The organism is Scandinavium manionii, from assembly GCF_024764775.1.
GTDB classification, from domain to species: Bacteria; Pseudomonadota; Gammaproteobacteria; order Enterobacterales; family Enterobacteriaceae; genus Scandinavium; species Scandinavium manionii.
In genome coordinates, this window is the sequence record NZ_JALIGC010000036.1 from 286,830 (window position 1) to 344,500 (window position 57,671).

The 57,671-nt window shown below is 53.4% G+C and carries 57 protein-coding genes and 2 tRNA genes (2 of these 59 cut by a window edge); 21 read left to right on the forward strand and 38 right to left on the reverse strand.

The features are described from left to right. From nlpI to MUU51_RS09290, 9 genes are all read right to left on the reverse strand, one after another. Positions 1-678, reverse strand: partial view of a lipoprotein NlpI gene (gene nlpI / locus MUU51_RS09250; RefSeq protein ID WP_125352435.1) — the 5' portion only. 210 nt of this gene lie to the left of the window's left edge; the window shows 678 of its 888 coding nt (coding positions 1-678); it begins with the start codon at positions 676-678; its stop codon lies off the left edge, out of view. A gap of 108 nt (positions 679-786) precedes the next feature. Next, positions 787-2,922, reverse strand: a complete 2,136-nt coding sequence (gene pnp, locus MUU51_RS09255) for a polyribonucleotide nucleotidyltransferase (RefSeq protein WP_159772184.1) — start codon at positions 2,920-2,922, stop codon at positions 787-789. Between the two features lie 247 nt (positions 2,923-3,169). Continuing rightward, a complete protein-coding gene (gene rpsO / locus MUU51_RS09260) occupies positions 3,170-3,439 on the reverse strand; it encodes a 30S ribosomal protein S15 (RefSeq protein ID WP_097164217.1) in 270 nt (89 codons plus the stop codon). 146 nt (positions 3,440-3,585) lie between these two features. Continuing rightward, positions 3,586-4,530, reverse strand: coding sequence for a tRNA pseudouridine(55) synthase TruB (gene truB, locus MUU51_RS09265; protein WP_258967649.1), 945 nt, complete (start codon positions 4,528-4,530; stop codon positions 3,586-3,588). Next, positions 4,530-4,931, reverse strand: coding sequence for a 30S ribosome-binding factor RbfA (rbfA, locus tag MUU51_RS09270; protein ID WP_258967650.1), 402 nt, complete (start codon positions 4,929-4,931; stop codon positions 4,530-4,532). The genes truB and rbfA overlap by 1 nt, the downstream gene beginning before the upstream one ends. A 222-nt stretch (positions 4,932-5,153) precedes the next feature. Next, positions 5,154-7,841, reverse strand: a complete 2,688-nt coding sequence (gene infB / locus MUU51_RS09275; RefSeq protein WP_159772190.1) for a translation initiation factor IF-2 — start codon at positions 7,839-7,841, stop codon at positions 5,154-5,156. Between the two features lie 24 nt (positions 7,842-7,865). Next, complete coding sequence (gene nusA / locus MUU51_RS09280; RefSeq protein WP_159772193.1) at positions 7,866-9,353, reverse strand: transcription termination factor NusA; 1,488 nt, start codon at positions 9,351-9,353, stop codon at positions 7,866-7,868. Positions 9,354-9,380: 27 nt separating this feature from the next. Next, entirely contained in the window at positions 9,381-9,833 is a 453-nt protein-coding gene (gene rimP, locus MUU51_RS09285) for a ribosome maturation factor RimP (protein WP_159760211.1), read from the reverse strand. A gap of 198 nt (positions 9,834-10,031) precedes the next feature. After that, positions 10,032-10,108 (reverse strand) — tRNA-Met (locus MUU51_RS09290). A 332-nt stretch (positions 10,109-10,440) separates the two neighbouring features. On the opposite strand from MUU51_RS09290, the gene argG reads away from it, so the two are divergent. From argG to MUU51_RS09310, 4 genes are all read left to right on the forward strand, one after another. Beyond that, complete coding sequence (gene argG / locus MUU51_RS09295) at positions 10,441-11,787, forward strand: argininosuccinate synthase (RefSeq protein ID WP_159772196.1); 1,347 nt, start codon at positions 10,441-10,443, stop codon at positions 11,785-11,787. A gap of 187 nt (positions 11,788-11,974) precedes the next feature. Next, positions 11,975-12,604: a winged helix-turn-helix transcriptional regulator gene (locus tag MUU51_RS09300; RefSeq protein WP_159772199.1), complete on the forward strand. Its 630-nt coding sequence runs from the start codon at positions 11,975-11,977 to the stop codon at positions 12,602-12,604. A gap of 217 nt (positions 12,605-12,821) precedes the next feature. Next, the gene (ompA, locus tag MUU51_RS09305; protein ID WP_159772203.1) at positions 12,822-13,853 is read left to right on the forward strand and encodes a porin OmpA; all 1,032 of its coding nucleotides are present in this window, start codon (positions 12,822-12,824) and stop codon (positions 13,851-13,853) included. Between the two features lie 79 nt (positions 13,854-13,932). Then, positions 13,933-14,484 (forward strand): YfaZ family outer membrane protein, encoded by a 552-nt coding sequence (locus tag MUU51_RS09310; RefSeq protein ID WP_159772206.1) that lies wholly within the window; start codon positions 13,933-13,935, stop codon positions 14,482-14,484. A gap of 51 nt (positions 14,485-14,535) precedes the next feature. On the opposite strand, the gene MUU51_RS09315 is transcribed toward MUU51_RS09310, so the two are convergent. The 7 genes from MUU51_RS09315 to rlmE all read right to left on the reverse strand — a co-directional run bounded on the left by MUU51_RS09315 (position 14,536) and on the right by rlmE (position 20,704). Further along, a complete protein-coding gene (locus MUU51_RS09315) occupies positions 14,536-14,934 on the reverse strand; it encodes a KPN_03583 family lipoprotein (protein WP_509908847.1) in 399 nt (132 codons plus the stop codon). A 159-nt stretch (positions 14,935-15,093) separates the two neighbouring features. Beyond that, positions 15,094-15,180, reverse strand: a tRNA-Leu gene (locus tag MUU51_RS09320). Positions 15,181-15,190: 10 nt separating this feature from the next. Beyond that, positions 15,191-15,520: a preprotein translocase subunit SecG gene (gene secG / locus MUU51_RS09325; protein ID WP_110510560.1), complete on the reverse strand. Its 330-nt coding sequence runs from the start codon at positions 15,518-15,520 to the stop codon at positions 15,191-15,193. Positions 15,521-15,744: 224 nt separating this feature from the next. Further along, positions 15,745-17,082 carry a phosphoglucosamine mutase gene (gene glmM, locus MUU51_RS09330; protein WP_159772212.1) on the reverse strand — a complete coding sequence of 446 codons (1,338 nt, stop codon included), beginning with the start codon at positions 17,080-17,082 and terminating at the stop codon, positions 15,745-15,747. Further along, complete coding sequence (gene folP, locus MUU51_RS09335) at positions 17,075-17,923, reverse strand: dihydropteroate synthase (protein ID WP_258967651.1); 849 nt, start codon at positions 17,921-17,923, stop codon at positions 17,075-17,077. Before folP ends, glmM begins: the two co-directional genes overlap by 8 nt. 99 nt (positions 17,924-18,022) lie before the next feature. After that, on the reverse strand, positions 18,023-19,960 hold the full coding sequence (ftsH, locus tag MUU51_RS09340; RefSeq protein WP_110510563.1) for an ATP-dependent zinc metalloprotease FtsH: 1,938 nt from the start codon (positions 19,958-19,960) through the stop codon (positions 18,023-18,025). A 114-nt stretch (positions 19,961-20,074) separates the two neighbouring features. Continuing rightward, positions 20,075-20,704 (reverse strand): 23S rRNA (uridine(2552)-2'-O)-methyltransferase RlmE, encoded by a 630-nt coding sequence (rlmE, locus tag MUU51_RS09345; protein WP_110510564.1) that lies wholly within the window; start codon positions 20,702-20,704, stop codon positions 20,075-20,077. Between the two features lie 125 nt (positions 20,705-20,829). On the opposite strand from rlmE, the gene yhbY reads away from it, so the two are divergent. Next, positions 20,830-21,123 (forward strand): ribosome assembly RNA-binding protein YhbY, encoded by a 294-nt coding sequence (gene yhbY / locus MUU51_RS09350; protein ID WP_110510565.1) that lies wholly within the window; start codon positions 20,830-20,832, stop codon positions 21,121-21,123. 140 nt (positions 21,124-21,263) lie between these two features. Here the strand turns inward: yhbY and greA are convergent, their stop codons facing one another. Then, entirely contained in the window at positions 21,264-21,740 is a 477-nt protein-coding gene (gene greA, locus MUU51_RS09355; protein ID WP_110510566.1) for a transcription elongation factor GreA, read from the reverse strand. A gap of 248 nt (positions 21,741-21,988) precedes the next feature. Between greA and dacB the strand changes: the two genes are divergently transcribed. Beyond that, entirely contained in the window at positions 21,989-23,422 is a 1,434-nt protein-coding gene (gene dacB / locus MUU51_RS09360) for a serine-type D-Ala-D-Ala carboxypeptidase (protein WP_258967652.1), read from the forward strand. A gap of 48 nt (positions 23,423-23,470) precedes the next feature. Here the strand turns inward: dacB and cgtA are convergent, their stop codons facing one another. From cgtA to rplU, 4 genes are all read right to left on the reverse strand, one after another. After that, positions 23,471-24,640 carry an Obg family GTPase CgtA gene (gene cgtA / locus MUU51_RS09365; protein WP_159772221.1) on the reverse strand — a complete coding sequence of 390 codons (1,170 nt, stop codon included), beginning with the start codon at positions 24,638-24,640 and terminating at the stop codon, positions 23,471-23,473. A 15-nt stretch (positions 24,641-24,655) separates the two neighbouring features. Continuing rightward, a complete protein-coding gene (locus MUU51_RS09370) occupies positions 24,656-25,621 on the reverse strand; it encodes a DMT family transporter (RefSeq protein WP_159772224.1) in 966 nt (321 codons plus the stop codon). 94 nt (positions 25,622-25,715) lie between these two features. Continuing rightward, on the reverse strand, positions 25,716-25,973 hold the full coding sequence (rpmA, locus tag MUU51_RS09375) for a 50S ribosomal protein L27 (protein WP_110510570.1): 258 nt from the start codon (positions 25,971-25,973) through the stop codon (positions 25,716-25,718). 19 nt (positions 25,974-25,992) lie between these two features. Continuing rightward, entirely contained in the window at positions 25,993-26,304 is a 312-nt protein-coding gene (gene rplU, locus MUU51_RS09380; RefSeq protein WP_110510647.1) for a 50S ribosomal protein L21, read from the reverse strand. Positions 26,305-26,561: 257 nt separating this feature from the next. Here rplU and ispB point away from each other — a divergent pair, with 257 nt between their 5' ends. Next, positions 26,562-27,533 (forward strand): octaprenyl diphosphate synthase, encoded by a 972-nt coding sequence (gene ispB, locus MUU51_RS09385; RefSeq protein ID WP_110510571.1) that lies wholly within the window; start codon positions 26,562-26,564, stop codon positions 27,531-27,533. A 176-nt stretch (positions 27,534-27,709) separates the two neighbouring features. Then, positions 27,710-27,979, forward strand: a complete 270-nt coding sequence (gene sfsB, locus MUU51_RS09390; protein ID WP_159772227.1) for a DNA-binding transcriptional regulator SfsB — start codon at positions 27,710-27,712, stop codon at positions 27,977-27,979. A gap of 56 nt (positions 27,980-28,035) precedes the next feature. Here the strand turns inward: sfsB and murA are convergent, their stop codons facing one another. From murA to mlaF, 7 genes are all read right to left on the reverse strand, one after another. Next, complete coding sequence (gene murA, locus MUU51_RS09395) at positions 28,036-29,295, reverse strand: UDP-N-acetylglucosamine 1-carboxyvinyltransferase (protein ID WP_258967653.1); 1,260 nt, start codon at positions 29,293-29,295, stop codon at positions 28,036-28,038. Positions 29,296-29,343: 48 nt separating this feature from the next. Next, the gene (gene ibaG, locus MUU51_RS09400; RefSeq protein ID WP_159772233.1) at positions 29,344-29,601 is read right to left on the reverse strand and encodes a BolA family iron metabolism protein IbaG; all 258 of its coding nucleotides are present in this window, start codon (positions 29,599-29,601) and stop codon (positions 29,344-29,346) included. Positions 29,602-29,725: 124 nt separating this feature from the next. After that, a complete protein-coding gene (mlaB, locus tag MUU51_RS09405; RefSeq protein WP_159772236.1) occupies positions 29,726-30,016 on the reverse strand; it encodes a lipid asymmetry maintenance protein MlaB in 291 nt (96 codons plus the stop codon). After that, positions 30,016-30,651 (reverse strand): phospholipid-binding protein MlaC, encoded by a 636-nt coding sequence (mlaC, locus tag MUU51_RS09410; protein ID WP_159772239.1) that lies wholly within the window; start codon positions 30,649-30,651, stop codon positions 30,016-30,018. The genes mlaB and mlaC overlap by 1 nt, the downstream gene beginning before the upstream one ends. A gap of 18 nt (positions 30,652-30,669) precedes the next feature. Further along, complete coding sequence (gene mlaD / locus MUU51_RS09415; RefSeq protein WP_159772242.1) at positions 30,670-31,221, reverse strand: outer membrane lipid asymmetry maintenance protein MlaD; 552 nt, start codon at positions 31,219-31,221, stop codon at positions 30,670-30,672. 4 nt (positions 31,222-31,225) lie between these two features. Next, the gene (gene mlaE / locus MUU51_RS09420; RefSeq protein ID WP_258967654.1) at positions 31,226-32,008 is read right to left on the reverse strand and encodes a lipid asymmetry maintenance ABC transporter permease subunit MlaE; all 783 of its coding nucleotides are present in this window, start codon (positions 32,006-32,008) and stop codon (positions 31,226-31,228) included. A gap of 6 nt (positions 32,009-32,014) precedes the next feature. After that, on the reverse strand, positions 32,015-32,827 hold the full coding sequence (gene mlaF / locus MUU51_RS09425; protein ID WP_159772248.1) for a phospholipid ABC transporter ATP-binding protein MlaF: 813 nt from the start codon (positions 32,825-32,827) through the stop codon (positions 32,015-32,017). 210 nt (positions 32,828-33,037) lie between these two features. Here mlaF and MUU51_RS09430 point away from each other — a divergent pair, with 210 nt between their 5' ends. The 11 genes from MUU51_RS09430 to npr are packed head-to-tail and all read left to right on the forward strand — an operon-like array spanning position 33,038 to position 40,924. Further along, on the forward strand, positions 33,038-34,015 hold the full coding sequence (locus MUU51_RS09430; protein ID WP_159772251.1) for a calcium/sodium antiporter: 978 nt from the start codon (positions 33,038-33,040) through the stop codon (positions 34,013-34,015). Positions 34,016-34,029: 14 nt separating this feature from the next. Then, positions 34,030-35,016 carry an arabinose-5-phosphate isomerase KdsD gene (gene kdsD / locus MUU51_RS09435; RefSeq protein WP_159772254.1) on the forward strand — a complete coding sequence of 329 codons (987 nt, stop codon included), beginning with the start codon at positions 34,030-34,032 and terminating at the stop codon, positions 35,014-35,016. A gap of 14 nt (positions 35,017-35,030) precedes the next feature. Beyond that, positions 35,031-35,597: a 3-deoxy-manno-octulosonate-8-phosphatase KdsC gene (kdsC, locus tag MUU51_RS09440; RefSeq protein WP_258967655.1), complete on the forward strand. Its 567-nt coding sequence runs from the start codon at positions 35,031-35,033 to the stop codon at positions 35,595-35,597. Then, positions 35,594-36,154, forward strand: coding sequence for an LPS export ABC transporter periplasmic protein LptC (gene lptC, locus MUU51_RS09445; RefSeq protein ID WP_159772259.1), 561 nt, complete (start codon positions 35,594-35,596; stop codon positions 36,152-36,154). The genes kdsC and lptC overlap by 4 nt, the downstream gene beginning before the upstream one ends. Then, on the forward strand, positions 36,138-36,695 hold the full coding sequence (gene lptA, locus MUU51_RS09450) for a lipopolysaccharide ABC transporter substrate-binding protein LptA (protein WP_159772262.1): 558 nt from the start codon (positions 36,138-36,140) through the stop codon (positions 36,693-36,695). Before lptC ends, lptA begins: the two co-directional genes overlap by 17 nt. Before the next feature lie 6 nt (positions 36,696-36,701). Further along, a complete protein-coding gene (gene lptB / locus MUU51_RS09455) occupies positions 36,702-37,427 on the forward strand; it encodes an LPS export ABC transporter ATP-binding protein (RefSeq protein WP_110510583.1) in 726 nt (241 codons plus the stop codon). A gap of 47 nt (positions 37,428-37,474) precedes the next feature. Then, positions 37,475-38,908, forward strand: a complete 1,434-nt coding sequence (gene rpoN / locus MUU51_RS09460; protein WP_159772265.1) for an RNA polymerase factor sigma-54 — start codon at positions 37,475-37,477, stop codon at positions 38,906-38,908. 22 nt (positions 38,909-38,930) lie between these two features. Further along, a complete protein-coding gene (gene hpf / locus MUU51_RS09465; protein WP_159760271.1) occupies positions 38,931-39,218 on the forward strand; it encodes a ribosome hibernation promoting factor in 288 nt (95 codons plus the stop codon). 57 nt (positions 39,219-39,275) lie between these two features. Continuing rightward, positions 39,276-39,767, forward strand: coding sequence for a PTS IIA-like nitrogen regulatory protein PtsN (gene ptsN / locus MUU51_RS09470; protein WP_159772267.1), 492 nt, complete (start codon positions 39,276-39,278; stop codon positions 39,765-39,767). Between the two features lie 33 nt (positions 39,768-39,800). Then, the gene (rapZ, locus tag MUU51_RS09475) at positions 39,801-40,655 is read left to right on the forward strand and encodes an RNase adapter RapZ (protein WP_159772270.1); all 855 of its coding nucleotides are present in this window, start codon (positions 39,801-39,803) and stop codon (positions 40,653-40,655) included. Next, a complete protein-coding gene (npr, locus tag MUU51_RS09480; protein ID WP_110510588.1) occupies positions 40,652-40,924 on the forward strand; it encodes a PTS phosphocarrier protein NPr in 273 nt (90 codons plus the stop codon). Before rapZ ends, npr begins: the two co-directional genes overlap by 4 nt. A gap of 54 nt (positions 40,925-40,978) precedes the next feature. Here npr and mtgA read toward each other — a convergent pair whose 3' ends face one another. From mtgA to mnmL, 4 genes are all read right to left on the reverse strand, one after another. Beyond that, a complete protein-coding gene (gene mtgA, locus MUU51_RS09485) occupies positions 40,979-41,704 on the reverse strand; it encodes a monofunctional biosynthetic peptidoglycan transglycosylase (RefSeq protein WP_258967656.1) in 726 nt (241 codons plus the stop codon). Continuing rightward, positions 41,701-42,354, reverse strand: a complete 654-nt coding sequence (elbB, locus tag MUU51_RS09490; RefSeq protein WP_159772276.1) for an isoprenoid biosynthesis glyoxalase ElbB — start codon at positions 42,352-42,354, stop codon at positions 41,701-41,703. The genes mtgA and elbB overlap by 4 nt, the downstream gene beginning before the upstream one ends. Before the next feature lie 237 nt (positions 42,355-42,591). Continuing rightward, complete coding sequence (gene arcB, locus MUU51_RS09495; protein ID WP_258967657.1) at positions 42,592-44,919, reverse strand: aerobic respiration two-component sensor histidine kinase ArcB; 2,328 nt, start codon at positions 44,917-44,919, stop codon at positions 42,592-42,594. 90 nt (positions 44,920-45,009) lie between these two features. Further along, entirely contained in the window at positions 45,010-45,942 is a 933-nt protein-coding gene (gene mnmL / locus MUU51_RS09500; protein WP_159772282.1) for a tRNA modification radical SAM protein MnmL/YtqA, read from the reverse strand. Between the two features lie 670 nt (positions 45,943-46,612). Between mnmL and gltB the strand changes: the two genes are divergently transcribed. Beyond that, positions 46,613-51,073 carry a glutamate synthase large subunit gene (gene gltB / locus MUU51_RS09505; protein WP_159772285.1) on the forward strand — a complete coding sequence of 1,487 codons (4,461 nt, stop codon included), beginning with the start codon at positions 46,613-46,615 and terminating at the stop codon, positions 51,071-51,073. 9 nt (positions 51,074-51,082) lie between these two features. After that, on the forward strand, positions 51,083-52,501 hold the full coding sequence (locus tag MUU51_RS09510; protein ID WP_258967658.1) for a glutamate synthase small subunit: 1,419 nt from the start codon (positions 51,083-51,085) through the stop codon (positions 52,499-52,501). Between the two features lie 59 nt (positions 52,502-52,560). On the opposite strand, the gene nanK is transcribed toward MUU51_RS09510, so the two are convergent. The 6 genes from nanK to sspB all read right to left on the reverse strand — a co-directional run. Continuing rightward, on the reverse strand, positions 52,561-53,427 hold the full coding sequence (gene nanK, locus MUU51_RS09515) for an N-acetylmannosamine kinase (RefSeq protein ID WP_258967659.1): 867 nt from the start codon (positions 53,425-53,427) through the stop codon (positions 52,561-52,563). After that, positions 53,424-54,113, reverse strand: coding sequence for an N-acetylmannosamine-6-phosphate 2-epimerase (locus MUU51_RS09520; protein WP_258967660.1), 690 nt, complete (start codon positions 54,111-54,113; stop codon positions 53,424-53,426). Before MUU51_RS09520 ends, nanK begins: the two co-directional genes overlap by 4 nt. 1 nt (position 54,114) lies before the next feature. Beyond that, complete coding sequence (locus tag MUU51_RS09525; RefSeq protein WP_258967661.1) at positions 54,115-55,608, reverse strand: MFS transporter; 1,494 nt, start codon at positions 55,606-55,608, stop codon at positions 54,115-54,117. Positions 55,609-55,679: 71 nt separating this feature from the next. Then, positions 55,680-56,582, reverse strand: coding sequence for an N-acetylneuraminate lyase (gene nanA, locus MUU51_RS09530; RefSeq protein WP_159772299.1), 903 nt, complete (start codon positions 56,580-56,582; stop codon positions 55,680-55,682). Positions 56,583-56,718: 136 nt separating this feature from the next. Further along, positions 56,719-57,507: a transcriptional regulator NanR gene (nanR, locus tag MUU51_RS09535; protein ID WP_258967674.1), complete on the reverse strand. Its 789-nt coding sequence runs from the start codon at positions 57,505-57,507 to the stop codon at positions 56,719-56,721. A 115-nt stretch (positions 57,508-57,622) separates the two neighbouring features. Continuing rightward, positions 57,623-57,671, reverse strand: partial view of a ClpXP protease specificity-enhancing factor gene (gene sspB, locus MUU51_RS09540; RefSeq protein ID WP_159760297.1) — the 3' portion only. 446 nt of this gene lie beyond the right edge of the window; 49 of the gene's 495 nt are visible here — the last part of the coding sequence; its start codon lies off the right edge, out of view; its stop codon occupies positions 57,623-57,625.

A 57,671-nucleotide genomic window follows, 5' to 3' on the forward strand; every position in this document is an offset into this window, starting at 1 on the left:
ATCCGTTGCGTCCGTCTTCAGGCGATCCATCAGCGTTGCTTCGCTAATGTCACCGAGATAGAACTCGACAATGTTCCATCCCCATTGCTCTTTGTCCGATTTTTCATAGCGCTGCTTGAGTGCTACGACAGCCTGCTTCTCATCGAGCTTCCGCTCAACGATGTATAGCCACAGACTACGGAAAGGATCATTGGGATCGTCTTGATAAAACGCCAGCAGATCATCTTGCGCTAACTTAGCACGACCACCGTAATAAAGCGCGATGCCGCGGTTCAGATATGCGTAATTGTAAGTTGGATCAAGCTCAAGTACAGAATCAAACGCTTCATAGGCAGCATCAAAATTGCCTGCCTGCGTTAAATAAATGCCTAAGTAATTGAATACTTCAGGCATATCGGGTCTGATTGCCAGCGCTTGCGAGAAATCGTTACGCGCTAATGCCCTCAAACCGAGACTATCATACAACACTCCGCGCTCATATAAAAGCTGTGCGCGTTCATCATCGGATAAAGCCCGACTGGCAAGAATTTGTTCCATACGTGCCAGAATCACTTCTTGCTGCAATGTCGGTTGCAATGGCACCGCCAGGACTTCACTCTTACGCCAGGCAGAGGAGTTGCTGCATCCTGCCAGCGTGAGTGCTGTCGCAACGAAACACCAGCGCAAAAAAGGCTTCATTTCCCACTCCCGAAGACAACAATTGGATGAACGTCCTGTTCCCCGGCTGCTAACAAGCGTCCTGCCCGGAATGCGCCCTCCGCAAAGGCGGAGGGCTAATAAGCAACCTTACTCGCCCTGTTCCGCTGCCGGAGCTTCCGGCGCGGCCGCAGGCTGAGTTTGCTCAGTCGCTTCTTTAATGCTCAGACGGACACGGCCCTGGCGATCAACTTCCAGAACCTTAACCGGTACTTCCTGACCCATCTGCAGATAGTCAGTCACTTTCTCTACACGCTTGTCAGCGATCTGAGAAATGTGTACCAGGCCTTCTTTACCGCCACCGATAGCCACGAAGGCACCGAAGTCTACGATACGGGTAACTTTACCGTTGTAGATGCGGCCCACTTCGATTTCAGCGGTGATCTCTTCGATACGGCGAATAGCGTACTGCGCTTTGTCACCGTCGGTCGCTGCGATCTTCACAGTACCGTCATCTTCGATTTCGATGGTGGTGCCGGTTTCTTCAGTCAGCGCACGGATAACAGAGCCGCCTTTACCGATAACGTCTTTGATCTTGTCCGGGCTGATCTTGATGGTGTGAATACGCGGTGCGAATTCGGAGATGTCGCCACGCGGTGCGTTGATCGCCTGTTCCATCACGCCCAGGATGTGCAGACGCGCACCTTTGGCCTGATTCAGAGCAACCTGCATGATCTCTTTGGTGATACCTTCAATTTTGATATCCATCTGCAGAGCAGAGATACCTTCGCGGGAACCCGCAACTTTGAAGTCCATATCGCCCAGGTGATCTTCGTCGCCGAGGATGTCGGACAGAACCACGAAGTTCTCGCCTTCTTTCACCAGACCCATCGCGATACCTGCTACTGCAGATTTAATCGGTACGCCTGCATCCATCAGTGCCAGGGAAGCACCACACACGGAAGCCATGGACGAAGAACCGTTAGATTCGGTGATTTCAGAAACCACACGAACGGTGTACGGGAATTCGTCGGTGGTAGGCATAACTGCCAGCACGCCACGCTTCGCCAGACGGCCGTGACCAATTTCACGACGCTTCGGTGAGCCAACCATACCGGTTTCGCCCACAGAGTACGGAGGGAAGTTGTAGTGGAACAGGAAGCTGTCAGTGCGATCGCCCATCAGTTCGTCGATGTTCTGTGCGTCACGTGCGGTACCCAGAGTTGCAGTAACCAGCGCCTGAGTTTCACCACGGGTGAACAGTGCAGAACCGTGAGTACGCGGCAATACGCCAGTACGCACATCCAGGCCACGGATCATATCTTTCTCACGACCATCGATACGCGGTTCGCCAGCCAGTACGCGGCTACGTACTGCAGTTTTCTCGATACCGTGCAGGATGTCGCCCAGTTCATTAGCGTCCAGCGTTTCGTCTTCAGCAACCAGGGTCGCGATCACTTCAGATTTGATAGCATCAATCTGAGTGTAACGTTCCTGCTTGTCGGTAATGCGGTATGCATCGCTCAGACGAGACTGTGCCAGACCGGCAACGCGCGCATGCAGCGCTTCGTCGATGACTTCTGGCTGCCAATCCCAACGTGGTTTACCGGCTTCTTTCACCAGGTCGTTGATATTCTGGATAACGATCTGCTGCTGTTCGTGGCCGAACACCACGGCGCCCAGCATCTGGTCTTCGCTCAGCAGTTCAGCTTCAGATTCAACCATCAGTACAGCGGCTTCGGTACCGGCAACAACCAGGTCCAGTTTGCTGGTTTTCAGCTCTTCCTGGGTTGGGTTCAGTACGTACTGGTCGTTGATGTAACCCACGCGCGCAGAACCGATTGGGCCATTGAACGGAAGACCGGACAGGGACAGGGCTGCGGAAGCACCAATCATTGCCACGATATCAGGGTTAACCTGCGGGTTTACGGACACAACGGTCGCGATAACCTGAACTTCGTTGATGAATCCTTCCGGGAACAGCGGGCGAACCGGGCGGTCAATCAGACGCGCAATCAGGGTTTCACCTTCGCTTGGACGGCCTTCACGACGGAAGAAGCCACCAGGAATTTTACCAGCAGCGTAAGTACGCTCCTGATAGTTAACAGTCAGCGGGAAGAAGTCCTGGCCTGGTTTAGTTTTTTTCTGACCCACAACGGTAACGAATACCGCGGTGTCATCCATGCTAACCATAACGGCAGCAGTCGCCTGACGCGCCATCATGCCGGTTTCCAGGGTGACCGTGTGCTGGCCATACTGGAATTTACGAACGATCGGATTCAGCAAAATTTTATCCTTTCAAGATGAGTAACGGGACACCATTGGATGTGCCGTTTAAAGACTCGATCCTCTTGCATCCTCGCGACTAATGACAATCCTAACCAACGGTTAAGTCTCTCATTAGCCGCGCGAAACGCTGCAATGAAGATCATTTGTTTCAGCAATACAAACAATACATGAGTTTCATGTTAATTGCTGCCATCTGGTTGAAAAAAGGGGCCATAAAGGCCCCTCTTTCTGAAACTCGCCAGAACTAGCGACGCAGACCCAGACGCTCAATCAGCGCGGTGTAGCGTGCTACATCTTTACGTTTCAGGTAGTCGAGCAGTTTACGACGCTGAGAAACCATACGCAGCAGACCACGACGGCTGTGGTGATCTTTTTTGTGCTCAGAGAAGTGACCCTGCAGGTGGTTGATCTGTGCAGTCAGCAGAGCAACCTGAACTTCGGTGCAGCCGCTGTCGTTAGAACCACGACCAAACTCGGAAACGATTTTTGCTTTAGCTTCAACGCTTAGAGACATTTTAAACTCCAGAATTAAAAAGTAAAAAGGGTGCCGATCTCTAATTCAGCGACCCCAGGATTAACGTCTTCACGCAGGCGAACCTTAATTCAGACGTTAAGCGGCAATATTCTACCCGTAGCGACATGTTATCGCAAGACAGGCGATTATTGCGGATACTCGACGACCAGACGACGCGGCGCGACACGGCCTTCATCATCAATCTCGCCCATACCGATGAATTTGCCGTCTTCGCCTTCCGTCACGCGCACCAGACCGTGGACTTGCACGTCAGCCGTACGAACCGGATTGCCATTTTTAAAGTACACAGAGGACGTCAGGGGCAAATTCACAACCGGGAAATCTTCAGCCGGGCTGTCCATTGGCATCAACAGTGGATCCAGCAGTTGCGCCGCAGGAATATCCTGCTCTTCAGCCTGCGCAACCAGCGCCTGCAAATGCTCCAGCGTCACCATCCTGTCGACCGGGTAACGGCTAACGGCCAGACGACGCAGCATCGTAACGTGCGCCCCGCAGCCGAGCTTTTCGCCCAGATCATCAATGATGGTGCGGATATAGGTGCCTTTCGAACAGTGGATTTCCAGCTCCAGCTCATCCCCTTCGTGGCGAATAAACAGCAGTTCATACACCGTTATCGGGCGCGCTTCACGCGGGACTTCAATACCCTGGCGAGCGTATTCGTACAGCTTTTTGCCCTGGTATTTTAATGCAGAGTACATCGACGGCACCTGCATTGTGTCTCCACGGAAACTTTCCAGTGCGCTGGCAAGCTCGGTGGCGCTGAACGTCATCGGACGCTCTTCAACAACCAGGCCATCGGCATCTGACGTATCAGTACGCTGCCCCAGCTTCGCGATCACGCGGTAGCGTTTGTCGGAGTCGAGCAGGTACTGAGAAAACTTGGTGGCTTCACCAAGACATACCGGCAGCATACCGGTCGCCAGCGGATCCAGAGCGCCTGTGTGCCCTGCGCGGTTTGCGTTATAAAGTCGCTTCACCTTTTGCAGAACGTCATTGCTGGACGCGCCTTCCGGTTTATCCAGCAGCAGTACGCCATGAATGTCACGACCACGACGACGAGGACGACTCATCAGTCCTCCTTGTTGTCATCCGGGTTCACACGACGTTCTTCGTCATGCTTTACCACGTTGGTCACGAGGTTGGACATACGCATACCTTCGACCAGCGAGTTATCGTAGAAGAAGGTCAGTTCCGGCACGATACGCAGACGCATGGCTTTACCCAGCAGCGTACGGATGAAACCAGACGCGTCCTGTAACGCACGGATGCCCGCTTTCACAGCGGCTTCATCTTTGTCGTTCAGGAAGGTGACGAACACTTTGGCATAAGCCAGGTCACGGGAGACTTCAACACCGGATACGGTAGTCATCAGGCCCAGACGTGGATCTTTAATTTCGCGCTGCAGGATGATAGCAATTTCTTTCTGCATCTCCTGGGATACGCGCTGTGGGCGACCAAATTCTTTCGCCATAATAAATTCTCCAGATAAAAGACAAAAAAGGGGCCAAAGCCCCTTTTTAGAATTATTGCCGGGTGGCGCTTCGCTAACCCGGCCTACAAGATCGTCAAATCCACTAAGAATTTTGGGTTGCGACAAGGCGGCAAGCTTGTGAATCCCCGGGAGCATAGATAACTATGTGACCGGGGTGAACACGTGCAGCCAACGCAGTCGCGGCCCAAAAGGCGACGTGGATTAATCGATGCTGCGCTGAATCTCGATGATCTCGAACACTTCGATCATATCGCCGACGCGTACGTCGTTGTAGTTCTTAACGCCGATACCACATTCCATGCCGTTACGGACTTCATTGGCATCATCTTTGAAGCGGCGCAGGGATTCCAGCTCGCCTTCATAGATAACCACGTTGTCACGCAGGACGCGGATTGGGTTGTGACGCTTGACCACACCTTCGGTAACCATACAACCTGCGATGGCACCAAATTTCGGCGATTTGAACACGTCGCGAACTTCAGCCAGGCCGAGGATCTGCTGTTTCAGTTCTGGAGACAGCTTACCGCTCATTGCCGCTTTCACTTCGTCGATCAGATGATAGATGACGGAGTAGTAACGCAGATCCAGGCTTTCGGATTCAATAACACGGCGCGCAGAAGCGTCAGCACGTACGTTGAAGCCAACCAGAATTGCGTTGGACGCAGCAGCCAGGGTTGCGTCGGTTTCGGTGATACCACCTACGCCAGAACCGATGATTCTCACCTTCACTTCATCGGTAGAGAGTTTCAGCAGAGAGTCGGAGATTGCCTCTACAGAACCCTGTACGTCCGCCTTCAGAACGACGTTCACTTCGTGAACTTCGCCTTCGGTCATGTTGGCAAACATGTTTTCCAGCTTGGATTTCTGCTGACGAGCCAGTTTAACTTCACGGAATTTACCCTGACGATACAACGCAACTTCACGCGCTTTCTTCTCGTCACGAACAACCGTTACTTCGTCACCGGCAGCCGGTACACCAGACAGGCCGAGGATCTCAACCGGAATGGACGGACCTGCTTCCACAACTTCCTGACCCAGTTCGTTACGCATCGCACGAACACGACCGTATTCGAAGCCACACAGAACGATGTCACCTTTGTTCAGAGTACCTTCACGAACCAGAACGGTAGCAACCGGACCACGACCTTTATCCAGGAAGGATTCGATGACTGCACCGCTTGCCATACCGTTACGAACCGCTTTCAGTTCGAGAACTTCAGCCTGCAGCAGGATAGCGTTGAGCAGGTCGTCGATACCGGTACCTGCTTTCGCAGAAACGTGTATGAACTGGCTCTCGCCGCCCCACTCTTCCGGCATGATGCCGTACTGGGACAGTTCCTGCTTAACGCGATCCGGATCGGCTTCCAGCTTATCGATTTTGTTCACCGCTACCACTACCGGCACCTGCGCCGCTTTCGCGTGCTGGATTGCTTCGATAGTCTGTGGCATCACGCCATCGTCTGCGGCAACAACCAGAACCACGATATCCGTCGCCTGCGCACCACGAGCACGCATGGAGGTAAACGCGGCGTGGCCCGGGGTATCCAGGAAGGTGATCATGCCGTTGTCAGTTTCTACGTGGTAAGCACCGATATGCTGGGTAATACCACCCGCTTCGCCGGAGGCTACTTTAGTAGAGCGAATGTAGTCGAGCAGAGACGTTTTACCGTGGTCAACGTGACCCATGATGGTCACAACAGGTGCACGCGGTTCAGCCGCTGCGCCAGTGTCACGGTCGCTCATTACGGCTTCTTCCAGCTCGTTTTCACGACGCAGGATAACTTTGTGGCCCATCTCTTCGGCAACCAGCTGTGCGGTTTCCTGGTCGATGACCTGGTTGATGGTCGCCATTGCGCCCAGCTTCATCATTGCTTTGATGACCTGAGAGCCTTTAACAGCCATTTTGTTTGCCAGATCGCCAACGGTGATGGTTTCACCGATGATAACGTCACGGTTAACGGCCTGAGCTGGCTTCTGGAAGCCCTGCTGCAGAGCGGAACCTTTACGCTTGCCGCCTTTACCACCACGAACAGAAGCGCGGGCTTCTTCACGATCGGCTTTGGATTCAGCATGCTTGTTGGCTTTCTTAGGACGAGGCGCTTTAGCAGTACGGGTACGGCTACGGCCGCCTTCGCTTTCACGATCGTTTTCATCTTCAGCCTGGCGCGCATGCTGAGAGGTGGTCACGTGATAATCGCTGTTGTCTTCAGTCGGCTCAGCCGCTGTATTAACACCGTTTTTCTCGTTTTCAGCGGCCATGCGGCGTGCTTCATCCGCAACGCGACGCGCTTCTTCTTCAAGCTTACGGCGCGCTTCTTCTTCCGATTTACGCTTCAGCTCTGCAGCTTCAGCTTCACGGCGGGCTTTTTCAGCCTGGGCGGTTTTTGTCATATCGTCGGTCTGTTGATTGCTCACTTTGTCTTTTTCCGCAACTTCACGTTTCGCTTTATCAGCGGATTCACGTTTAGCTTGTTCTGCGGCCTCACGTTCAGCTTTTGCCTGTGCCTCACGCTTGGCTGCTTCTTCAGCCTCACGGCGGGCTTGTTCTTCCGCTTCACGCTTCGCTTCTTCTTCAGCCAGACGGTCGGCTTCCTGCGGGTCACGTTTTACAAAGGTACGCGTTTTGCGGACTTCAATCTGCACCGATTTGCTCTTACCACCAGTACCCGGAACGCTCAGGGTACTGCGAGTTTTACGCTGCAGCGTCAGCTTGTCAGGCGCCGAACCGTGTTCACGGTTCAGGTGTGCCAACAAGGTCTGTTTTTCTTGTGCGGTCACAGAGTCGTCAGCTTGCTTCGGGATGCCTGCATCAGCGAATTGCTGTACCAGGCGGTCCACGGAAGTCTGAATCTCTGCGGCCAGCGTTTTTACGGTTACATCTGTTGTCATGCTGTTCCTTCCTGCTACAGTTTATTACGCTTCGTCGCCGAACCAGCAAATATTACGTGCGGCCATGATGAGCTCACCGGCTTTCTCGTCGGTTAAATCTTCAATATCAGCCAGGTCGTCAATGCCCTGATCGGCGAGATCTTCCAGCGTACAAACACCGCGGGCAGCCAGCTTAAATGCCATTGCACGATCGAGACCTTCAAGGTTCAGCAGATCGTCAGCCGGTTTATTATCACCGAGGCTTTCTTCCTGAGCCAGCGCCAGCGTAGTCAGTGCGTTTTTCGCACGTTCACGAAGTGCCTCAACGGTCTGTTCATCCAGTCCGTCAATTTCCAGCAGTTCTTTCATTGGCACATAGGCCAGTTCTTCCAGGCTGGAGAAACCTTCTTCTACCAGCACGGTCGCGAAGTCTTCATCAATTTCGAGATATTTGGTGAAGGTATCGATAGCCGCGTGTGCTTCCGCCTGATGCTTCGCATTCAGATCGTCAACGGTCATTACGTTGAGATCCCAACCACTCAGCTGAGACGCAAGACGGACGTTCTGGCCGTTACGACCAATTGCCTGCGCCAAGTTGCCCGCTTCTACCGCAATATCCATGGTGTGTTTGTCTTCGTCAACAACGATAGACGCCACGTCGGCCGGAGCCATCGCGTTAATCACGAACTGCGCTGGGTTATCGTCCCACAGCACGATATCGATACGCTCGCCGCCCAGTTCAGTCGAAACTGCCTGAACACGTGCGCCACGCATACCTACGCAAGCACCAACTGGATCGATACGCTTATCGTTGGTTTTCACCGCGATTTTCGCACGGGAACCCGGATCGCGCGCTGCCGCTTTGATCTCGATAACTTCTTCACCAATTTCTGGCACTTCAATGCGGAACAATTCGATCAGCATTTCCGGCTTAGAACGGGTGACGAACAGCTGAGCGCCACGCGCTTCTGGACGTACGGAGTACAGTACACCGCGAATACGGTCGCCTGGGCGGAAGTTTTCGCGCGGCAGCATATCTTCACGCAGGATCACAGCTTCAGCATTGCTGCCCAGATCCAGAGAGATGTTATCGCGGTTCACTTTCTTCACCACGCCGGTAATGATTTCACCTTCGTGTTCACGGAACTGATCAACAACCATCGCGCGTTCCGCTTCGCGGACTTTCTGCACGATAACCTGCTTCGCGGTTTGAGTGGTGATACGGTCGAAGGTCACAGATTCAATCTGGTCTTCAACGTAATCACCCACGTTCATGCTTTCATCTTCGTAGCGAGCAGCTTCCAGCGTGATTTCGCGGGTTGGCAGCGTAACTTCTTCGACCACTATCCAACGACGGAAAGTGTCAAAGTCACCGCTCTTACGATCGATGCTAACGCGAACCTCAATTTCTTGTTCGTATTTTTTCTTTGTAGCCGTTGCCAGGGCGCTTTCCAGCGCTTCGAAAATCTTCTCGCGCGGCAGCGATTTTTCATTGGAAACGGCTTCAACAACAGCCAAAATTTCTTTGTTCATCGGGGCCTTTCACCTCAATCCAGACTGTTAAAAGTGGGGAACCAGGTTCGCCTTCTGGATGTTACTCAGCGCGAACACTTCATCTTTGCCTTCGACTGTAACAGTGATCATCTCACCGTCTACCGCTTTGATAATGCCCTGCCATTTACGACGGTTCTGAACCGCCATGCGCAGGACCAGCGTGACCTCTTCACCGAGGAAACGCGTGTAATGTTCAGCGATGAACATAGGACGGTCGAGCCCTGGTGAGGAGACTTCCAGGTTATAAGCGACGGTAACGGGGTCTTCGACATCCATGACGGCACTGACCTGGTGGCTCACATCAGCACAATCATCAACATTGATGCCATCTTCACTATCAATATAGATGCGCAGCGTAGATGTGCGACCGCGAATGAATTCGATGCCGACCAGCTCGAAGCCCAGAGCCTCAACCGGCGCTTTAAGCATCTCTGTTAATTTCTGTTCTAATGTGGACAAGCCCACCCCCAAGACGTAAAAAAAGGGCATAAAGCCCAGTTATTCTTTAGTCAGATAACAAAAAACCCCGATAAATCGGGGCTTTAGATAACTGAACCCTACAACCGCAAATGCGGTCTGGAGTACTTTCCGTGAGAATTCTTTCAAATCCAGCGACGAATACGAAGAGTATATTTGAAAAAAAACTCAAAGGGAAAGTGGTTGCGGGGGCCGGATTTGAACCGACGACCTTCGGGTTATGAGCCCGACGAGCTACCAGGCTGCTCCACCCCGCGCCTGAAACGTGGCATATTTTACTCATTCGGAGCAAAAAATGCAAATACTGCTGGGATTTGGTACCGAGGACGGGACGTAAAACCGGCCTGTAGTATATTGAATTTTCATTGGTTATGTCAACTCATTCATATTGACATTTGATGAAGCATAAAAAACCTGCTGTTATGCATAATGTTATCGACGTTCGCAGGGATTTTTTCCACTAACACGCAGGAATCACTTCCTGTTGCCGAAAAAAGATGATTAAATGAAAACTCACTTATTTTGCATAAACATGCAGCGAAGCGTAAGCACTTACCTCCTCACAGTCTGGCAAGCAGGGTTTTACTTTATGACGACGATTCTCAAGCATCTTCCATCTGGTCAACGTATTGGTATCGCTTTCTCCGGTGGTCTGGACACCAGTGCCGCACTGCTGTGGATGCGAAAAAAAGGAGCGGTCCCGTACGCTTACACCGCCAACCTCGGTCAGCCCGATGAAGAAGACTACGATGCTATCCCACGTCGCGCGATGGAATACGGCGCTGAAAATGCACGCCTTATCGATTGCCGTAAGCAGCTCGTGGCAGAAGGCATTGCCGCTATCCAGTGTGGTGCATTCCATAACACCACTGGCGGACTGACCTATTTCAACACCACGCCTCTAGGACGCGCAGTGACGGGCACCATGCTGGTCTCTGCAATGAAAGAAGACGGCGTCAACATCTGGGGCGACGGCAGTACCTATAAAGGTAACGATATTGAACGTTTCTATCGTTACGGCCTGCTGACCAACGCCGAGCTGAAAATTTACAAACCGTGGCTTGATACCGATTTCATCGACGAGCTCGGCGGCCGTCTGGAAATGTCCGAGTTTATGATTGCCTGCGGTTTCGACTACAAAATGTCGGTCGAAAAAGCCTACTCTACCGATTCCAACATGCTGGGCGCGACTCACGAAGCCAAAGACCTGGAATTCCTGAACTCCAGCGTCAAAATCGTGAACCCGATTATGGGCGTTAAGTTCTGGGACGAGAACGTTAAGATCCCGGCAGAAGAAGTCACTATCCGCTTCGAGCAGGGTCATCCGGTGGCGCTGAACGGCAAAACCTTCAAAGATGACGTGGAAATGATGCTGGAAGCCAACCGCATTGGTGGCCGTCACGGTCTGGGCATGAGCGATCAAATTGAAAACCGCATCATTGAAGCCAAGAGCCGCGGGATCTATGAAGCACCGGGCATGGCTCTGCTGCACATTGCCTATGAGCGTCTGCTGACCGGTATCCACAACGAAGATACTATTGAACAATATCACGCTCATGGTCGTCAGTTAGGTCGTCTGCTGTACCAGGGCCGCTGGTTCGATTCCCAGGCGCTGATGCTGCGTGATGCGCTTCAGCGTTGGGTTGCCAGCGCCATTACCGGTGAAGTCACACTGGAACTGCGTCGTGGTAACGACTATTCCATCCTGAATACCGTTTCTGACAATCTGACCTATAAAGCAGAACGTCTGACGATGGAAAAAGGTGACTCCGTGTTCTCACCTGACGATCGTATTGGCCAGCTGACCATGCGTAATCTGGATATTACCGATACTCGCGAGAAGCTGCTGGGTTACGCGAAGAGCGGCCTGCTGTCCGCCTCTTCCGGCAATGGGCTTCCACAGGTAGAGAATCTGGATAGCCAGATGAAGAAATAAGACCATAACTAAGGCCGGTTATCCGGCCTTAGTTATTTTTGTACCGAAAAAAGATTGCCAACCCCGGACTTTTTTCATCCATAAAGCATGTTTGAGTTTATTTTACCTGTCGGTATCCCTGCTAGTGCATTACCATGTCTTCTATAACTTCTGACGGAAGAAATCGTCATTATTCATGAGGATCTCTATGCACCTTACACCACCTATTCGCCCCCAGGAGGCAATAAATCGACTCCTTGAGGCACTTGAACCCTTCGCTACGCCTGTTAACGTGGTCCCAAGAAAAAAACTGAACTGGCATTACAAAGGCAAACAACAAGTCTGGCTCTGTAAGGAAGGGGAAGTCTCAATCCTCCGCGCGTCCGATGGACTGCTGATGATTACGGTCTATGAAGGGCACATTTTTGGCGCGGCAGAAATTTTGCAGCCAATGCGGGGTCATGTTCTGCGCGCAGAGACCGAATGTTCGCTTTCGCGCATTGATGCCGAAGAAGCACTTCGCATTTTCCGGGAACAAAACCTTTGGGAAGATGTCACATCTCTGCTGGCATACCATACTGCGTATCTCGCTTACCGCGATGCGCTGGTTTTACAGCAGCGAACCTATGCGGTTATTCGCAATCATCTGATGGAAATGATTCTCCTTCCTGAAGATATGCGAATGAGAATTTCGATTCTCGATTATATACAAGACAGGACACATCTCTCGCGCAGCAGTATTTTGAACGTGTTATCAGCCCTGAAGAAAGGGAAATACATTCAATTTATTCGCGGCGGATATTTGCAGCATATCGAATCCCTGCCAGAGAAATTCTAATCGCACAGAAACCTTCGGCCATATAAATAACAGCCGAGGGTTTTTTACACTTCAAAACATCCGCAAACACCTCGACAACAAATCGTCTAAAATCCAGCCCAGGTTTAAATTTAAACTTTTTAAAATTAACAGAAAATAAAAATCATCTATATCTTAGCGACCTACGCTATTCATCAACTTTTAAGTTTTTGACTTCAAAATAGGATTAAGGTTCAAAATGAAAAAGACGCTTGTCGCTCTGATTGTTTTAAACGCGTGCGCAGTTTCTTCCGCATTCGCAGCTGGTAACGCAAATACCTGGTACGCCGGTGCTAAATTCGGTTGGTCTCATTACGCTGACGTCAGCGGCAACAAAGATTTCAACGACAGCCTGGCGGCTTCTAACGACTTCAACGTTGATCACGACAACGTTGGCGGCGGTGTATTTGGTGGCTACCAGATCACCAACTGGCTGGCAGTTGAAGGTGGTTACGACTACCTGGGCAACATGCAATTCAACGGTAACAACGGCGTAAACGGCGCTAAAATGAAGAGCCAGGGTCTGCAGCTGTCTCTGAAAACCAGCTACGCTCTGACCGATGACTGGGATCTGTATGGTCGTTTCGGTGCGATGGGTTACCGTGCTGAGACCGACGTTGCTGGTAAGAACAAATTCGAAACTGGCGTGCGTCCAGTGGTTGCCGCAGGTACCGAATATGCCTTCACCAAAAACTGGGCTGGCCGTCTGGAATACCAGTGGGTTGCCAACGTGGGTAACTCTAACCAGATCGGTCTGAGCTCCGACATTCACTCCGTGACTGCTGGCATCGTATATCGCTTCGGCCAGAACGACGACGTAGCACCAGTCGTTGCTCCCGCTCCCGCTCCAGAAGTTAAAACCTTCAACCTGAAGTCTGACGTGATGTTCGGTTACGATTCCGCCGCGCTGACTGACGAAGGTAAAGCTGCCATCGACCAGCTGTATAACTCTCCAGAAATGCAGGCTGCAAAAGATAAAAATACCACCGTAATCGGCTACAGCGATCGTACCGGCCAGGCTGAATACAACCAGGAACTGTCTGCACGTCGTGCTCAGGCCGTTGCTGACCAGCTGGTAGCCGATGGCATGCCTGCTGCAAACATTCAGACCGAAGGCCGTGGCGCCAGCGATTCTGTAACCGGTAACTCTTGTGACAACCAGTCCGGCAATGCGCTGATCAACTGCCTGTCCCCAGATCGCCGTGTAGTGGTACAGATCTCCGGTCAATAAGCTTTACTCGCGATAGCAAACACTTGATTTATTTGCCCGATCATACGTATCGGGCTTTTTTATACCTGAAGGATTACCCATGCGTATGTTTAAGCTAAAAGCGGCTTTGTTGGTTGCCGCACTCGGCACCGCTGCGGCTGCCAATGCATCTATCAATCTCCACGGTGAAGCCGGAGCTGAATTTACTAATCTGTCCGCCAGTTTCGGTGCGAACGATCCCGGCCTGACTTTCAATGGCAACTGGGCCCACAGCGACGACGATGGCGATGTTGCCGGCCTGGGTATGGGTTTCAACCTGCCGTTAGGTCCGGTGCTGTTTACCGTAGGCGGTAAAGCACTGTACCTGAACCCGAAGGACGGTGACGAAGGTTATGCGGTCGCAGTTGGCGGCGGCGCACAGGTTCCTCTGGGCGACTTCATCACCGTATTTGGCGACTACTACTACTCTCCAGATTCACTCTCAAGCGGCGTGGATGACTACGTCGAAGCGAACGCGGGCGTGCGTGTGCGCATCATTAAATCGGTGAGTATTGAGGGCGGGTATCGCTATATGGATATGGCGGGTAAGAACGGACACCGTGACAACAAATTAGCTGACGGCGCCTATGCCGGTGTTAACTTCAGCTTCTAAATGATTTCAGAGATTGCCGGCGACCGGCAATCTCCATTTCGCTCGCCCTTCTCAGGCAGTACCACTCAGCGGTTTTAACATCTCATTGATTGCTTTCAATCCCACGACATTCCCTTCTTTACGATAGGTTTCATTCATCGCGGAAATTTGTTCCAGTTTAGATAACGCCGCAAATACCCGATGAGCATCACTATGAGTATCCAAAACTTCGGATGGACTAACATCATCGCCCATATTTGTCTTCAACGTGTATTGTAACTCACTCAGTCGCGTCGCGTTTTCTTTATAACAATTATTCACGGCGGTGGTGTCAGTTGCGGGGTTATTTGACGCATGGACAACAGGCACCGACATGTCCTGTATTTCTTTCACAGAGGTTAAAGAGGACGAACTGCTGCATGCGGTCAGCATTAATATTCCCGTCAGGGTCACGATTCTGGATATATTCACGACGTCTTCGTTCCTGCATTTGATGTAAAAATAGACGAAGCCGACTTTAGCTATTATTGGAAGAACTCAACAGGAGAGATTTGTTTATAAAAAAACTAAGAAAGTTAAAAAGGACAAAAACAAAAAAAGACGTCTTTCGACGTCTTTTTTCTGGAATATTGGTACCGAGGATGGGACTCGAACCCACAAGCCCGTTAGGGCACTACCACCTCAAGGTAGCGTGTCTACCAATTCCACCACCTCGGTACTGAAATACTTAGTGCGGGATATCGCTGCTCGGCTGTGCCGGTGCTGCTGGCTGAGTCTGCTCCGATTTAGGTGCAGTCAGATTATCCCACTCGCTTCCTTTGTTGGTCTTATTGGTATTGAGGTTACCCAGTACCAGACTGATGATGAAGAACAGCGTCGCCAGAACTCCGGTCATGCGGGTCATGAAATTACCAGAACCACTTGAACCAAACAGTGTAGCGGATGCGCCTGCTCCGAAGGAGGCTCCCATATCAGCGCCTTTACCCTGCTGCAGCATGATTAGACCAACGAGGCCAATCGCAACAAGAAGGAAAACGACCAGAAGAGCTTCGTACATAATCAACCTGTTCCTTGCGGTACTACCGCATACCAATTGCTTCAACCAAAAGCGGGACGTTTTAATGTTTCCCACTGAAGCGGGTGTGAATACTAACCAAAGCGAATCGGCTTCGCAAGGGCAATTTTGATGCATTGTATCAAGTGAAGAAAAAAACAGCAAAAACGGTTCTACTGTTCAACAAAAAGGCGACAAAAGCCGCCTTTTTAGACAGTTAACGCGGATTAAACAGCTTTAACTGCATCGGCAATGCGATTGGCAAAGGTATTCACCAGCGCTTCGTCTTCACCTTCAACCATGACGCGAATCAACGGCTCGGTGCCCGATTTACGCAACAGGACACGACCACGGCTGCCCAGCGCGGCTTCCACGTCTGCCGTTACGCTTTTCACGCTGTCGTGTTCCAGTGGGTTTACGCCGCCATCGGTGTAGCGGACGTTGACCAGTACCTGCGGGAACATCTTCATGCCGCTGCACAAATCCTGCAGAGTCAGATGATTACGCGCAATCGCCGCCACAACCTGCAACGCCGCTACGATACCGTCTCCGGTGGTGGTTTTGTCCAGCAGGATAACGTGCCCGGAGTTTTCTGCCCCGATACGCCAGCCTTTTTCCTGCATTTTTTCAAGAACATAGCGATCACCCACTTTCGCGCGGGTAAACGGGATGCCCAGTTGTTTAAGCGCCACTTCCAGACCCATGTTGCTCATCAGCGTCCCGACCGCGCCACCGCGCAGCTGGCCCTGACGCAGCCCTTCGCGGGCGATGATATAGAGGATCTGATCGCCGTCGACTTTATTACCTTCATGGTCGACCATAATCACGCGGTCACCGTCGCCGTCAAAAGCGATACCTAAATGGGCTTTTTCTGCCAATACGCGGGCCTGCAGCGCACGGACGTCCGTTGCGCCGACTTCTTCATTGATGTTCAAACCGTTCGGTTCGCAGCCGATAGTAATCACCTGCGCGCCAAGCTCACGGAATACATTCGGTGCGATGTGGTAGGTTGCGCCGTTGGCACAATCGACAACAATTTTCAGCTCGTTAAGGCGCAGCTCATTCGGGAAGGTTGCCTTACAAAACTCGATGTAACGGCCAGCGGCATCAACGATCCGGCTGGCTTTACCCAGTTCTGCGGAATCAACGCAGGTGAGTTCTTTTTCCAGTTCCGCTTCAATCGCTTCTTCTACAGAATCCGGCAGCTTGGTACCGTCGATGGTGAAAAATTTGATGCCGTTGTCGTAGTACGGATTATGGGACGCAGAAATAACGATCCCTGCCTCAGCCCGGAACGTGCGGGTCAGATACGCCACCGCAGGGGTCGGCATTGGACCGGTAAAGGACGCAGAAAGGCCCGCTGCGGCAAGACCCGCTTCGAGCGCTGATTCCAGCATGTAGCCTGAAATACGGGTATCTTTGCCAATGATGACTTTACGCGAACCGTGACGAGCCAGCACTTTACCCGCAGCAAAACCGAGTTTCAGAACGAAATCTGGGGTGATCGGGGAGTCGCCCACGCGACCGCGAATGCCGTCGGTACCAAAATATTTACGGTTACTCATAGTATTTTTTTTCCCTTGCAGACAGAGTGGCTTCAACCACACGCATCGCTTCAACTGTCTCTTTCACATCGTGAACGCGAATAATTTGCGCCCCCTGCATCGCGGCAATCACTGCACAGGCCAGGCTGCCACTCAGGCGCTCTGACGGTCCGACATTCAGCAATTGGCCAATCATCATTTTTCGAGACATTCCCACTAATAGCGGCAGGTCATAATGATGAAACTCTGATAAGCGAGCAAGCAGCGCGTAATTGTGGGTGAGATTTTTACCGAAACCGAAACCCGGGTCGAGCAGCAATTTGTTTTTTGTGATACCAGCAGCCTCACAGCGTGCGATGTGCTCAATAAAGAAGCGATTCACGTCTGCAAACACGTCATCATACTTCGGCGCTTCCTGCATGGTTTTCGGCTCACCCTGCATGTGCATCAGGCAGACGGGCAAACCCGTTTCCGCGGCGGCCTCGAGAGCACCAGGCTCGGTCAGTGAGCGGATATCATTGATGATATGCGCCCCAACGCGGGCCGACTCGCGAATGACTTCGGGCTTAGACGTATCTACCGAAATCCACACTTCAAAACGCTGGGCAATCGCTTCTATCACCGGGATAACGCGGGACAACTCTTCGTCAACGCTCACCTCTGCCGCACCTGGGCGAGTCGATTCGCCGCCCACATCGATAATCGTCGCACCGGCGTTAATCATCAGATTGGCGTGTTTTACCGCCTCGACCAACGTGTTGTGCGTCCCGCCGTCAGAAAATGAGTCTGGTGTAACGTTCAGGATGCCCATCACATGCGGATAAGCGAGATCGAGTGTGGTGCCTTGGGCGAAGAGTTTCATGAAGAATCCCTGGTATTGTGTGTGTTAGCAAAATAAAAAAACCCCGGAGCAGTCGCCCCAGGGTTTTCAGTTAAAGCAGCGTCATTAACAACGGATAACTTATTTGTCGTCCAGCTGCTCTGACATGGTGTTACCCGGGTTCGGCGTACGCGGTTCATCGACCGGACGCGGAGCACGCGGGGTGCCATTATTGTCAGAATTGTTGCTGCTTCCGTTGCTGTCTTCCCAACCCGCAGGTGGGCGAACATCACGGCGTGACATCAGGTCATCAATCTGCGGCGCATCAATGGTTTCATACTTCATCAACGCGTCTTTCATGGTGTGCAGAATGTCCATGTTCTCATTCAGCAGCTGGCGAGCACGAGCATAGTTACGCTCAATCAACAGCTTCACTTCCTGATCGATGATACGAGCCGTTTCATCGGACATGTGTTTCGCTTTCGCCACTGAGCGGCCCAGGAACACTTCACCCTCTTCTTCCGCGTACAGCAGCGGACCGAGTTTTTCAGAGAAGCCCCATTGGGTCACCATGTTACGAGCGATGGAGGTCGCAACTTTAATATCGTTGGACGCACCGGTCGACACATGCTCTGCACCATAAATAATTTCTTCAGCCAGACGGCCACCGTACAGCGTAGAGATTTGGCTCTCCAGCTTCTGACGGCTGGCGCTGATTGCGTCGCCTTCAGGCAGGAAGAACGTCACACCTAATGCACGACCACGCGGGATAATCGTCACTTTATGGACCGGATCGTGTTCCGGAACCAGTCGACCGATAATAGCGTGGCCGGCTTCGTGATATGCCGTGGACTCTTTCTGCGCTTCAGTCATCACCATCGAGCGACGTTCCGCACCCATCATGATCTTGTCTTTCGCTTTCTCGAACTCAACCATCGATACGACGCGCTTGTTACCGCGAGCGGCAAACAGAGCGGCTTCGTTGACGAGGTTAGCAAGATCTGCACCGGAGAAGCCAGGGGTACCACGCGCGATGATTGCCGCGTCGATATCTGGAGCCAGCGGTACGCGACGCATATGCACTTTCAGGATTTGCTCACGACCACGTACGTCTGGCAGACCAACAACAACCTGACGGTCGAAACGGCCTGGACGCAGCAGCGCTGGGTCAAGTACGTCTGGACGGTTCGTTGCTGCGATAACGATGATGCCTTCATTACCTTCAAAGCCATCCATCTCAACCAGCATCTGGTTCAGCGTTTGCTCACGTTCATCATGACCACCGCCCAGACCTGCGCCACGCTGGCGGCCTACGGCGTCGATTTCATCGATGAAGATGATGCAAGGTGCAGCCTTTTTAGCCTGCTCGAACATGTCACGCACACGAGATGCACCGACACCCACGAACATTTCTACGAAGTCAGAACCTGAAATTGTGAAGAAAGGCACTTTCGCTTCACCGGCGATTGCTTTCGCCAGCAACGTTTTACCGGTACCCGGCGGGCCCACCATCAAAACGCCTTTAGGAATTTTACCGCCCAGTTTCTGGAAACGGCTTGGCTCACGCAGGTATTCAACCAGCTCGGCCACTTCCTCTTTAGCTTCGTCACAACCTGCAACGTCAGCAAAAGTGGTCTTGATCTGATCTTCGGTTAGCATGCGCGCTTTGCTTTTACCAAACGACATGGCGCCTTTACCACCGCCGCCCTGCATCTGTCGCATGAAGAAGATCCAGACACCAATCAGCAGAAGCATTGGGAACCAGGAAATGAAGATTGAAGCCAGCAGGCTTGGTTCTTCAGGCGGTTCGCCCACGACTTTCACGTTCTTGGTCAGCAGGTTATCAAGCAGTTTAGGATCGTTAACCGGAATGTAAGTCGTGTAACGGTTACTATCTTTCTTGGTAACGTTGATCTCACGTCCGTTGATACGCGCTTCGCGAACCTGGTCCTGATTGACCTCTTGCAGGAAGGTAGAGTAATCCACCTTACGGCCATTTGACTCGCTGGGCCCAAAGCTCTGGAATACTGACATCAGCACGACTGCGATGACCAGCCAGAGTATTAGGTTTTTCGCCATGTCACTCAAGGGATTAACCTCTTATTACAACTGTGTTAATAACAGCGTCAGGTTACTATACATCCGACACAATTCAAACCGCCACCGAAGCGGCAAAGGCTTAAAACGGTCGGGTTATGGTTTTCGCCCGGTCGCTACAATGTACACTTCACGCGAACGTGCACGCGAAGAGTCCGGCTTACGAACTTTAACTTTCGTAAACAGGGAGCGAATTTCCTTAAGGTACTCCTCGAAACCTTCGCCCTGAAACACCTTCACTAAAAAACTACCGCCCGGTGCCAAAACATCACGACACATCTCAAGCGCCAGTTCTACCAGATACATGGCACGGGGAATATCCACCGCTGGTGTTCCGCACATGTTTGGAGCCATATCGGACATGACAACCTGGACTTTACTGTCACCCACACGTTCAAGTAATGCTTTCATGACTAATTCATCACGAAAATCGCCTTGAAGGAAGTCCACACCAACGATTGGATCCATTGGTAAAAGATCGCAAGCGATGATGCGGCCGCTACCCCCGATCTGTGTCACTGCATACTGTGACCATCCGCCGGGTGCTGCACCGAGATCGACAACTGTCATTCCCGGCTTAAAAAGTTTGTCACTTTGCTGTATTTCATCAAGTTTAAACCAGGCACGGGAACGTAACCCCTTTTTCTGTGCCTGAAGAACATATTTATCGCTAAAGTGTTCCTGGAGCCAGCGGCTGGAGCTGGCAGAACGCTTTTTACCTGTCATTTAACATTCCCATCGGGGCAGACCATCATAGTCGGCTGCATAAATTTTAACGGCCGATTTGGCGATAGTTGAGAGATGGCGGTAGAATGAACCGTTTTCAATCCCAACGTAAGCAAAAATATACGATGAATCTGAGTACTAAACAAAAACAGCACCTGAAAGGTCTGGCACATCCGCTCAAGCCGGTAGTTATGCTTGGCAATAATGGTTTGACCGAAGGGGTACTGGCCGAGATCGAACAAGCATTGAACCACCACGAACTCATCAAGGTAAAAATCGCCTCGGAAGATCGCGAGACTAAAGTCCTTATCGTGGAAGCTATCGTTCGCGAAACCGGCGCCTGTAATGTACAGGTCATCGGTAAAATGCTGGTTCTATATCGCCCAACAGCAGAGCGTAAAATCTCGCTGCCACGTTAAGAGTAACCTGAATTGAACACATTTGATGTGTAAAACGAGGGGTTTCCGCGGGCAGGTGAGCAAAATGCCACGCTCTTAACGTTGATAAAAGGCCGCTATGCGGCCTTTTTCTTATCTTTACATTGTGTCAACAATGGGGATTACAGGTAATCCACTTTAATAATTTCGTATTCCACTTCGCCGCCAGGCGTCTGGATAGTCACCACATCGTCTGGCTCTTTGCCGATCAGACCACGAGCGATTGGGGAGTTTACAGAGATGAGGTTCTGCTTAAAATCAGCTTCGTCATCACCGACAATGCGCCAGCTCGTCTCTTCGTCGTTATCCAGATTCAACACCTGCACAGTCGCACCGAAAATGACGCGGCCAGTTTTCGGCATTTTGCTGATATCGATAACCTGAGCGTTCGAGAGTTTCGCTTCAATATCTTTGATGCGACCTTCGCAGAAGCCCTGCTGCTCACGAGCGGCGTGGTATTCCGCGTTCTCTTTCAGATCGCCATGCTCGCGAGCATCGGCAATCGCCGCAATGATTTCAGGGCGACGAACGGATTTCAGGTACTCCAGTTCTTCGCGCAGTTTTTCGGCACCACGTAAGGTCATCGGAATAGCTTGCATGAGTTATACCTCTTTCATCATTCTTTCAGGCACAGCTTGCGCTGCAGCCCTGCACTTCCTTCCGCAGCCCATCAGGGAGCCAGAAGTTAAGCAAAAAGAAAACTGACCCGGAACAAAAATTCCAGGCCAGCGGCAATTTTTCTGTTTGATGCGTATTTTACCCTGAAGTTCACTATGGGTCATCGTTTACTTTACAGGGCGTTGCGCCGTAGTATGGCGTTTTGATTCCAGGTTGTTAGCGCGAGATTATGCGATTTTCCAGATTTATCATCGGATTGACCACCAGTTTAGCCTTTAGCGTCCAGGCGGCGAACGTAGACGTGTATGTCACCCAGCTCCCGGCGGGTGCCAATCTGGCCCTTATGGTTCAGAAAATCGGCGCTAAGGCACCTGACATAGACTATCACAGCCAGCAGATGGCGTTGCCGGCAAGTACTCAGAAAGTGATCACTGCCCTGGCGGCATTGCTACAGCTGGGCCCTGATTTTCGCTTTACCACTACGCTGGAAAGTAAAGGTAGCGTTGATAACGGAATTTTGAAGGGTGACCTTGTTGCACGATTTGGCGGCGATCCGACGCTAAAACGTCAGGATATTCGCAATATGGTCGCCGTTTTGAAAAAATCAGGCGTGCAGAAAATCGATGGCAATGTGCTAATCGACACCTCCATTTTCGCCAGTCACGACAAAGCGCCTGGTTGGCCGTGGAACGATCTGACCCAGTGTTTTAGCGCCCCACCGGCCGCGGCAATTATCGACCGCAACTGTTTCTCAGTTTCTCTTTATAGCGCGCAAAAACCCGGCGACTTAGCGTTTATTCGCGTCGCGTCCTACTATCCAGTTACCATGTTCAGCCAGGTACGCACCTTACAGCGTGGCTCAGGCGAAGCGCAATATTGCGAACTGGACGTCGTTCCTGGTGACCTGAACCGCTTTACGCTTACCGGCTGTCTACCGCAGCGCGCGGACCCGCTACCACTGGCCTTTGCCATTCAGGACGGCGCCAGCTACGCAGGGGCGATTATCAAAGACGAACTTAAGCAGGCAGGTATCACCTATACCGGTACATTGCTACGCCAGACGTTGGCCAATGAGCCGGGTACCGTCATTGCCAGCAAACAGTCTGCTCCACTACACGATTTACTGAAAATCATGCTGAAAAAATCAGACAACATGATTGCTGACACTGTTTTCCGTTCCATTGGCCATGCACGTTTCGGCGTACCGGGCACGTGGCGTGCAGGTTCCGATGCCGTGCGTCAGATCCTGCGTCAGCAGGCGGGTATTGATTTAGGTAACACGATTATTGCCGATGGCTCCGGCCTGTCGCGTCATAACCTGATTGCGCCCGCTACTATGATGCAAGTACTGCAATATATCGCGCAGCACGATACCGAACTCAATTTCATCTCTATGCTGCCGTTGGCGGGCTATGACGGCTCTCTGCAGTATCGTGCGGGCCTGCACCAGGCCGGCGTAGACGGAAAGGTCTCTGCGAAGACGGGCTCATTGCAGGGCGTGTATAATCTCGCAGGCTTCATTACCACCGCCAGTGGTCAACGCATGGCCTTCGTGCAGTATCTGTCGGGGTATGCAGTAGAACCGGCCGATCAGCGCAATCGTCGAATACCGCTGGTTCGCTTCGAAAGTCGACTCTACAAAGACATTTACCAGAACAACTAGAAACGACAAAGGCTCCCAATGGGAGCCTTTAGCGGGAGGTGTAGCGACTTATTTCTTGTAGATGAATTCTACGCCTTCTTCATCGTCTTCATCCCAGTCGTCCCAATCTTCATCGTCTTCGACTTCAGTTTCTTCGAGCTGCTGACGATGATAATCATCCCACATGAACTCGACTTTTTCAGGCTGCTTCTCTTCTTCGGCTTTCGCCACCGGGTTTTCAATGATGAAGGTCATCACATCCCAGCAAAGATCTTTCACGCCCTGCTGGCTGGCAGCAGAAATCAGGTAGAACTTATCTTCCCAACCTAGTGCTTCCGCGATCGCTTTGGCTTTCTCTTCCGCCGCGTCTTTATCCATCAGGTCGATTTTATTGAACACTAACCAGCGTGGTTTTTCAGCCAGCTTCTCGCTGTATTTTTCCAGCTCGCCCACGATGATGCGCGCGTTTTCGACCGGGTCAGAACCATCAATCGGTTCAAGGTCGATGAGATGCAACAGAACGCGGCAGCGCTCAAGGTGCTTAAGGAAGCGAATCCCTAAACCTGCACCTTCCGCAGCGCCTTCAATCAGGCCCGGAATATCGGCAACAACGAAGCTTTTCTCGTTATCCATACGCACCACGCCGAGGCTTGGTACTAGTGTGGTAAACGGATAGTCAGCCACTTTCGGCTTCGCCGCAGAAACAGCACGGATGAAGGTTGATTTACCAGCATTCGGCATACCCAGCATCCCGACATCAGCCAGCAACATAAGCTCCAGCTGCAGATCGCGTTTGTCGCCCGGCGTACCCATTGTCTTCTGACGTGGGGAACGGTTAACAGAAGATTTAAAGCGGGTATTACCCAGACCGTGCCAACCGCCTTTACCCACCATCAGACGCTGACCGTGAGTGGTCATATCGCCCATGGTTTCGCCAGTGCCCTGATCGATAACACGCGTACCGACCGGCACTTTGACAGTGACGTCTTTACCACGTTTACCGGTACAGTCACGGCTCTGGCCATTCTGCCCACGCTCGGCGCGGAAAGCTTTCTCAAAGCGATAGTCGATCAGGGTGTTAAGGTTCTCATCCGCTTCCAGCCAGACATCACCACCGTCTCCACCATCGCCGCCGTCTGGGCCGCCACGTGGAATATATTTTTCACGGCGGAAGCTGACGCAACCGTTGCCGCCATCCCCTGCCACAACCAGGATAGTTGCTTCATCAACAAACTTCATTTTACTCTCCGTAAATCATTCGCCTGAGCGGGGTAGCGTTACAACCGCTTCACGCTTACGCCACCGTCCCCATAGACGATGACCAATGGCGGAATACATCGCGCCCGCAACCACGACAAACGCACCGAGATAACCTATAAGGTTTAGCATCGGTCTGGCGAAGAAATCGGGCCAGGCTATTGATAATAAATCTGAAAATAACAGCGTGAACAGAGGAGTCAGCGTGATTAACGCGCTCACCTGTGCCGCCTGCCAGCGCGCCATGGCTTCCGCCAGCGCACCGTAACCCACCAGGGTGTTTAGCCCGCAGAAAATCAGGCAGGCAAGCTGCCAGTCGCTCAGCTGGGAAATCACACCCGGCCTTGCTAGCGGCAGCAATGCTATCGTACATAAAGTGTACAGCAAAAACAGGATCTGCTGTGAGGCCAGTCGCCGCAATAACACCTTTTGCGCGACGCCATAACTCACCCAGACCGTTGCTGCCCCGACGCCAAATATGACGCCCCAGGTGTAATCCGTCAGACGAGTAAAGATTTCCACCAGGCTGGTGTTGAAAAACATCACCAGACCGCAGAGCAGCATTATCGCACCAACCACCTGTGTCCCGCGCATCTTCTCTTTGAGGATAACGACGCTGGCAATCATCATGCCTACGGGCGACAGCTGTCCTATCACCTGCGAAGCGGTAGGACTTAAATACTGCAGGGACGAACTGAACAGAATAAAGTTTCCGAACAACCCACCGGTGGCAATGGCGAGCAGCACCAGCCAGCGTGGCTTACGGAAAAGCTGCAGCGGTGGCAGCTTGCCTTTTATGGCGAGAATCGAGCCAAGGCCGATACTGGCCATCAGAAAGCGGTAGAACACGATAGTCGGAGGCTCCATCACCTCCAGCACCTGCTTCATTGCAATTGGCAACGCACCCCAACATATTGCGGTGGTGAGCGCCAAAAGAATACCAATGCCCGCCTGCTGTTTCATGCCCGTTTATCCCTGTACGAAATTTACCGGACTTCTAATGTAAAAAGCCCCGCAACACGTTGCGGGGCTTTCATCCGTTACCGGACCGAAAAACTTACTCAGCAACGATGCTGATGTATTTACGGTTGTTCGGGCCTTTAACTTCGAATTTCACTTTACCGTCTGCTTTAGCAAACAGAGTGTGGTCACGGCCACAACCAACGTTGTTGCCAGCGTGGAATTTAGTACCACGTTGACGAACGATGATGCTACCTGCCAGAACTGCTTCGCCGCCAAAGCGTTTTACGCCCAGACGTTTAGCTTCTGAATCGCGACCATTTCGAGTTGAGCCGCCAGCCTTTTTATGTGCCATTTAATCTACTCCTCAGGTCTTAGGCGCTGATGCCAGTAATTTTCACATCAGTGAACCACTGACGATGGCCTTGCTGCTTACGGTAGTGCTTACGACGACGAAACTTAACAATCTTAATTTTCTCGCCACGACCGTGTGCAACAACTTCAGCTTTGATTACGCCGCCATCAACGAAAGGAACGCCGATTTTGACTTCTTCACCGTTTGCGATCATCAGCACTTCAGCGAACTCAACAGCTTCGCCGGTTGCGATGTCCAGCTTTTCCAGGCGAATGGTCTGACCTTCGCTTACTCGGTGTTGTTTACCACCACTTTGGAAAACCGCGTACATATAAAACTCCGCTTCCGCGCACATCTTCGTGTGATTCAGAGTGCGCTATAAATATTCACAATAGGGCGCGAATATTACGCAAAACATGAGCCTTTGACAAGTGGGATCATCAATCAATGCAGAAAAAAAACACAACGCACACGGTGACGTTTATCTGCGTCGTTTTTTCAGTACAATCAGGGCTACAATTGTAACCCAGACTCTTCGTTATCCCTTATGGATAAGCGGTAAACAGGACATAAAGCCCGGCTTTTGCGATGAATTTAGAAAAAATCAATGAGTTAACCGCGCAAGATATGGCGGGTGTCAATGCGGCAATCCTTGAACAACTCGATTCTGACGTCCAACTGATCAATCAGTTAGGGTATTACATCGTCAGCGGAGGCGGAAAACGCATTCGTCCAATGATCGCGGTACTGGCAGCGCGAGCTGTCGGCTATCAGGGGAACGCTCACGTCACCATCGCAGCGCTAATTGAGTTTATTCACACAGCGACGTTGCTGCACGACGACGTGGTGGATGAATCCGACATGCGCCGAGGCAAAGCCACGGCCAACGCCGCATTTGGCAACGCAGCCAGCGTTCTGGTAGGCGACTTTATCTATACCCGCGCGTTCCAGATGATGACCAGTTTGGGGTCGCTCAAAATTCTTGAGGTGATGTCCTCGGCGGTGAACGTCATTGCGGAAGGTGAAGTTCTGCAGTTGATGAACGTCAACGACCCGAACATCACCGAAGAAAACTATATGCGCGTGATTTACAGCAAAACTGCGCGCCTGTTCGAAGCGGCCTCTCAGTGCTCCGGCCTTCTGGCTGGCTGTTCCGATGAGCAGGAAAAAGGTCTTCAGGATTACGGACGCTACCTTGGTACCGCTTTCCAGTTGATTGACGATCTCCTCGATTACAGCGCCGACGGTGAGACGCTCGGTAAAAACGTGGGCGATGACCTGAACGAAGGCAAGCCGACGCTGCCTCTGCTGCACGCCATGCGCAACGGTACGCCGGAACAAGCGGCGATGATTCGCCAGGCAATTGAGGACGGCAACGGACGGCATTTACTGGAACCCGTTCTTGAAGCGATGGCTGCCAGTGGCTCGCTGGAATGGACCCGTCAGCGCGCCGAAGAAGAAGCCGATAAAGCAATCCAGTCTCTGCAATGCCTGCCTGATACCCCATGGCGCGAAGCACTCATCGCCCTCGCCCATATTGCTGTTCAGCGCGACCACTGATCCCCTCCCGCGCACTGCGCGGGAAAGTTCTAATAAAATCATCCACTGCCCCACCACCTTGATTTAATCCGAATGTCACCTTCTCTTACTTGAACTTTTTAGAACTTAATCGCTTTCAGCGTTATAGTAATGCAGCCACCAGGCGATGGTGGTTTGTTTATCAACAGGGAGAAAGTATGGATAAATTCATCGACTGGCATCCTGCAGATATCATTGCCGGATTGCGTAAAAAAGGAACATCACTGGCAGCGGAGTCCCGCAAAAATGGACTGAGCTCGTCAACGCTGGCAAATGCCCTCACCCGCCCCTGGCCAAAAGGGGAAGCCATCATTGCGGCGGCATTAGGCACCGAACCGTGGATTATCTGGCCATCGCGTTACCACGATAGAATCACGCATGAATTTATCGACAGAACGCAGCAGATAAGACAGCCGAAGAAGAAGTAAAACCGATAAGCACCCCGAGTCTTGCTGACGCGGGGATGCCTTAGCAGGAAGCGAAATTATTCGCCTTTGATACGCTCGATGGTGGCGCCCAGCGCACGAAGTTTGTCCTCGATACGCTCGTAACCACGGTCAATGTGGTAAATACGCTCCACGATGGTCGTGCCTTCCGCGATACAACCTGCCAGCACCAGGCTTGCAGACGCTCGCAGATCGGTCGCCATGACCTGCGCCCCAGACAGTTTCTCCACACCGTGACAAATCGCCGTGTTGCTTTCGATTTCAGCATGCGCGCCCATGCGGATCAGTTCCGGCAGGTGCATGAAGCGATTTTCGAAAATGGTTTCGGTTACAACACCAGTACCTTCAGCGACCAGGTTCAGCAGGGTGAACTGGGCCTGCATATCAGTCGGGAAGCCCGGGTGCGGCGCAGTACGCACATTCACCGCCTTTGGACGCTTACCGTGCATGTCGAGGCTAATCCAGTCTTCACCGACTTCGATATCCGCACCCGCTTCACGCAGTTTTGCCAGCACCGCATCCAGCGTATCCGGCTGTGCGTCGCGACAAACAATTTTTCCGCCTGAAATGGCCGCAGCCACGAGGAAAGTGCCGGTTTCGATACGGTCAGGCAGAACGCTGTAAACGCCGCCGCCCAAACGCTTAACGCCTTCGATAGTGATACGATCGCTACCCTGACCGGTGATTTTCGCACCCAGAGCATTGAGGAAGTTGGCGGTATCAAAGATTTCCGGCTCACGTGCGGCGTTCTCGATGATAGTCGTGCCTTCAGCAAGCGTTGCGGCGCTCATGATGGTTACAGTGGCACCGACGCTCACTTTATCCATCACGATGTGCGCGCCTTTCAGGCGACCGTTCACAGACGCTTTGACGTAACCTTCTTCCAGTTTGATCTCTGCACCCAGTTGCTCAAGGCCGGTTATATGCAGGTCAACAGGACGTGCACCGATAGCACAACCACCAGGCAAAGAAACCTGACCCTGACCAAAACGTGCCACCAGCGGACCCAGTGCCCAAATGGACGCGCGCATGGTTTTCACCAGCTCGTAAGGGGCGCAGAACACGTTAACGTCGCTGGCATCAATCCACACGGAGCCGTTACGCTCAACTTTGGTTCCCAGCTGGCTCAGCAGCTTCATGGTAGTGTCGATATCTTTCAGCTGCGGTACGTTTTTAATCTCAACCGGCTCTTCAGCCAGCAGTGCTGCGAAAAGGATCGGCAGTGCCGCATTTTTGGCACCGGAGATGCTCACTTCGCCCTGGAGACGTGAAGGCCCCTGTACACGAAATTTATCCATTCGTTCAAATCTCTTTTAAAATTCACCTGTGTAACGGGCGGTTACCCGTTACATAAAACCGTTAAGTTTGCGATCGCGTGCCCACTCTTCTGGGGTATACGCCTTGATCGACAGGGCATGAATTCGGTTATCAGCAATATATTCCATCAGTGGAGCATAGATGGACTGCTGTTTTTTTACCCGACTCATTCCCGCAAACAGTTCGCCCACGGCAATAACCTGAAAGTGACTGCCATCGCCAGAGACGTGGACTTCCTGAAGGGAGAGTGCGTTCATAAGCACTGTCTGAATTTCATGATTTTCCATGGGATAATTTCATCTGATAGTGAAAACAGCCCAACATCTTAGAGGAAAGTGCCGCTGTCTTAAACAAGCAAAAAGCCCCGACGCACAAAACGTAGAGGCTTTTAAGAGTAATACATTGAATAATTTAGGGGATCAGATCGGGCGGCAGATTATAAAGTTGAACAAGGGTGTTCATCTTTTCACTTTTGCCAACGATGCTGACAGCAGAACCCTGCTGGCGAACCTGTGCGACCAGATGCATCAGCAGCGCCACACCGGCTGTATCCACGCGGGTTATCTCGCTCAGGTCGATGGTCTCGACGCCCTGCATCACCTCTTTTCGCGCGTCCCAGAGTGGAACCAGAAAATCCTGATCTAATTCCCCCTGCAATAACAGTCGTCCGCCTTCACGCGTCCAGCGTAATGAGTCGGTCATTATTTTTTCTGTTCCAGCGTAATCGGCTGTTTAGAAATCGCCTGCAGCTGAGAGGTCAGACCATCAATACCTTTAGTACGCAGCAGATCGCTCCACTCATTTTGTTTGGTGGTGATCATGCTGACGCCTTCAGCAATCATGTCAAACGCCTGCCAGTTACCCGTTTGGGTGTTTTTACGCCACTGGAAGTCGAGGCGAACCGGTGGACGACCGTTCGGGTCAACGATTGTGACACGGATAGGCAGAATGGTGGCATCGCCAAGCGGTTTCTCTGGGGCAATCTGATAGGTCTGACCGTGGTACATCGCCAGCGCCTGGCCATAAGCCTGCTTCAGATACTCATGGAACGCGGCAAAGTATGCTTCACGCTGTGCCGGGGTTGCATCACGGTAGTAGCGGCCTAAAACCAGCGCACCCGCGTATTTCACCTGCACATACGGCAGCAATTCCTGATCAACAATCTGACGCAAATAGTCAGGATTGGAACGAATCTGAGACTGTTCATTTTTGAGGCGGGTAAAGGTTTTCTGAGCCGCCTCGTTCATCAGAGTATACGGGTTGGATTGATCCGCCGCCGTGGCCGCCGTCAGTGGGGCAATGACCAGCATGGCAACCATAAGTAAGCGTTTAAACATGGGTTAATTCTCCTGAGATTAGTGCGTCGTTGCAGCAGGCGCCGTAGCGTCAGTATGGTCTTCCGCCGGGTTTTGCGCTTCGTCTGAATTCTTATTTTCTCCGCCTTTGTTGCTATAGAGGAACTGACCAATCAGGTCCTCCAGTACCAGCGCAGATTTCGTATCCTGAATCGTGCTGCCTTCTTTAAGCATCGACGTGCCCATTTCCGGATCATCAAAACCGACATTCAGCGCGAGATACTGCTCGCCCAGCAGACCGGAGGTACGGATAGCCAGCGAACTGGTATCCGGGATCTGGTTGTACTGTTCTTCGATATCCAGCGTAACACGTGGAAGATAGGTCTTCGGGTCCAGCGAAATATCAGCCACACGACCAATCACCACCCCGCCGATACGGACCGGAGAGCGGGCTTTCAGGCCGCCGATATTATCGAAGGTGGCATAAACCTGATAGGTCGGTTCCGTGCGTAAAGAGGTCACGTCCGCTGCTTTCAGGCATACGAACAGCGCCGCCAGAAAAGCCACCAGAATAAAAATACCTACCCAGATTTCACTTTTTTTCGTTTGCATGAACTCAATTCCCAAACATCAGTGCAGTCAGCACAAAATCCAGCCCCAGTACCGCTAACGACGAATGCACCACGGTGCGCGTCGTTGCGCGGCTGATCCCTGCGGAAGTGGGGATCGCATCGTAACCGTTGAACAATGCAATCCACGTCACCGTAATGGCAAATACCACGCTTTTAATCACGCAGTTCACCAGGTCCGTACGCCAGTCAACGGCGTTTTGCATCGCCGACCAGAAGAAGCCCGCATCGATCCCTTTCCAGCTCACGCCAACCAGCGATCCGCCCCAAATACCGACGGCGACAAAAATAATCGTCAGCAGCGGCAGCGAAATTACGCCCGCCCAGAAGCGTGGAGCAATTACGCGTCGCAGCGGGTCGACCGCCATCATTTCCATACTGGAAAGCTGTTCAGTCGCGCGCATCAGGCCAATTTCGGCGGTCAGCGCAGAACCGGCGCGCCCGGCAAAGAGCAGTGCGGCTACGACCGGCCCCAGTTCACGCAGCAGCGATAACGCCACCAGCATACCGAGACTGGTTTCTGCACTGTAGGTGGTTAGCACCAGATAACCTTGTAAACCCAGCACCATTCCAATAAACACGCCCGAGACGATGATTATCAGCATCGACAGCACGCCCACGCTATAAAGCTGGCGTACTAATAAAGGGGCATGTTTACGGAGCTCAGGCTTGCCAACCACCGCATTGAACAACATTAACCCGGCACGTCCGAAAGTCGAGATTGTCTTAATCCCCCGATGCCCGAGCGCAGCCAGTGCATTTAACAGCATGAGCAACTAACTCCCTGTTCCGAATAAATCGTGATGATAATCGCCCGCCGGATAGCGGAATGGCACCGGGCCATCAGCAATGCCATCCAGGAACTGGCGCACGCGCGGATCGCTGTTTTCCTGTAGCGACTGTGCGCTGCCGTGAGCGACAATTTTTCGGTCCGCCACGATATAGGCGTAGTCGGCGATACTCAGCACTTCCGGGACGTCGTGGGAAACCACGACGCAGGTGACACCCAGCGAACTGTTGAGCTCAGAAATCAGCTTGACCAGTACACCCATGGTGATCGGATCCTGGCCCACGAAGGGCTCATCAAACATGATCAAATCCGGCTCGAGGGCAATGGCTCGCGCCAGTGCGGCGCGGCGCGCCATCCCGCCGGACAGCTCAGAAGGCATCAGTTTAGCAGCCCCGCGCAACCCCACAGCTTCCAGTTTCATCATCACCGTGCTTTTCAGCAGCGGTGCAGGCAGGCGCGTGTGTTCACGCAGCGGGTAGGCAACGTTATCGAAAACGTTCAGGTCGGTGAACAGCGCACCCGACTGGAACAGCATGCTCATGCGCTTACGCACGGCGTACAGTCGTGAGCGAGACATTTTTGGCACATCTTCGCCATCGAACAGAATCTCACCGCTGTCAGGCGGTATCTGTCCGCCAATCAAACGCAGCAGCGTGGTCTTACCGATCCCTGACGGTCCCATGATGGCCGTAATTTTACCGCGAGGCACCGACAGCGAGATGTTGTCGAAGATACTTCGGGAGCTACGCGTGAAGCTCACGCCGCGAACTTCGACTAAATTATCCAGTGTCTGGGTCATAGGTTTATCCCTGGAAAAACCTCTTCGGGTTAAGCATGGCGCGATTTGACGCCCCTAACCCATCATTTTTACAGAATCTTACCTGCCACAGTTAGCGAAAGCAGGCATTTGTTTTACTTTTTCAACGCATAAAGTCAAAATTAAGAATTCGTCCGCGCCATGCAGGTGGTGCAAAGCGGCTGACGATTATACCTGAAGAAAGGACTTTAGATGCTTTTAGCGACGGCTCTGTTAATAATTGGTTTACTTCTGGTGGTCTACAGTGCCGATCGTCTCGTTTTTGCCGCCTCGATTCTATGCCGCAGCATGAACATCCCGCCGCTGATTATCGGCATGACGGTCGTTAGCGTTGGCACCTCGCTTCCAGAGATAATCGTATCCGTAACCGCATCTTTTCACGGACAAATTGATCTCGCTATTGGCACCGCGATCGGCTCAAACATCATTAACATTTTGCTGATCCTTGGCCTGGCCGCGTTGCTGCATTCGTTTACCGTCCATTCCGATATCCTGCGTCGGGAATTGCCGCTAATGTTAGTCGTAAGCCTGTTAGCGGGTTTTGTGCTGTATGATGGGCAGTTAACAAGGATAGATGGCTTATTTCTGTTCGCATTGGCTGTGCTGTGGCTGTTTTATATTGTTAAAATCGCCCGCCTGGCGGAACGGCAGGGAAATGACAGCCTGACGCGTGAACAATTGGCAGAATTGCCCCGCGAAGGGACGCTGCCCGTCGCCTGCTTATGGCTCGGTGTTGCCTTAATCATTATGCCAATGGCCACGCGCATGGTGGTGGATAACGCCACCGTGTTGGCGAACTACTTCGCGATGAGCGAGCTGACCATCGGTCTGACGGTGATTGCCATTGGCACCAGTCTGCCAGAGCTTGCCACTGCCATCGCCGGGGCACGTAAAGGAGAGGACGATATCGCCATTGGCAATATCATAGGCTCCAATATTTTCAATATCGCCATCGTGATGGGTATTCCTGCGCTGGTCGCGCCGGGGCCGTTTAATCCGCTGGCGTTTAGTCGTGATTACGGTGTGATGGTGCTGGCCAGCATGATTTTTGCCCTACTGTGCTGGCGCCGTAAACCACAAATTGGCAAAGGTGCCGGGGCAATACTGACCGGGTGCTTTCTTGTTTGGCTGGCGTTCCTTTGGTGGGGCACGCCGTTTTTCGCAGAGTGAATCGGGATAACATTATGTCGCAAATAGATTTGCAGCCGGGTTTTGACTTTCAGCAGGCAGGCCTCGACGTGCTGGAGATTGAACGTGAAGGTCTGGCGCAGCTCGATCAGTTTATCAATCAGGATTTCGCCCTCGCCTGCGAAAAAATAGCCTACTGCGGCGGTAAAGTCGTGGTGATGGGCATGGGTAAGTCCGGGCATATTGGTCGTAAATTGGCGGCAACATTTGCCAGCACCGGCACGCCGTCGTTCTTTGTTCATCCTGGTGAAGCCGCTCACGGCGACCTCGGTATGGTCTCGCCGCAGGATGTCGTCATCGCGTTATCCAACTCCGGTGAGTCCAACGAAATTCTGGCGCTGATCCCGGTGCTCAAACGCCTGCATGTGCCGCTTATCTGCATGACCAGCCGCCCGGAAAGTAGCATGGGCAAGGCTGCGGATATCCATTTGTGCGTCAGCGTACCGAAAGAAGCCTGTCCGCTGGGCCTCGCGCCAACGTCGAGCACCACCGCGGCCCTGGTCATGGGTGATGCGCTGGCGGTTGCGCTGCTCAAAGCACGCGGCTTTACCGCCGAAGATTTTGCCCTTTCACATCCGGGTGGCGCGCTGGGCCGTAAGTTACTGCTGCGCGTAAACGACATCATGCACACCGGCGATGAAATTCCGCACGTCAGCCCTGATGCTTCCCTGCGCGACGCGCTGCTGGAAATCACACGCAAAAATCTCGGTCTGACGGTTATCTGCGACGATCAGATGAAAATCGAAGGCATTTTCACCGATGGTGACTTGCGTCGGGTGTTTGATATGGGCGTTGACGTTCGCGATATGAACATCGCGGATGTGATGACCCGTGGCGGCATTCGTGTCCGACCAGGGATTCTGGCCGTTGATGCACTGAATCTAATGCAGTCTCGTCATATCACCTGCGTCATGGTTGCCGATGGCGACCATCTGCTGGGTGTGATACATATGCATGATCTCCTGCGCGCTGGCGTAGTGTAAGTAAGGAAAAAACAATGAGTAATGCTGGCGCGTCGGTAACGACCTGCTATGGACCAGTCAGTTCAGAGGTCATGGAGAAAGCGCAGAAAATTCGTCTGCTGATCCTTGATGTAGACGGCGTGCTGTCTGATGGGCTGATATACATGGGCAATAACGGCGAAGAACTGAAAGCCTTTAACGTGCGCGACGGCTACGGCATTCGCTGTGCGCTGACGTCAGGCATAGAAGTTGCAATCATCACCGGACGAAAAGCTAAACTGGTAGAAGACCGCTGCAAAACGCTGGGAATTACACATCTGTGGCAAGGACAGTCCGATAAGCTGATTGCGTATCGTGAATTACTGGAAACCCTGTCCCTGCGTCCGGATGAAGTCGCCTACGTCGGTGATGACCTAATCGACTGGCCGGTGATGGCCGAGGTGGGGCTGAGCGTTGCGGTTTCAGACGCACATCCCCTGCTGCCACCGCGCGCGGATTATGTCACGCGTATCGCCGGAGGCCGTGGTGCCGTCCGTGAAGTGTGCGATTTGTTGCTGCTGGCTCAGGGCAAGCTGGATGAAGCCAAAGGGCAATCAATATGAGTAAAACCAGACGTTGGGTTATCATTCTGCTTTCGCTGCTGGCGCTGGTGCTTATCGGCTTCAATCTGGTGGACAAAGACGACACAGGTCCGGCGGTCGTCAACAATAACGACCCGACTTATAAAAGCGAGCATACCGACTCCGTGGTCTACAACCCAGAAGGGGCGTTGACCTACCGGTTGATTTCAGAACATGTCGAGTATTTCTCCGAGCAGGCCGTTTCGTGGTTTACCCGACCGGTTCTGACCACTTTTGATGTAAATAAAGTGCCGACCTGGTCTATCAAGGCTGACAAGGCCAAACTGACCAATGACCGTATGCTGTATCTGTACGGTCACGTTGAGATCAACGCCCTGACGGACGACTCTCAACTGCGCAAAGTTACGACGGATAACGCCATTGTGAATCTGGTGACTCAGGACGTGAGTTCGGACGATTTGGTGACGTTGTACGGTACAACATTTAATTCCAGCGGCCTCAAAATGCGCGGCAACTTACGCAGCAAAAACGCCGAGCTGATTGAAAAGGTGAGAACCTCCTATGAAATTCAGAAATAATAAATTCAGCTTTAAGCTTGCCCTTGCCAGCGTGTTGCTGGCATCCAGCCTGCCTGCGCTGGCCTTAACGGGTGATACCGATCAGCCGATCCACATTGAATCCGATCAACAGTCTCTGGACATGCAGGGTAACGTTGCGACGTTCACCGGCAACGTTATCGTCACCCAGGGCACCATCAAAATTAATGCCGACAAAGTGGTGGTCACTCGCCCAGCCGGTGTTAAAGGCAAAGAGACGATGGATGGCTACGGTAACCCGGCTACGTTTTACCAGATGCAGGACAACGGCAAACCAGTTAACGGCCATGCGTCGAAAATGCACTACGAAGTGGCTAATGATCTTGTCGTGCTGACTGGCAACGCGTATCTCGAGCAGGTCGACAGCAACATTAAAGGCGACAAGATTACCTATCTGGTGAAAGAGCAGAAAATGCAGGCGTATAGCGAAAAAGGTAAACGCGTGACGACGGTTCTGGTGCCATCGCAGTTGCAAGATAAGAGCAACAACACCACACCGGCTCAGCCTAAAAAGAGTAACTAATACGTTATGGCAACTTTAACAGCAAAGAATCTTGCGAAAGCCTATAAGGGACGTCGGGTCGTTGAAGACGTTAGCCTGACGGTGAATTCCGGCGAAATCGTCGGCCTGCTGGGCCCGAACGGGGCGGGTAAAACCACCACGTTCTACATGGTGGTCGGCATTGTGTCCCGCGATGCGGGTAACATCATCATTGATGATGACGATATCAGTATGCTGCCACTGCATGCCCGTGCCCGTCGGGGTATTGGCTATCTGCCGCAGGAAGCCTCCATTTTCCGCCGTCTGAGCGTGTTTGATAACCTGATGGCGGTGCTGCAAATCCGTGACGATTTGAGCAACGAGCAGCGCGTTGACCGTGCAAACGAGCTGATGGAAGAGTTTCACATTGAGCATCTGCGCGACAACCTCGGTCAGGCGCTCTCAGGCGGTGAACGCCGTCGTGTAGAAATCGCCCGCGCGCTTGCAGCTAATCCTAAATTTATTCTGCTGGATGAACCTTTTGCGGGCGTTGACCCCATTTCGGTTATCGACATCAAGCGTATTATCGAACACCTGCGCGACAGCGGCCTCGGCGTGCTGATTACTGACCATAACGTTCGCGAAACGTTAGCAGTCTGCGAACGCGCTTACATCGTGAGCCAGGGGCATCTGATTGCTCACGGTACGCCGGAACAAATCCTCCAGGACGAGCATGTTAAGCGCGTGTATCTTGGGGAAGACTTCAGACTCTGATAGGGTAGTGAATACAGACATTCTGGCCGGAGAAATTTGCCCTGATTATGAAGCAAGGTTTGCAATTAAGGCTCAGCCAACAGCTCGCCATGACGCCGCAACTGCAACAGGCTATTCGTCTGTTACAGCTTTCTACGCTCGAGCTGCAACAGGAACTTCAGCAAGCGCTGGAGAGTAATCCCCTGCTTGAGCAAACCGACCTTCACGAGGAAGTCGATTCACAAGAAGAAACCGATAACGACACATTTGATACGGTTGATGCCCTCGAGCAGAAAGAAATGCCCGATGAGCTTCCGCTCGACGCCAGCTGGGATGAAATCTATACCGCAGGCACGCCGTCCGGTACCGGCACCGATTATCAGGATGACGAACTGCCGGTCTACCAGGGCGAAACGACGCAGTCACTTCAGGACTATCTGATGTGGCAGGTTGGGCTGACGCCGTTTTCCGATACCGACCGCGCGATAGCCACGTCGATCGTGAACGCGGTTGACGACACCGGCTACCTCACCGCATCGCTGGAAGAGATCCTCGAAAGCATCGGCGACGAAGAGCTCGATCTCGATGAAGTCGAAGCGGTGCTGAAACGCATCCAGCGCTTTGATCCGATCGGCGTGGCCGCAAAAGATCTTCGCGACTGCCTGTTGATCCAGCTCTCCCAGTTTGCCAAAGAGACGCCGTGGCTAACGGAAGCCAAAACGATTATCAGCGATCATCTCCCCCTGCTGGCCAACCATGACTTCCGTTCCCTGATGCGCGTCACTCGCCTCAAAGAGGATGTGCTGAAAGAAGCCGTGTCGTTGATTCAGTCTCTGGATCCGCGTCCGGGTCAGTCGATTCAGACCGGCGAACCAGAATACGTCATCCCCGATGTGCTGGTGCGTAAAATCAGCGGCCGTTGGGCAGTTGAACTCAATTCCGACAGTATCCCGCGCCTGCAAATCAATCAGCATTACGCTGGCATGTGCAGCACCACGCGCAACGACGCCGACAGCCAATTTATTCGCAGCAACCTACAGGAAGCCAAATGGCTGATTAAAAGCCTGGAAAGCCGCAATGACACGCTACTGCGGGTGAGCCGCTGCATCGTCGAACAGCAGCAGGCGTTCTTTGATCAGGGCGAAGAGTTCATGAAACCGATGGTGCTGGCTGATATTGCCCAGGCCGTCGAAATGCATGAATCAACGATTTCACGCGTTACCACGCAAAAGTATCTGCACAGCCCACGGGGCATTTTTGAGCTTAAGTATTTCTTCTCCAGCCATGTGAATACCGAAGGCGGCGGCGAAGCGTCGTCCACGGCCATTCGCGCACTGGTGAGGAAGTTAATTGCCGCGGAAAATCCCGCGAAACCACTGAGTGACAGTAAGCTGACTACCATGCTGTCCGAACAGGGTATCATGGTGGCACGCCGCACCGTTGCAAAGTACCGAGAGTCTTTATCCATTCCGCCGTCAAACCAGCGTAAACAGCTGGTCTGACACAACCGATAAGGAAGACACTATGCAGCTCAATATCACAGGACACAATGTCGAAATCACTGACGCACTGCGTGAATTTTTGAACACCAAATTCGCGAAGCTTGAGCAGTTTTTCGAACGGATCAATCAAGTCTATATTGTGTTAAAAGTGGAAAAGGTGACTCATATCTCGGATGCCACCCTGCATGTTAACGGGGGCGAAATTCATGCCAGTGCGGAAGGGCAGGATATGTATGCCGCAATAGACGGTCTTATCGATAAGCTGGCAAGACAGCTGACCAAACATAAAGATAAACTGAAACAACACTAATTGTCCGGGCGTACGCCTGACCCGGTTGTTCGGGTTGGGCGGCACGCAGGTGAAATTATGATGAACAATGATTCCGCTCTGCAATTGAGCAATGTCCTTAACCAGGAATGTACCCGCAGTGCAGTTCACTGCCAGAGTAAAAAGCGTGCGCTGGAAATCATCAGCGAACTGGCCGCAAAACAGCTTGGCTTACCGTCACAGGTGGTATTCGAAGCTATTCTGACCCGTGAAAAGATGGGCAGTACCGGTATCGGCAACGGCATCGCCATTCCTCACGGCAAGCTGGAAGAAGATACTCTGCGTGCCGTCGGCGTTTTCGTGCAGCTCGAAACACCGATCGCCTTTGATGCGATTGATAACCAGCCGGTTGATCTGCTGTTCGCCCTGCTGGTGCCTGCCGATCAGACCAAAACGCATTTGCACACCCTTTCACTGGTGGCGAAGCGTCTGGCAGACAAAGCCATCTGCCGCCGGTTGCGTAGCGCACAGAGCGATCAGGAACTGTATGAAATTATCACCAGCGACGATAACGGTGATGAAGATGCCTAACGGTAACTCGGTTGTCTTAAGGAGAAACGACTGATGGTACTGATGATTGTCAGCGGTCGCTCGGGCTCAGGTAAATCTGTCGCCCTGCGTGCGCTGGAAGACATGGGCTTTTACTGTGTGGATAACCTGCCCGTCGTGCTGTTGCCCGAACTGGCGAAAAGCCTTGCTGACCGACAAATTTCTGCCGCGGTCAGCATTGATGTGCGTAACATGCCGGAATCTCCGGAGATTTTTGAACAGGCAATGGACAATTTGCCTGATGCATTCTCTCCGCAACTGTTGTTCCTTGATGCCGATCGCAACACGCTGATCCGCCGCTATAGCGATACACGCCGTCTGCACCCTCTTTCCAGCAAAAATCTGTCGCTGGAAAGCGCAATCGATAAGGAAAGCGATTTACTGGAACCGCTGCGTTCCCGTGCTGACCTGATTGTCGACACGTCAGAAATGTCGGTGCATGAACTGGCTGAAATGCTGCGTACGCGCCTGCTTGGCAAGCGTGAACGCGAACTGACGATGGTGTTTGAATCCTTCGGCTTTAAGCACGGGATCCCTATCGATGCCGATTACGTGTTCGACGTGCGTTTCCTGCCAAACCCGCACTGGGACCCGAAACTGCGTCCTATGACCGGCCTCGATAAACCGGTTGCCGCGTTCCTCGATCGTCACACAGAAGTTCACAATTTTATCTATCAGACCCGCAGCTATCTTGAGCTATGGTTACCTATGCTGGAAACCAACAACCGCAGCTATCTGACGGTCGCGATTGGTTGTACCGGCGGTAAACATCGTTCGGTGTACATTGCCGAACAGCTGGCTGACTACTTCCGCTCACGCGGGAAGAACGTTCAGTCTCGTCATCGGACGCTGGAAAAACGGAAAACATGAGCGTAAAGCACACGGTTGAAATCACGAATAAGCTGGGGATGCACGCCCGCCCGGCGATGAAGCTGTTTGAGCTGGTACAGAATTATGATGCCGAAGTGTGGCTGCGCAATGACGAAGGCACCGAAGCCGAAGCCAGCAGCGTTATCGCGTTATTGATGCTGGATTCTGCCAAAGGCCGACAGATTGAAATCGAAGCCAGCGGGCCGCAAGAAACTGAAGCCCTGGCGGCGGTGATCGCACTGTTTAACGCCGGTTTCGATGAAGATTAGTCCGCGTTTACGCTGACTGTCTGACGCCCTCTCCCGCAGGAGAGGGCAAAATCTTTAATACAGTTTATTTTCCCGCATAAACCCTTCCCCACCGAGCTGACGCATCTGGCGTAAGATCCACGCCTGACGGCTACGAACATACCCTGATGGCGCATCAGCACGAAAACGAATAGGGTTTGGCAGAACCGCCGCAAGCAACGCCGCTTCCGACATCGTCAATTTGCTGGCAGGTTTATGGAAATAGCGCTGCGCAGCCGCTTCGACGCCAAATACCCCATCACCAAATTCGGCAATATTCAGGTAAACGGTCAGGATGCGTTTTTTGCTCCAGACGGTTTCGATGCCCACCGTCAAACCCGCTTCCAGCCCTTTACGCAGCCAGCTTCTGCCATCCCACAGGAACAGATTTTTCGCGGTCTGCTGCGACAATGTGGATGCGCCACGAATGCGGTTTTCATTCTGCTCGTTATGGGCCAGCGCTTTCTCAATGGCAGACACATCAAATCCCCAATGGTCCGGGAATTTCTGGTCTTCCGCAGCGATGACGGCGAGTCCCATCCACGGCGTCATTTCATCCATGCTTACCCAGTCAGAATGAGCCAGATAGTGAAAGTTACCGCTAAACATTTCCCCGAGCTGGCGCTCCACCATCACTGCTGAAAATGGCACCGGTAGCACGCTGAAAATCGCGATGCCCCCGCCCCAAAAAACGGCGAGCGTGATTATCACCCGCAGCAGAATGCGCTTTATCCAGGCCAACGGCGAACGGCGCTGACTCATTCGCACAGCACCATCACGCGGGCCACCAGCTTCTCAATGCCAGTTGCCGCGTCAGCTATATTCTGCGCCAGCATATAGGCCGGAGTGGTGACGACTTTGTGCTCTTCATCCACCACGATATCGTCTACCGGGCACGGCACATGTTCGGCACCCATTGCTTCCAGCACCTCGGCGGTATCGATATCGGTGCCGATGGTAATGCGCAGAGGGAAATCAAAAATCTTCGGCAACATCGCCGGGGCAATGCACATAAAGCCGAGCGGCTTACCCGCCTGATGCAGAGCCAGTGTCAGCGCTTTTAAATCCACATCCACCACGCACTCATTGCCCTGGGAAGCAAAGTTACTCAGGTTTTTAGCCGCGCCAAATCCGCCGGGCACAATCAGCGCATCAAGCTCATCGGCACGCGCACTCGCCAGCGGCTGAATGTCACCGCGCGTGATCCGCGCCGCTTCCAGCAGAACGTTACGTTCACCCGCCATTGATTCACCATCTAAATGGTTTATCACATCAGACTGGCTTTTATCTGGCGCAAAACAGACCGCCTGCGCGCCATTTCGAGCAATAGCCAACAGCGTGATGACCGCTTCATGAATTTCGCTGCCGTCATATACGCCACAACCGCTCAGCACTACGCCAATTTTTTTCATCCTGCGTTCCTTTTTGCAACCGCATGAAGCCCATCAGTTATTTTGATTTAACCGCCATGCTTCACACATTTTACTGATTTACGTAACAAATAATTTAAGTTTTGCTATCTTAATGAACGTGCAGCCCAAATTCTCAGGCCGCGTCTGTTCAACACTCTTAAAACTATCGAGGCGCAGCCACGTTTTCCCTGGTGTTGGCGCAGTATTCGCGCACCCCGGCTTGACCGGGGTCATTTTTTATCGGCTTGCGACCCATGCTTTCAGGGTAGCGATATCCTGCTGCCATTCCGTTTTCATCTCTTCGACCCATTCACCCACGTTATCCCACCAGGCTGGAAGATCCGGAGACTGAATCTGCTGCCCAAGCTGCTGAATATGGCGTAAACCAATCGAACCCGCGGCGCCTTTGATTTTATGCCCTTCTTCAACAATGCCTTTCTGGTCGCGCGCGGTCAGGTTTGATTCCAGCACCGCCAGATATCCCGGCATCATCTTCTCGAACACCGCCAGACCGTCGGTGATGAGCTGCGGGCCCACCAGATCGATGTACTGCTGGAGCATGTCGGTGTCCAGTACGCTGCTTGATTTGTTGCTGTCGGTCGTGGTCACGCTGCTTTCCTCGTCGTCAGGGGTATCCCAGAATTTTTGGATAATCGCGGTCAATGCCGGAACGGCCAGCGGCTTGCTCAGCACGTCGTCCATTCCCGCATCCAGATACTCTTTTTTGTCCTTCAGCACGTTGGCTGTCAGCGCCACCAGCGGCGGCAGCTCGTCGGCGTGATAACGTTGTTTCAGCTCGCGGGAGATATCCAGGCCGGTCATGTCCGGCAGTTGAATATCCAGTAACACCAGGTCGTATTCGGAAGGCGAGAACATCTCCAGCGCGGTTTTGCCCGTCATCGCGACATCTACGCTGTTACCGAGTTTTTCCAGCACCGAACGCGCCACAATCACGTTCAGCTCAATGTCTTCCACCAGCAGTACATGCAGGGCGGGTAACGGCATATCATCGTCGGTAAGGGTGTCTTCCACTTCTTCCGCGATTGCAGGCGCGTGAACGGTTAGCGTAAAGGTTGAGCCGCTGCCTGGCTGGCTGGAAACAGTGATATCGCCGCCCATGCTCTTCGCCAGACGACGCGAAACGGCCAGACCAATCCCGGTGCCCGTTGCCGGTTTTCCGCCCTGGCTGTCTTTCACCTGGTAATACATCGCGAAAATTTTGTCCTGCTCTTCCTGTGGGATGCCAATCCCGGAGTCTTCCACTTCGAAGCGCAGCATGTCGCCTGCATCGTAACGCACGCGAACCGACACGTTACCCTGCTGGGTAAATTTGACCGCGTTGCTGATCAGATTCCATAGGATCTGCCGCAGGCGGGTGCCATCGGTTATCACTTTATGCGGCAATGGCAGCGTGGGATCCATCACGAAACGCAGTCCTTTTTGCTGCGCCTGCAAGCCCGAGAGGTTTTCCAGGTCAGCCAGGAAACCGGTGAAATCAATAGGCTGGTTATCCAGCTGAACTTTACGCCGTTCCATCTTATCCATATCGATAATATCGTTGAAGATATTACCCAGCGTGACCGCTGAAACGTGGATGGTTTTCAGGTATTTTTCCTGCTCAGATGTCAATTCGGTATCCAGCAGAATACGGCTCAGGCCGACGATGCCGTTGAGCGGCGTACGCAGTTCGTGGCTGATGGTAGAAATAAAGGTGGTCTTATCACGGCTGGCGCGTTCAAGGGCATCCTGATAGCGCTTACGTTCCGTTATATCGCGCCCAAAGCCCATCAGACCGTGGCGCTTCCCGACGCGGTCGTAATACGGCACTTTGCGAATTTCGAAGCAGGCTTTGCGGCCATCGGGATAATCCAGCCACTGTTCGTAGGTCAGCGAAACATTGTGGCGGAATACTTTCTCATCGGTTTCAATGACTTTGGCTGCAGCTTCCGGGGAATACACGTCAAGAGGTTTGAGGTTTACCAGCTGCTTTTCGCTTTTCCCGGTCAACAACTCCATCGCCCGGTTACAGCCAGAAAATTCTTTATCTTCATTGCGGTAAAACACCAGGTCCGGCGAGGCATCAAGGAACGAACGCAGGAAAGACGACTGTTGCTCGAGCTGAATTTGCGTCTGTTCGCGCTCTTTCATTTCGATTTTCAGCTGTTCCAGCGTGGTCTGACGCTCAGCTTCCGCCTTTTCGCGATCGGTGATTTCCTGATTAAGCTGCGCAATATTGTCTTTCAACTGCACATTCAGCTTCAGGTCGCGGTCACGCATCTCTTCCAGCTTTTCGACCAAACGCGTAAGACGCTGGCGAGATTCTTCCAGTTGCTCGACCACCACTGAGAGAAAATAAACCGCCCAGGGCGTGATCAACAGCCCAAAGAAAATGGAGCGGATAACATCAATACTCTCAACCTGGCCGTGCAGCACCATGGTCACCGCCATCTGTACCACGATGGCTAACACCACCAGAGCCAGCGCCAACAGCAGCGAGAAGCGTACCAGGCCGAGCTTCATCATCAGGTCGACATAGTACTGCGCAAGCATTCGGATTTGCTTCATAGGAATTTCCTTCACCACAACGTCGCTCAATAATACCCAATTCTGAGCAACGCGTTGAAGGTTGTGCGAAAAATGCGGTGAGAATTGGGGTTATGCGTCGGGGAAAGGGATAAAAGGCTTGCCAAGCGCGGAGCCCTGCACGCCATGTTCGTTAAGATAGCGGTCCAGCTCCAGCATTCCGGTCCAGCGGTTCTCACACCACAGCGGGGCAAGCAGCGTCGGGCGACGTGCGTTAGCGGAAATGCGGTGATAGACAACGTCCGGCGGCGTGTGGCGTATCATTTCGCCTGCGGTCTGGGTGTATTCATCCAGCTCAATGCCTTTCAGCCTACCCGCTTGCCAGGCTTTCGCCATGATACTGCCGGTCACGATGTGTAATGGATGCAGCTTAATGCCATCGACGCCGGTCTCGACCACGTTTTCCAGCGTCTGCATACACTCCGCCTGCCCTTCGCCCGGCAGTCCGACAATCAAATGCGTACACACTTTAAGCCCACGTTCGCGTGCCAGACGCGTAGTGGCCTGGTAACAGGCAAAATCATGCCCACGATTGATGCGATGCAGGGTTTTATCCTGTGCGCTCTGCAAACCGAGCTCAAGCCACACTTCGTAGCCCATATCTTTATATTCACAGAGTAAATCCAGCACCGCCTCGGGCACGCAATCCGGACGCGTGCCCACGCATAATCCGACGATATTCGCCTGACTGACCGCCTGCTGATACATCGACCGTAGCACCTGCACTTCCGCAAAAGTGCTGGTATAAGCCTGAAAATACGCGAGATAACGTTTCGCGCGGTTCACCAAATGCGCCTGATGCGCCAGCTGATCCGCAATGGAGCGGTGCTGCTGCGCCTCATCGGCAAACGACGCCACATTACAGAAAGTGCAGCCGCCGCGGCCAATGGTGCCATCGCGATTTGGGCAGCTAAAACCGCCATGCAGGGTCAGCTTATGCACCTTTTCGCCATGGCGACGCATAAGATCCCCACCAAACATATTGACTAATTTCTGTAACTGCATAATCTGATAGACCGCACCTTTCGAAGAGGTGCAAAGCCTGCCATTTTTAGTCTCTTTCGGCGCTGACCTGGATCAAACGCTCCGGACATGCCACATCCATTGCATAACCACTCAAGATAACTGCAATTTCATTCACCACTCCGGTGATTACTTTTCCTTATGTTGACCCTCGATTTTTCACTATTACCGTGCCAGATGAAAAACAGTGTCATCAGGGGGATTTAGCCACCACGGCAGAACATTATTCTGCGATAAAAAAGCCACTCAGCACAGAACCGCCATAATTGCGCTTTCATATAGTGAGAGAGATCACATTCAGCAGCCGGTTCGCTGAGGGTAAATGCATTGTTAAAAAGCACAAATTCCAATAACAATCATATAGTTAACCTACCTATAGCACATTTTTGCATAAATAAGATTGCCATTTGACCTGTGTGCGGATTCCCGATAACTTGAGGATCCGCTGGAAGCTTTCTCGATGAGCAGTCTGCTCATCATATTTATGCAGTAATTGAGATTCCCTCTGAAGCAAGTCCGCAATACTTGTTTACCGATGCGAAAGGATTTTGAGAGGGCGAATGCGTGGCCTGTGCCCCGCCGCCTTGCTCTTTCTACGCCTGCGCGCAACGGTCCAGAGTGTGTCTCGTAGAGCCTGGGGAGGTTCACTGATATGTTGTACGATAAATCCCTTGAGAGGGATAACTGTGGTTTCGGCCTGATCGCCCACATAGAAGGCGAACCTAGCCACAAGGTAGTGCGTACCGCCATTCACGCACTGGCCCGCATGCAGCACCGTGGTGCGATCCTCGCCGATGGTAAAACCGGTGACGGTTGTGGCCTGCTGCTGCAAAAACCTGATCGCTTCTTCCGCCTCGTGGCCGAAGAGCGCGGCTGGCGCTTAGCTAAAAACTACGCGGTCGGTATGCTGTTCCTGAATAAAGACGCCGAGCTCGCTGCAGCTTCGCGTCGAGTGGTTGAAGAAGAACTTCAGCGTGAAACCCTGTCCATTGTCGGCTGGCGCGACGTGCCAACCAACGAAGGGGTGCTCGGTGAAATCGCCCTCTCCTCGCTGCCTCGTATCGAACAAATTTTTGTTAACGCGCCGGCTGGCTGGCGTCCGCGTGATATGGAACGCCGTCTGTTCATCGCCCGTCGCCGTATTGAAAAGCGTCTTCAGGAAGACAAAGACTTCTACATCTGTAGCCTGTCAAACCTGGTCAACATCTATAAAGGTCTGTGTATGCCGGCGGATTTGCCGCGCTTCTACCTGGACCTGGCGGACCTGCGTCTGGAATCGGCCATTTGCCTGTTCCACCAGCGCTTCTCCACCAACACCGTGCCGCGCTGGCCGCTGGCACAGCCGTTCCGCTATCTGGCGCACAACGGCGAAATCAATACCATTACCGGTAACCGCCAGTGGGCACGCGCCCGTACTTATAAATTCCAGACCCCGCTGATCCCCGATTTGCATGATGCCGCGCCGTTCGTGAACGAAACCGGCTCTGACTCCAGCTCGATGGACAACATGCTTGAACTGCTGCTGGCCGGCGGGATGGATATCGTGCGCGCCATGCGTCTGCTTGTTCCGCCTGCCTGGCAGAACAACCCGGATATGGACCCGGATCTGCGTGCGTTCTTCGACTTCAACTCCATGCACATGGAGCCGTGGGACGGCCCGGCGGGCATCGTCATGTCTGATGGTCGCTACGCAGCCTGTAACCTCGACCGTAACGGTCTGCGCCCGGCGCGCTATGTCATCACCAAAGACAAGCTCATCACTTGCGCCTCTGAAGTCGGGATCTGGGATTACCAGCCGGACGAAGTGGTAGAAAAAGGCCGCGTTGGGCCTGGCGAGCTGATGGTTATCGACACCCGTGCGGGCCGCATTCTGCACTCCGCGGAAACCGATCACGACCTGAAAATCCGTCATCCGTACAAAGAGTGGATGGAGAAAAACGTCCGCCGTCTGGTGCCGTTTGAAGATATGCCAGACTCTGACGTCGGCAGCCGCGAGCTGGACGACGATATGCTCGCCAGCTACCAGAAACAGTTTAACTACAGCGCGGAAGAGCTGGACTCGGTTATCCGCGTGCTGGGTGAAAACGGTCAGGAAGCGGTCGGATCAATGGGTGACGATACCCCGTTTGCCGTGCTCTCCAGCCAGCCACGCATCATTTACGACTATTTCCGCCAGCAGTTTGCGCAGGTGACCAACCCGCCAATCGATCCGCTGCGTGAAGCGCACGTGATGTCGCTCGCCACCAGCATCGGCCGTGAAATGAACGTCTTCTGCGAAGCGGAAGGCCAGGCACACCGTCTGAGCTTCAAATCGCCGATTCTGCTGTACTCCGATTTCAAACAGCTGACCACACTGACGGAAGATCACTACCGGGCCGACACGCTGGACATCACGTACGACGTGACCGAAACCAACCTGGAAGCAACCGTCAACGCGCTGTGCGACAAAGCTGAGCAGATGGTGCGCAACGGCACCGTGCTGCTGGTGCTGTCCGACCGTAACATCGCTAAAAACCGTCTGCCGGTTCCGGCACCGATGGCCGTAGGCGCGATTCAGACTCGCCTGGTTGATAAGAGCCTGCGTTGCGATGCCAACATCATCGTAGAAACCGCAAGCGCCCGCGACCCGCACCACTTTGCCGTGTTGTTAGGCTTCGGCGCGACAGCGGTTTACCCGTATCTCGCCTATGAAACACTGGCGAAGCTGGTCGACAGCAAAGCTATCGAAAAAGATTACCGCCATGTGATGCTGAACTATCGTAACGGCATCAACAAAGGTCTGTACAAAATTATGTCCAAAATGGGCATTTCGACCATCGCCTCTTACCGCTGTTCGAAACTGTTTGAGGCCGTTGGCCTGCACGATGACGTGTCAGACCTCTGCTTCCAGGGCGTGGTCAGTCGTATCGGCGGCGCAGGCTTTGAGGACTTCCAGCAGGACCTGCTGAACCTGTCCAAACGTGCCTGGCTGGCGCGCAAGCCGCTCGATCAGGGTGGTTTGCTGAAATACGTTCACGGTGGCGAATATCACGCCTATAACCCGGATGTGGTTCGCACCCTGCAACAGGCGGTACAGACCGGTGATTACAGCGATTATCAGCAGTATTCTAAGCTGGTAAATGAGCGCCCGGCGGCAACGCTGCGCGATCTGCTGGCGGTAAATCCAGGGACTGACGCTGTTAGCATCAACGACGTTGAACCTGCGACCGAACTGTTCAAACGTTTCGACACCGCGGCAATGTCCATCGGCGCACTGAGCCCGGAAGCCCACGAAGCACTGGCGGAAGCCATGAACAGCATCGGCGGCAATTCCAACTCCGGTGAAGGCGGCGAAGATCCTGCGCGTTATGGCACCAACAAAGTGTCTCGCATCAAGCAGGTGGCTTCCGGTCGTTTCGGCGTCACGCCAGCCTATCTGGTTAACGCCGATGTGATTCAGATTAAAGTTGCACAGGGCGCAAAACCGGGTGAAGGCGGTCAGTTACCGGGCGATAAAGTCACGCCGTACATCGCCAAACTGCGTTATTCCGTGCCGGGTGTGACCCTGATTTCCCCACCGCCGCACCACGATATCTACTCTATCGAGGATTTGGCACAGCTGATTTTCGACCTGAAACAGGTCAACCCGAAAGCGATGATTTCCGTGAAGCTGGTTTCCGAGCCGGGCGTGGGCACCATCGCCACCGGAGTCGCGAAAGCCTATGCTGACCTGATTACCATCGCCGGTTACGACGGTGGTACCGGCGCCAGCCCACTTTCCTCAGTGAAATACGCGGGTTGTCCGTGGGAGCTGGGCCTGGTGGAAACTCAACAGGCACTGGTCGCTAACGGCCTGCGTCATAAAATTCGTTTGCAGGTGGATGGCGGTCTGAAGACCGGCCTCGACATCATCAAAGCGGCTATCCTCGGCGCGGAAAGCTTCGGCTTCGGCACCGGTCCGATGGTGGCGCTGGGCTGTAAATACCTGCGAATTTGTCACCTGAACAACTGCGCAACAGGCGTGGCAACTCAGGATGAAAAACTGCGTAAGAACCACTATCACGGCCTGCCGTTCAAAGTGACCAACTACTTTGAATTCATCGCCCGCGAAACCCGCGAGCTGATGGCGCAGCTGGGCGTGAAGCGTCTGGTAGACCTGATTGGTCGTACCGACTTGCTCAAAGAGCTGGAGGGCTTCACCGCCAAACAGCAGAAGCTGGACCTGTCGAAACTGCTGGAAACCGCCGAGCCGCATCCGGGCAAAGCGCTGTACTGCACTGAGCACAACCCACCGTTTGATAACGGCGTACTGAACGCGCAGCTGTTGCAGCAGGCGAAGCCGTTTGTCGATGAGAAGCAGAGCAAAACGTTCTGGTTTGATATTCGCAACACCGATCGTTCCGTGGGCGCTACGCTGTCGGGCTACATTGCGCAGACGCACGGCGACCAGGGTCTGGCTTCCGATCCGATTAAAGCGCACTTCAGCGGCACCGCAGGCCAGAGCTTCGGCGTGTGGAACGCAGGCGGCGTTGAACTGTACCTGACCGGCGATGCCAACGACTACGTCGGCAAAGGCATGGCAGGCGGCCTGCTGGCCATTCGTCCTCCGGTCGGTTCCGCCTTCCGCAGCCACGAAGCCAGCATCATCGGCAACACCTGTCTGTACGGTGCGACCGGCGGTCGTCTGTATGCTGCGGGCCGTGCGGGTGAACGTTTCGCCGTGCGTAACTCCGGGGCTATCACCGTGGTTGAAGGCATCGGCGATAACGGTTGTGAATACATGACCGGCGGCATCGTCTGCGTGCTGGGTAAAACCGGCGTCAACTTTGGCGCAGGCATGACCGGCGGTTTCGCCTATGTACTGGATGAAGACGGTGATTTCCGCAAACGCGTGAACCCGGAACTGGTCGAAGTGCTGGACGTAGACTCTCTCGCTATTCACGAAGAGCATCTGCGCGGGCTGATTACCGAACATGTACAGCTCACCGGCTCCCAGCGCGGCGAAGAAATTCTGGCTAACTGGCCTGCGTTCTCAGCGAAATTCGCCCTGGTTAAACCGAAGTCCAGCGATGTCAAAGCACTGTTGGGTCACCGTAGTCGTAGCGCCGCAGAATTGCGCGTGCAGGCGCAGTAAGGAAAATCGATGAGTCAGAATGTTTATCAGTTTATCGACTTGCAGCGCGTTGATCCGCCAAAGAAACCGCTGAAGATCCGTAAAATTGAATTTGTTGAGATCTACGAGACGTTCTCCGAAGGCCAGGCTAAAGCACAGGCAGACCGCTGCCTGTCCTGCGGCAACCCTTACTGTGAGTGGAAATGTCCGGTCCACAACTACATCCCGAACTGGCTGAAGCTCGCCAACGAAGGGCGTATTTTTGAAGCGGCAGAACTGTCGCATCAAACCAATACCCTGCCGGAAGTGTGCGGTCGCGTGTGCCCGCAGGATCGTCTGTGTGAAGGTTCCTGTACGCTGAACGACGAGTTCGGCGCGGTGACCATCGGCAACATCGAGCGCTATATCAACGATAAAGCGTTCGAAATGGGCTGGCGTCCGGACATGACCGGTGTGAAGCAAACCGACAAACGCGTGGCGATTATCGGTGCGGGACCGGCAGGCCTGGCCTGTGCCGACGTCCTGACCCGTAATGGCGTGAAAGCGGTGGTCTTCGACCGTCATCCAGAAATCGGCGGCCTGCTGACTTTCGGTATTCCGGCCTTCAAGCTGGAAAAAGAAGTCATGACCCGTCGTCGTAAAATCTTCACCGACATGGGCATTGAGTTCAAACTCAATATCGAAGTGGGCCGTGACGTACAAATCGACGATCTGCTGAAAGATTACGATGCGGTGTTCCTCGGCGTCGGCACCTATCAGTCAATGCGCGGTGGGCTGGAGAATGAGGATGCGAATGGCGTGTTTGACGCCTTGCCATTCCTGATTGCCAATACCAAACAGATGATGGGCTTCGGCGAGTCGGCGGAAGAGCCGTACGTGAATATGGAAGGCAAACGCGTGGTGGTTCTGGGCGGGGGTGATACCGCGATGGACTGCGTGCGCACCTCTATTCGTCAGGGCGCAACGCACGTCACCTGTGCTTATCGTCGTGACGAAGAAAACATGCCAGGCTCACGTCGTGAAGTGAAAAATGCGCGTGAAGAAGGTGTGGAATTCCAGTTCAATGTGCAACCGTTGGGCGTGGAAGTGAACGCCAACGGTAAAGTTAGCGGCGTGAAAATGGCGCGTACTGAAATGGGTGCGCCAGATGCCAAAGGCCGTCGTCGCGCAGAAATCGTGGCCGGTTCCGAGCACATTGTGCCTGCCGATGCGGTGGTGATGGCGTTCGGGTTCCGTCCTCACAGCATGGAATGGCTGGCGAAACACAGCGTCGAACTGGATTCGCAGGGCCGCGTGATCGCGCCAGAAGGCAACGAAAACGCCTTCCAGACCAGCAACCCGAAAATCTTCGCCGGTGGTGATATCGTGCGTGGTTCTGACCTGGTGGTGACCGCCATTGCAGAAGGTCGCAAAGCGGCTGACGGCATTATGAACTACCTGGAAGTGTAATCCGCCAGAGTAATGACGGATGAAATAAAAGCCCGGTGAGCGCAAGCTTCCGGGTTTTTTTATGACTGTGCCAGCATCGCTGCACCCAGCAATCCGGCATCATGCCGGTAATGTGCGGCTTGCAGCTTTACCTGATATACCGATGGTTCTTGTGAAAGGTAGTCAGCAACCAGCGCTAAGTAACCATCGGCCAGGCCGACGCTACCGCCCATCACGACACGCTGACAATCGGTCACGGCTTTGACATCGGCAATCAGCCTCGCCAGCGCCCGAGCGGAGCGGTGCATCAGGCTCTGCGCTTGTGCATCTCCTTCACGCGCCTTGGCAAATATCGCTTTTGCATCCAGCCCGGCCAGATGGCCTTGCGCCGCGGCGGCAATTCCGCGCCCGGAGGCGATTGCTTCGACGCAGCCGATACGCCCGCAGCCACAGCGCGGTCCATTAGGGTCCGCTAGCGTGTGGCCCAGATGTCCTGCCAGACCACCGCAGCCCATCAACAGCTTTCCACGACTGACGATCCCGCCGCCCACACCGGTCGACACGGTGATAAACGCCATCTCTTCAATAGACTCGCCCAGAGCCTGAAATTCGGCCCAGGCCGCAGCCTGCGCATCATTCAGAGCCAAACAAGGTAAACCGGTGATGCGCGCAACCGTCTCCTGTAAGGGAAAATGCAGCAGCCCACCGAGATTCCCCGGATTAATGGCCGTTAAAATCCCCTGGTGAATGATTCCCGTGCAAGCCACCGCCACACATTTCGCCCGCTGCGCCAACGGGGAAAGTAACGTTTCCAGGCTCGCGGTAAGCGCCTGAGGTGTTTTGCTGGCAGGCGTGGGGCATTCGTGACGTTCCACAATTTGAAAGCTGCCATCGATCAGCGCCGCCGCCAGTTTGGTGCCGCCAATATCCACCGCCAGCAGGGTCATTGCTGCGCCTCTATTAACGCATCGCGATACCACTGGCAGATGTGCTCCAACCGGGTTATGGCAGAGCCCACCGTTACGGCCCATGCGCCATGCTGCATCGCCTGGGCGGCCAGCGCGGGAGAGTTGTAACGTCCCTCGCCAATAACCCGACAGCCTGCTTTAGCGAGCGCACTCACCAACGCCAGATCCGGTTCATCCGGCACCGGGCCACCGAGGTAGCCTGATAACGTCGATCCGATAATCTCTGCGCCTTCACGATGGCATTTCACCCCGTCTTCCAACGATGAACAATCAGCCATCGCCAGTAAATTGTGATGGTGTATTCGCGCCAGGATTGCGCTAACTTGCACGGGCCGGACGCGATCCGTTCCGTCGAAAGCAATGATGCTGGCCCCAGCTTCAGCCAGCGCGTCGACATCCTCAAGAAAGGGCGTGATCCGCACCGGTGAATCGGATAGGTCGCGTTTAATGATGCCAATGATTGGGATTGTCACCCGCGCACGCGTGGCGCGCAGGTTGTCGACGCCTTCGATACGCAGTGCCACAGCACCCGCCTGTTCTGCCGCCAGCGCCATAGCAGCGACAATCTCTGGCTTATCCATTGGGCTTCCCGGCACCGGCTGGCAGGAGACAATCAGCCCGCCGTTTTTACCGATCGTAGACTCAATTTGTGCAAGTAACGACATCCTAATCTCCATGGTGTTTAATCAAACTGCTTTTACCGCCGCGCAAAGGCACTGCGCCGCTAAAAGGCTTGCCATCGATGGCATCATGAGTGCGTAACGCTTCCGGACGGATCCAGCGCTGTACGCGCGTCGGCATATCCAGGCCAATCAACAAAATGACGACGAAGGTCAGGCCAAACGATAACGATCCCAGCGCGGTGCCCAGATCCAGCTTCTGCGCGATCAGAGCGCCGATTACCGGCGCTATCGCCCCACCCATCGCACCGACGTTGTAGGTAAAGCCCAATCCCGCCGCGCGTTGATCGGTATCGAAGTAGCCACCGATCAGTTTCGGCAAGATCCCCGAGATCCCCTGACCCAGCATCTGCTGGAAAAAGAGTAACAGGCCAAGCACCCACACGTTGGTGCCGCCGATCGCAAACACGGGAATTATCAGCACTTGTGAGGCCAGCAGACTACAAACGTAGGCTTTACGGGTCCCAAGCCAGTCACCGAGAAAACCGCCGACGCAGCAGCCAACCGCCGCACCAAATCCGCTAAAGAACAGGACGCGGGCCACGGTGGAATGATCATATGCCAATTCGGTTTTCAGGTAGGTTGGCAACAACGCCTGAATCGGCCAGGAGTACAGAAAGGCGAACAGCACCACCACCATGAGCGTCACACCGGTAGGCCAACGCTTACCGCTGCTCTGAACCATAAAGCTGATAAAAATGATGGCGCTGATTAAGCCCAGCAGCAGGATCATACCTGCGTTTCGCAATTCGCCGGAAAAACAGAACCACAGCGAGGTGGCCGCCACGGCAGTGAGAAAATAGTTGATGTTGCGGTGATCGCCACGATACAGAATATCGACCATGGTGCGCACCGGCGCTTTTCCGGCGTGTTTCTGCTTCCAGTCTTCCGCTTCAGGAATGTTTTTACGCAGCCACAGAGCGAACACAATCGGGAAAATACCGAGCAAAAACAGCGCGCGCCAGCCCCACACAGGAACCACCAGACTGTAGACCTGCGCGGCAACCACTGCGCCCACCGAGAAGCCGGAGATCAAAAAGCCGCTGGCCTTGTTACGCATTTGCTTCGGCCAGCTCTCAATCACGTAAGTGGCACTGGAGCCGTATTCGCCTGCCATGCCCATACCGATAACCAGGCGGGCGATAAACAGCGTGGTGAAACCTGGGGCTAAACCACAGGCCAGCGTCCCGACCGAGAACAGGATGATACTGGTGACCATCGCCAGACGACGCCCGTAGCGGTCGCCCATTGCGCCGAGCATCAGACCGCCAAACCAGCGCGAGATGAACGCGGCAGAGATCAGGCTCGCGGCCTGCACGGTGCTCAGGCCAAACTCACTTTGCACTTCGGTGAGCACCAGCGCCATCAACACAAAATCAAAACCATCCAACAAATAGCCGAGCCAGGCGGCGAAGAATGCCCGCCACTGCGCCCTGTCGAGATGGCGGTACCACGGGATGTTTTGGGTAGTCATACTCATGTCACTCTCCCGCATTGGGCTTCGCCCACGCTGTATTCATTGGGGTGTTACCCGGCAAGCCGGGCAACATGTCAGCGCTGCTGAGCCATTTCCTGCTGCAGCTGGCTGGCCAGCGCCTTCAGCGCAGGCAGGAACTTCTCATCCACCGGGGCAAACGGCTTGCGGCACAGCGGCACATCCACCACGTCCATGTAGTGCAGTACCGTCTTCAGGCCACGGAAAACGCCGGTTTGAATAAGCAAATCGATAACCTTGTTGCATTCACTTTGCAGCTGCTGCGCCCGTGCCATATCACCCGATTTCAGCGCGCTGACGATATTCTGGTAGCGCCAGCCCATGATGTTGTACGTGCTGCCGATCCCGCCATCAGCACCGGCTAACAGGCCCGAGGCAAAGATCTCATCATAGCCGTTGTAGAGCACCAGACTCGGGTGCGCCCGGCGGATCTGCTCCATTTGATACAGATCGCCGGAAGTCTGTTTCAGCGCCCCCACGCCCGGCAGCGTTACCAGGGTGTTGATCTGTTCGAGACTTAACTTCACGCCGCTCAGCGCAGGAATGTTGTAGACCACCATCGGCAGGCCGTCCGCTGAATCAATGATCGCGCGGTAATGATCGCAGTGCTCTTCGAAGCTGAACGGGTAATAGAACGGCGTGACTGCCGAGACGGCATCATAACCAGAACGCTTCGCCGCCTGCGCCAGCTGCTGACTTTCTACGGTACTGATACAGCCCACGTGCGCAATCAGTTTGATCTGACCTTTCGCCTCGTCCGCCACCATCTCCAGCACCTGCTGACGTTCGGCCCCGGATTGCACAAACGCTTCCCCGGTGGATCCGCCCACATAGAGCCCATCGATCCCCTGTTGAATATTAAAGCGCACCAGACGGCGCAGGCTTTGCTCATCCAGCTGTTGCTGGCGAGTAAACGGGGTTAACAACGCGGCCATGACTCCACGTAAATTGGCTGACATACAAACCTCTCTGATGAATGATGTAACATTAACGATATACCTTTATACCTGTTATACCAGTTCATTTCTGCGTCAGCCAAATACGGAAAGCTTATCTTGCGATCTGCTTCACTAAACGATCGTCAGGATCAGAGGGTTATTTTTGCTTTTTGATCTGCCCGAAGGCGTGCCAGGTGGCGGAAACGCTGTTCAGATGGGTCTGAAGCGCGCGATCGGCATCTTCAGGATCGCGGCGACGAATCGCGTCGACGATCGCGATGTGTTCCTGGTAGCTGACATTATTGTGATGATGTAGCTCGCTGTCGGCCACTTTCGGGCGGGCGGCAATCAGCCAGTCCAGCAATGCAACGTGGATCGCCATGAAAATCGGGTTGCCGGGAATTTCAGCCAGCACGCGGTGAAAATCCACGTCTGAGCGAATAAACAGCGTGTTGTCATCCAGCGACTGGCTGTTAATTTCCAGCGCTTTTGCCAGCCGTTCGACCTGCTCATCGCTGGCGTTTTCAGCCGCGTAGCGCACCAGGCTTGATTCAAAAAATAGGCGAAGTTGTTCGAAATGCGCGATGCCGCCGGGATGAGCGAGGAAATCTTTCGCCATGCCGGAAAGTTCGCTGATGATGGTATCGGCGGAAGGACGTGACACGCGGGCGCGTTCGCCGTTGTTGATTTGCACCAGACCTTTTCGCTTTAGCGCAGCCAGCGCTTCACGTACGGAAGGACGGCCAACGTTGAAGAAGGTCATCAGCTCACGCTCAGAGGGCAGGTGCTCGCCTTCCGCAAACTCGCGACGGCGGATCATTTGCTCCAGCTCTTCTTCTACCATTTCCGACAGCTTTTTGCGCGCCAGCGGACGACGGCCCAGGCTGCGACCAATGGTTTCTGAAGTTTCTTCTTCCTGAGGATCAAATGCGTTCATAGCGGTTATCGGGGCCAGGTGACAGTATGTGACATCGAGTCCATAGAGTAACACAGGATTTTCAGGCTGGCGAAAGTGGGGCTGATAACAAAACAGGCCCCGAAGGACCTGTTGAATTATGGATTTACTTCACAACGCGAAGCGCTGGACGGCCACCGCGCGGAGGCGGCGTA

Bases quoted from the DNA above. Each gene is read 5' to 3' on its own strand.
- ispB (WP_110510571.1), top strand. From the start codon at position 26,562: ATGAATTTAGAAAAAATCAATGAGTTAACCGCGCAAGATATGGCGGGT.
- MUU51_RS09510 (WP_258967658.1), top strand. From the start codon at position 51,083: ATGAGTCAGAATGTTTATCAGTTTATCGACTTGCAGCGCGTTGATCCG.
- glmM (WP_159772212.1), bottom strand. From the start codon at position 17,082: ATGAGTAACCGTAAATATTTTGGTACCGACGGCATTCGCGGTCGCGTG.
- rapZ (WP_159772270.1), top strand. From the start codon at position 39,801: ATGGTACTGATGATTGTCAGCGGTCGCTCGGGCTCAGGTAAATCTGTC.
- MUU51_RS09370 (WP_159772224.1), bottom strand. From the start codon at position 25,621: ATGAAACAGCAGGCGGGCATTGGTATTCTTTTGGCGCTCACCACCGCA.
- folP (WP_258967651.1), bottom strand. From the start codon at position 17,923: ATGAAACTCTTCGCCCAAGGCACCACACTCGATCTCGCTTATCCGCAT.
- lptC (WP_159772259.1), top strand. From the start codon at position 35,594: ATGAGTAAAACCAGACGTTGGGTTATCATTCTGCTTTCGCTGCTGGCG.
- kdsD (WP_159772254.1), top strand. From the start codon at position 34,030: ATGTCGCAAATAGATTTGCAGCCGGGTTTTGACTTTCAGCAGGCAGGC.
- npr (WP_110510588.1), top strand. From the start codon at position 40,652: ATGAGCGTAAAGCACACGGTTGAAATCACGAATAAGCTGGGGATGCAC.
- nanK (WP_258967659.1), bottom strand. From the start codon at position 53,427: ATGACCCTGCTGGCGGTGGATATTGGCGGCACCAAACTGGCGGCGGCG.
- lptA (WP_159772262.1), top strand. From the start codon at position 36,138: ATGAAATTCAGAAATAATAAATTCAGCTTTAAGCTTGCCCTTGCCAGC.
- ibaG (WP_159772233.1), bottom strand. From the start codon at position 29,601: ATGGAAAATCATGAAATTCAGACAGTGCTTATGAACGCACTCTCCCTT.
- MUU51_RS09520 (WP_258967660.1), bottom strand. From the start codon at position 54,113: ATGTCGTTACTTGCACAAATTGAGTCTACGATCGGTAAAAACGGCGGG.
- secG (WP_110510560.1), bottom strand. From the start codon at position 15,520: ATGTACGAAGCTCTTCTGGTCGTTTTCCTTCTTGTTGCGATTGGCCTC.
- murA (WP_258967653.1), bottom strand. From the start codon at position 29,295: ATGGATAAATTTCGTGTACAGGGGCCTTCACGTCTCCAGGGCGAAGTG.
- MUU51_RS09525 (WP_258967661.1), bottom strand. From the start codon at position 55,608: ATGAGTATGACTACCCAAAACATCCCGTGGTACCGCCATCTCGACAGG.
- rlmE (WP_110510564.1), bottom strand. From the start codon at position 20,704: ATGACAGGTAAAAAGCGTTCTGCCAGCTCCAGCCGCTGGCTCCAGGAA.
- ptsN (WP_159772267.1), top strand. From the start codon at position 39,276: ATGATGAACAATGATTCCGCTCTGCAATTGAGCAATGTCCTTAACCAG.
- mlaF (WP_159772248.1), bottom strand. From the start codon at position 32,827: ATGACCCAGACACTGGATAATTTAGTCGAAGTTCGCGGCGTGAGCTTC.
- yhbY (WP_110510565.1), top strand. From the start codon at position 20,830: ATGAATCTGAGTACTAAACAAAAACAGCACCTGAAAGGTCTGGCACAT.
- elbB (WP_159772276.1), bottom strand. From the start codon at position 42,354: ATGAAAAAAATTGGCGTAGTGCTGAGCGGTTGTGGCGTATATGACGGC.
- gltB (WP_159772285.1), top strand. From the start codon at position 46,613: ATGTTGTACGATAAATCCCTTGAGAGGGATAACTGTGGTTTCGGCCTG.
- lptB (WP_110510583.1), top strand. From the start codon at position 36,702: ATGGCAACTTTAACAGCAAAGAATCTTGCGAAAGCCTATAAGGGACGT.
- infB (WP_159772190.1), bottom strand. From the start codon at position 7,841: ATGACAACAGATGTAACCGTAAAAACGCTGGCCGCAGAGATTCAGACT.
- rpmA (WP_110510570.1), bottom strand. From the start codon at position 25,973: ATGGCACATAAAAAGGCTGGCGGCTCAACTCGAAATGGTCGCGATTCA.
- ftsH (WP_110510563.1), bottom strand. From the start codon at position 19,960: ATGGCGAAAAACCTAATACTCTGGCTGGTCATCGCAGTCGTGCTGATG.
- nusA (WP_159772193.1), bottom strand. From the start codon at position 9,353: ATGAACAAAGAAATTTTGGCTGTTGTTGAAGCCGTTTCCAATGAAAAA.
- rplU (WP_110510647.1), bottom strand. From the start codon at position 26,304: ATGTACGCGGTTTTCCAAAGTGGTGGTAAACAACACCGAGTAAGCGAA.
- mlaB (WP_159772236.1), bottom strand. From the start codon at position 30,016: ATGACCGACTCATTACGCTGGACGCGTGAAGGCGGACGACTGTTATTG.
- ompA (WP_159772203.1), top strand. From the start codon at position 12,822: ATGAAAAAGACGCTTGTCGCTCTGATTGTTTTAAACGCGTGCGCAGTT.
- arcB (WP_258967657.1), bottom strand. From the start codon at position 44,919: ATGAAGCAAATCCGAATGCTTGCGCAGTACTATGTCGACCTGATGATG.
- mlaE (WP_258967654.1), bottom strand. From the start codon at position 32,008: ATGCTGTTAAATGCACTGGCTGCGCTCGGGCATCGGGGGATTAAGACA.
- MUU51_RS09430 (WP_159772251.1), top strand. From the start codon at position 33,038: ATGCTTTTAGCGACGGCTCTGTTAATAATTGGTTTACTTCTGGTGGTC.
- rpsO (WP_097164217.1), bottom strand. From the start codon at position 3,439: ATGTCTCTAAGCGTTGAAGCTAAAGCAAAAATCGTTTCCGAGTTTGGT.
- cgtA (WP_159772221.1), bottom strand. From the start codon at position 24,640: ATGAAGTTTGTTGATGAAGCAACTATCCTGGTTGTGGCAGGGGATGGC.
- mlaD (WP_159772242.1), bottom strand. From the start codon at position 31,221: ATGCAAACGAAAAAAAGTGAAATCTGGGTAGGTATTTTTATTCTGGTG.
- MUU51_RS09300 (WP_159772199.1), top strand. From the start codon at position 11,975: ATGCACCTTACACCACCTATTCGCCCCCAGGAGGCAATAAATCGACTC.
- hpf (WP_159760271.1), top strand. From the start codon at position 38,931: ATGCAGCTCAATATCACAGGACACAATGTCGAAATCACTGACGCACTG.
- dacB (WP_258967652.1), top strand. From the start codon at position 21,989: ATGCGATTTTCCAGATTTATCATCGGATTGACCACCAGTTTAGCCTTT.
- mnmL (WP_159772282.1), bottom strand. From the start codon at position 45,942: ATGCAGTTACAGAAATTAGTCAATATGTTTGGTGGGGATCTTATGCGT.
- truB (WP_258967649.1), bottom strand. From the start codon at position 4,530: ATGAGTCGTCCTCGTCGTCGTGGTCGTGACATTCATGGCGTACTGCTG.
- mtgA (WP_258967656.1), bottom strand. From the start codon at position 41,704: ATGAGTCAGCGCCGTTCGCCGTTGGCCTGGATAAAGCGCATTCTGCTG.
- rbfA (WP_258967650.1), bottom strand. From the start codon at position 4,931: ATGGCGAAAGAATTTGGTCGCCCACAGCGCGTATCCCAGGAGATGCAG.
- argG (WP_159772196.1), top strand. From the start codon at position 10,441: ATGACGACGATTCTCAAGCATCTTCCATCTGGTCAACGTATTGGTATC.
- mlaC (WP_159772239.1), bottom strand. From the start codon at position 30,651: ATGTTTAAACGCTTACTTATGGTTGCCATGCTGGTCATTGCCCCACTG.
- nanA (WP_159772299.1), bottom strand. From the start codon at position 56,582: ATGTCAGCCAATTTACGTGGAGTCATGGCCGCGTTGTTAACCCCGTTT.
- sfsB (WP_159772227.1), top strand. From the start codon at position 27,710: ATGGATAAATTCATCGACTGGCATCCTGCAGATATCATTGCCGGATTG.
- kdsC (WP_258967655.1), top strand. From the start codon at position 35,031: ATGAGTAATGCTGGCGCGTCGGTAACGACCTGCTATGGACCAGTCAGT.
- MUU51_RS09310 (WP_159772206.1), top strand. From the start codon at position 13,933: ATGCGTATGTTTAAGCTAAAAGCGGCTTTGTTGGTTGCCGCACTCGGC.
- greA (WP_110510566.1), bottom strand. From the start codon at position 21,740: ATGCAAGCTATTCCGATGACCTTACGTGGTGCCGAAAAACTGCGCGAA.
- rpoN (WP_159772265.1), top strand. From the start codon at position 37,475: ATGAAGCAAGGTTTGCAATTAAGGCTCAGCCAACAGCTCGCCATGACG.